This is a genomic window from Allobosea sp. CRIB-10, assembly GCF_900112185.1.
Classification (GTDB): Bacteria; Pseudomonadota; Alphaproteobacteria; order Rhizobiales; family Beijerinckiaceae; genus Allobosea.
Genome location: NZ_FOKP01000010.1, coordinates 111,576 through 167,042 on the forward strand (window position 1 = coordinate 111,576; position 55,467 = coordinate 167,042).

Here is a 55,467-nt window from a genome sequence, read left to right on the forward strand (position 1 = left end):
TTCTCGCCATCGCCAACGTCGCGCTGGCGGGCGCAGCCTTCGCCGAGCCGATGCTGTTCGGCGCGCTGATCGACAAGCTGACCAGCCTGCAGACCGCCGGCACGCGCCCGAGCTGGGCCGACATCAGCGTCCTGCTCGGTGCCTGGGTCGGCTTCGGCCTGTTCAATATCGGCGCCGGCGTCTTCGTCGCGCTCTTCGCCGACCGGCTGGCGCATCGACGCCGGCTGGCGGTGATGGCGAACTATTTCGAGCATGCACTGACGCTGCCGCTCGCCTACCACACGCAGACCCATTCAGGCCGCGTGCTCAAGGTGATGTTGGAGGGCACCAGCGGCATGTGGGCGCTGTGGCTCTCCTTCTTCCGCGAGCATTGCGCCAGCTTCGTCGCGCTCTTCATCCTGCTGCCGTTCACGCTCTGGAAGAACTGGCAGCTCGGCCTGGTGCTGATCTTCCTCGTCGTGCTGTTCGGGACGCTGACCGCCTTCGTGCTGCGCAAGACCGACAAGCTCCAGAGCAATGTCGAGGCCTATCATTCGAGCCTGGCGGAGCGGGCCTCCGACGCGCTCGGCAACGTCCCGGTAATCCAGAGCTTCACCCGGATCGAGGCCGAGGTGCGCGGGCTGCGCAACACCATCACCAGCCTGCTCGAAGCGCAGATTCCGGTGCTGACCTGGTGGGCGGTCGCGACCGTCGCGACCCGCGCCTCGGCGACGCTGACCGTGCTCTCGATCTTCGTCGTCGGCACCTGGCTCCTGATGCAGGGGCTGACCACGGTCGGCGAGATCGTCACCTTCATGGGCTTCGCCACGATGCTGGTCGGCCGGCTCGAGCAGATCGTCGCCTTCGTGAACTTCATCTTCATGCAGGCGCCAAAGATGCGCGAGTTCTTCGAGGTGATCGACACGCTGCCGGCGGTGCGCGACCTGCCCGGCGCGGCCGATGCCGGGCGGCTCGAGGGCCGCATCGCCTTCGAGGACGTCTCCTTCTCCTATGACGGCAAGCGCGCCGCCGTCGCCGACGTCTCCTTCGAGGTCAAGGCCGGCGAGACCATCGCCATCGTCGGCTCGACCGGTTCGGGCAAATCGACCACGCTCGGCCTGCTGCACCGGGCCTTCGATCCGCAATCGGGCCGCATCCTCGCCGATGGTCGCGACATCCGCGAGATCTCGCTGCTCTCGCTCCGGCGCAATATCGGCGTCGTCTTCCAGGAGCCGATGCTGTTCGCGCGCTCGATCCGCGAGAACCTGACCGTCGGCAAGCCGGACGCGACCGATGCCGAGATGATGGAAGCCCTTGACCGTGCTCAGGCCACCGAGGTCATGGCGCGCCAGACCGACGGGCTCGACACCATCGTCGGCGAGCGCGGCCGCACCCTCTCGGGCGGCGAGCGCCAGCGCCTGTCGATCGCCCGCGCTCTGCTCAAGAACCCGCCGATCCTGATCCTCGACGAGGCGACTTCGGCCCTCGATGCGGCGACCGAAGTGAAGCTGCAGAAGGCGCTCGACGAGGTGATGAAAGGCCGCACCACCTTCGTCATCGCCCACCGCCTCGCCACCATCCGCAATGCCGACCGCATCCTGGTGTTCGAGCAGGGCAAGGTGATCGAGATGGGCTCCTTCGAGGAGCTCGTCGCCAAGGGCGGGCGCTTCGCCGCACTGGCCCGGGCGCAGTACCTCGTCACCGACAAGCCGGTCGCGACCGTGTCGTCGCTGGCGAGCAAGGGCATCGTCGACGGCTGAGCAAAGCGTCCTTCCGCTTACCCGCGAGGTAATCGACCTGCCGCCAGCCCTGTTGCATGGTCCCGGCCATCGCGGGCTTCGAGCCCGCTTCGCACGGGAACCCGCATCATGACCGCCTATGCCATCGCTCACCTGCGCGACGTCCAACTGAACGCCGAGATCGTCGACTACATCAAGCGCATCGACGAAACGCTCATCCCCTTCGGCGGCCGCTTCCTGATCCATGGCGTGACGCCGGAGGTCATGGAAGGGCCCTGGGAGGGCGATCTCGTCGTCATCGCCTTCCCGGACATCGCTGCCGCTCGCGGCTGGTATGCGTCGCCCGGCTATCAGGCGATCCTGGCGCTCAGGACGGAGAACTCGCGCAGCGCCGCGATCATCCTCGACGGCGTGCCTGACGGCTACAAGGCGACCGACTTCCTGGCCAAGCTCGCTTGACCATCAGGGCGCCGGCTCGTCCGGCGGGTGATGCAGGCAAGGGTCGAGCTTGACGTGGTCCGGCCCGAACTGCTCCCAGCTGCCGCTGACGACGACGCGTTCGCCAGCTTTCCGGCCGTTGTCGTCATAGGTGACGCAGAGCACCTGCGGATCGGGCGCCTGGCACAGGCCGAGATAGGTCAGGCCGGCGCCGGTCTTGACAATGGTCAACGGACCCTCGACCTGGATGGTGACGAGTTCGCCCTCCCGGCCGGCCAGCGACTTCAGCGCCGTGCGCAATTGGCTGCAGCTCGCGCGGAAGCTCGGCTCCGGCTGGGCGCGCGCTGCAAGCGTGCCGGCAAAGAGCGCAGCTGCAGCGAGAAAGACGAGGCGGGAAGGGCGAAGGCTGGGCGCGCTCATCGCACAGCTCTCGACTTGCTTTGTGGCGCTATTGCGAAGGATTGCCGCACGCGGGCAAACAGCGCGTGTCACGGACCTGCCGTTGTGAGATCATTTTCGGCGTCTACTCGCCGATCTCCATTTTCAACGACGGATCCATTGCCCGACATGATGATCGCCCGTCTCGCCTGCGCCTGGGCCTCGGTCGCAGCCTTTCAGCTCTTCGGCGGCACGTTGCTGGCGCAATTAGGGGCGCCGCTACCGTCGCTGCTGATCTTCGCCTGGCTGCTCGGCGTGATCGTCTGGTCGGCCTTCGGCGTGGTGCACGAGGCCGAGGAACTGGCGCACCGGCTCGGCGAGCCCTATGGCACGCTGATCCTGACGCTCTCGATCGTCATCATCGAGGTCGCCCTGATCTCGGCGGTGATGCTGGGCGCCAAGGGCGCACCGACGCTCGGACGCGACACGATGTTCGCGGTGCTGATGATCGTCCTCAACGGCGTCGTCGGCATCGGCCTGCTGATCGGCGGCCTCCGGCATTTCTCGCAGAGCTACAATCTCAAGGGCGCCTCGGCCTATCTGGCAGTGATCATCCCGCTCACCTTGATCCCACTGGTGCTGCCGAATTTCACAACCTCGACGGCCGACGGTACGCTGACGACCTTCCAGTCGATCGCGTTTTCGCTGTTCACGCTGCTGCTCTACGGCGCCTTCCTGATCCTGCAGACCGGCCGGCACAGCGTCTTCTTCAAGGAACCGGCGGGCGAATCGAACATGCCTTACGGCGCGGCCTATGTCCGGGCCAGGATGCAGGTGGACGGCGACCCCGGATTAATCCCGGCGCCGGATCCGGAGCCTGTCGATGAGCCATCGCATTCGCCTGCCGCAGGCTCGACCTCGCGCCATGTCGTGCTGCTGCTCGCCAATATCCTGCCGATCGTCATCCTGGCGAAGAGCCTCGCCGTGGTGCTGGATTTCGGCATCGCCCGGCTCGGCGCGCCGGTTGCGCTCGGCGGCATTGTGATCGCCATGGTGGTGTTCACGCCCGAATGCATCGCGGCACTCAAGGCGATCACCGCCAATCAGCTGCAGCGGGCGATCAATCTATGCCTCGGCGCCGCCGCCTCGACGCTCGGTCTGACGGTCCCGGCGGTGCTGGTCATCGGCTTGCTCACCGGGCAGGAGGTCGTGCTCGGCCTCTCCGGCACCAATATGGTGATCCTGTCGATGACGCTGCTGCTGTCGACGCTGACCTTCACCGGCACGCGCACCACCATGCTCGAAGGCGCGGTGCATCTCTCGGTGTTCTTCGTCTTCCTGGTGCTGGTCTTCAGCCCCTGACCGAGGCAGTGGCCGCGTCCGACTCGGCCAGCGTGCCGTTGCCGGCAGGCGCGACCCTGAGCGCCGTCAGCCGATTGCGGCTCTTGCGCATCACCTCGAAACGGAAGCCGTGGAAGGTGAAGGCCTGGCCGGCATCGGGGATGGCGCGGGCCTCGTGGATGACGAGGCCGGCGATGGTCGTCGCCTCGTCGTCCGGAAGTTGCCAGTCCATCGCCCGGTTGAGGTCGCGGATCGGCACGCCGCCATCGACGATGACGGCCCCGTCGGGCTGCTGGCGCAGGCCGGGCACGGCGATGTCGTGCTCGTCGCGGATGTCGCCGACGATCTCCTCGAGGATGTCCTCGAGCGTCACCAGCCCCATCACCTCGCCATACTCGTCGACGGCGAGGGCGAAATGCGTCTTGCGGGCGAGGAAAGCCTTGAGCTGCTCGGGCAGCGGCGTGTTCACCGGCACGAACCAGGATTCGAGCGCGATGGTCGCGACATCGAGCTTGCAGGCATCGCCGCCGGCGGCATCGAGGGCGCGCAGCAGGTCCTTGGCATGCAGGACGCCGACGATGTTCTCCGGCTTGTCGCGCCAGAGCGGCATGCGGGTATAGGGCGAGGCCAGCACCTCGCGCACGATCGCCTCGGGGCCGAGGTCGAGATTGATCGTGCGCATCTTGGTGCGATGGATCATCACATCGGCGACTTCGAGCTGCTTCAAGTCGAGCAGGCCGCTGACCATGTCGCCATCGGCCTTCTCGACCGTGCCCTCCTGGCGCATCAGCTCAACCTGGTCGCGCAGGATCTCGTCGATCGCCAGCACCGGACGCTGCGAGTCGATCCGCAGCCCGAACAGGCCGAGTGAGCGGCGCGCGAACCATTGCATCAGCCGGACCGGCGGGCCGAGCAAGGCGAGCAGGCGCGCCACCGGCCGCACCAGCTTGAGTGCCATCCGCTCGGGATCGGCGACGGCGGCCATGCGCGGCGCGAGTTCGCCCAGCACAACGACGACCAGAGCGACCGCGATCGCCAGGCCCGCCGCACCGCTGGCTCCGAATGAGGCGAGCGCGGCATAGGCGGCGAAGCTTGCCGTCGCGGTCTTCACCAGCGTCCGCGCCAGCAGGAAGACGCCGCTCAGGCGCTCGCGATCGCCAAGCACGCGCAGGGCAATCGCGGCGCGGCGACTGCCGGCCTTCTCCTGCTGGACGAGCCTGGCGCGCGAGATCGCATGGAGCGCTGCATCGGCCGCGGCCAGGAAGCCGGTCAGCAGCACGCCGAGCGCGACGACGGCGATGGCGAGCCAGGGGTCGAGATGAGGAATGGCGACCATGGCGGAAGCGCTCAGGTTCCCGCGAGTTCACTTTCGATGAAGTCGTGCGCCGCCTCGGTGGCGACGCCGGGCGCGATGAAGCTCCTGCCGATCCCATGCGCCAGGATGAAGGTCAGCGCGCCGCGCTTGACCTTCTTGTCCTGGGTCATCGCCTCGACGATCTCGGCCGCCGTGCCGGCGCCGCCGGGCACGTCCTGCAGCCGGGTCGGCAGGCCGACCGAGGCGATATGGGTGGCGACGCGGCCGGCGTCCTGGCCGGAGCAGAGGCCGAGCCGCTGCGAGAAGCGGAAGGCGAGGCAAAGCCCGATCGCGACCGCCTCGCCATGGACGAGGCGGCTGGAATCGTAGCGGGTCAGCCGCTCCAGCGCATGCGCGAAGGTATGGCCGAGATTGAGCAGGGCCCGGTCGCCGTCCTCGCGCTCGTCACGGGCAACGATCGCGGCCTTGGCCCGGCAGGCTGTCGCGACCGCATGGTCGCGCTCGGGGCCGCCTTCCATCACGCGGCGCCAGTTGACCTCGCACCAGTCGAAGAAGGCGGGATCGTCGATCAGCCCGTACTTCACCACCTCGGCATAGCCGGCCTTGAACTCGCGCTCGCTCAGCGTGTCGAGCAAAGCGGTGTCGCAGACCACCAGCGCCGGCTGGTGGAAGGCGCCGATCAGGTTCTTGCCATGGCTGGAATTGATGCCGGTCTTGCCGCCGATGGAGGAATCGACCTGGGCGAGCAGGCTGGTCGGGATCTGCACCAGCCGCACGCCGCGCCGCAGCACCGAGGCGGCGAAGCCCGAGAGATCGCCGACGACGCCGCCGCCGAGCGCGATGACGAGATCATTGCGCTCGATCTTGGCGGCAAGCAGACCGTCGCAGAGCTCGATGAAGCGGGCGTAGGATTTGGTCGCCTCGCCGGGAGGCACGGTCAGGCGCGTCGTGGGGACGCCGACCCTGTGCAGGCAGGATTCGAGCGCCGGCGCATGCAGGGCGGCCAGGTTCTCGTCGGTGACGATGGCGGCACGGGCGCCGGGAAAGCGGCGGGCGATCGTCTCGGCAGCCTCGCAGAGCTGATGACGGCCGATCAGGATGTCGTAGGAGCGCTCGGCCAGGGCGACCGGCACGATGATGGGCTCTGCGGTGGCGGGAGCGGGGACCGCGGCGTTCATTAGGTCGTCTCCCGGCGCAGCCGCTGGTCCAGCGCCGTCATGGCGTCCTCGACCACGACCTCATGCGGATCGTCGCGAGAGAGCAGGGTGATGTCGGCGAGAGCATAGACGGGTTCGCGTTCGGCCAGCATCCGGCGCATGGTCGCTTCGGGATCGGTGGTCTGGAGCAGCGGGCGGTTGCTGCGCTTGCGGACGCGGCGCATCAATACGTCGAACTCGGCCTTGAGCCAGATCGAGACGCCGAGCTCGGCGATGCGGGCGCGGGTGTCGGCGTTCATGAAGGCGCCGCCGCCGGTCGCCAGCACGAGGGGCGCGCGCGTGGTCAGGATGCGGGCGATGACGCGACGCTCGCCGTCGCGGAACTCGCTCTCGCCGCGCTGGGCGAAAATCTCCGGGATCGTCATGCCGGCAGCGGTCTCGATCTCGGTATCGGCATCGACGAAGGGCAGGCCGAGCCTTGCGCCGAGGCGTTTGCCGACCGAGCTCTTGCCCGAGCCCATCATGCCAACCAGCACCACGGCCCGCGCACCAAGCGCGGCGCGCAGGGCGATGCGATCCACGTGTTCGATCGTTTCCGCCATCGTCATCGACTGAATTCCTTGAGCCCGCTCTAGCATGAGGATCGCGGCACCGCCATGTGCCATGCGCCATGGCTTGACCGGACGAGCTGAACCGGGTCCGTAGCGCCGCGACGGGGGTGAGGGGCGTGATGCCGGTGGCTGGAGCAAATTGCGGGATCGCCGGGGTGCGGCCACCCTTCGTGCTGCTGGAAGACCGCAGCGGGGCAGGGCAGGCGCTGCTCTTCACCGACCCCGTCGAGATCATCGAGGCGACCGAGCCATCCGGCATCGTCGGGGCGTTCGCCCGCATCGAGGCCGCATTGGCGCGCGGCCTGCATGCAGCCGGCTTCCTCTCCTATGAGCTCGGCTACGCTTTCGAGCCGCGTCTGGCGGCGCTGTTGCCGAGTGAGCATCGTCTGCCGTTGCTCTGGTTCGGCCTGTTCGAGGCGCCGCGCAGCATCGCGCCAGCGGGACTCGACAGGGGCTTCTCAGCATTGTGTCCGCCGCCGCTCGACGATCTGGCATTCGGGCTGGACGAGGCCGGGCACGCGGAGGCGGTCCAGCGCGTGCTCGACTATCTCCACGCCGGCGACGCCTATCAGATCAACCTGACCTTCCCGATCCGCTTCCGTTATCGCGGCGATCCGCTCGCACTCTACAGCGCGCTCAGGGCGAGCCAGCCGGTCGCGCATGGCGGCATGGTCGCGACAGGTGAGGCGAGCATCCTTTCGGTCTCGCCGGAGCTGTTCATCGAGACCGCAGGCGGGCGCGCCGTCACCCGGCCGATGAAGGGGACGGCAGCGCGGGGCGTCGATGCACAGGCCGACGATGTGGCGAAGACGGCCTTGCTTGCCGATCCGAAGCAGCTGGCCGAGAACCTGATGATCGTCGACCTCCTGCGCAACGACCTTGGCCGGATCAGCGAGCAGGGTTCGGTTGCGGTGCCATCGTTGTTCAGTACCGAGACCTATCCGGGCTTCCACACGCTGACCTCGACGGTGACGAGCACATTGCGGCCGGGCCTCTCGCTCCTCGAGCAGATGCAGGCGCTCTTCCCCTGCGGCTCGGTCACCGGCGCGCCAAAACTGCGGGCGATGGAGATCATCCGCAAGCTCGAAGCCGCTCCGCGTGAGGTCTATACCGGCTCCATCGGCATGATCGCCCCGAATGGCGACCTCAATTTCAACGTCGCGATCCGGACCGCGACACTGCTGCCGGGTGGCGAGGGCGTCTACGGCGTCGGCGGCGGCATCGTCGTCGATTCCAGGCCAGCCGAGGAATATGCCGAGTGCCGGTTGAAGGCAGGGGTGCTGACTGACCTTGCCGCGGATTACGGGCTGATCGAGACACTGCGCTGGTCCGGCGGCTATGTTCGGCTTGCCTTGCACCTTGAACGTCTGGCCGCCTCGGCGGCGGCGCTCGGCTTTCGCTTCGATCGCAATCAGGTGCTCCGCCAGCTTAGCGAGGTTGAAGCGTCATTCCCCGTCGCTGAGGAGCATCGCGTGCGCTGTGAGCTGCGCCGCGATGGGAGCTTCCAGATCACCACCGCGCCGATGCCGCCTGCTGCCGACGGCGCGGTTCGGATCACCGTCGCCAGCCAGCGGGTCGATGCCGGCGATCCGTTCCTGCGCCACAAGACGACGCGCCGCGCGGTCTATGAGCGAGCCTTCGCCGAGGCGGCCGCGCAGGGCTGCGACGATGCGCTGCTGCTCAACCGGCAAGGCTTCGTCACCGAGACCAGCCGCAGCACCATCTTCGTCGAGCGCGACGGCGTCTTGCTGACGCCGCCGCTGGAGCACGGCCTGCTGCCGGGCGTGCTGCGCAGCGAGCTCATCGAAACCGGTGCCGCGCGGGAGGCGCCACTGCGTCTTGATGATCTCCGGCAGGCTGGACGCTGGTTCGTCGGCAACAGCCTGCGCGGGTTGCAGATTGCAGAGATCGCCGGTTCCGCCCTTGCGCCCGGTACCCCCAATCAGAAATAACGGGTTGGGGTGCATGGGGAATCGCCGGCCGTGCCGACGCTGTTCAAGTTCCTGACGTTCCTGGCTGTCATTGCCGGGCTAGTCTATGGCGGCATGCTCGCCCTGGTCACCTTCGTGAAGCCGGAGCCGCGCGAGATGGTCGAGATCGTGCCGCCCTCGAAGCTGCAGAAATGAGCAAGCAGGCGCGCTCCTGGCTCAACGGCTTCCTCGACATGCTGGCGGCCGAGCGCGGCGCGGCCAAGAACACGATCGAGGCCTATGAGCGTGACCTCGAGGATTATCTTGGCTTCGCCGCCAGCCAGGGCGGCCCCGCCGCGGCTACGGCGGACGATATCCGGGCCTATCTGGTCGAGTTGTCGGAACGCGGGCTGAAGGCCTCCTCGGCCGCGCGTCGGCTCTCTGCGGTCCGGCAATTCCATCGCTTCCTCTATACGGAAGGGCTGGCGGGAGGCGACCCTACCGCGGCGATCGAGGGGCCGCGGCTCGGCCGGCCGCTGCCGAAGGTGCTCAGCGTCGCCGAGGTCGATAGGCTGATCGGCACGGCCCAGCAGATGGCGGAGCAGGAGGGCCAGTCGCCGGCGGCGCGGGCGCGCAGCGTCAGGATGCGCTGCCTGATCGAGATGCTCTACGCCACCGGCCTGCGCGTCTCCGAATTGATCGCATTGCCGCTCTCGGCCGCGACGACGCGCGAGCGCTTCCTGGTGGTGCGCGGCAAGGGCGACAAGGACCGGTTGGTGCCGCTGAACGAGGCGGCGCGCGTCGCAGCCACGGCGCATCTTGCCGTGCTGCGGGAGCAGGGCACGCCGGATGGGCGCTGGCTTTTCCCTTCCGATGGCGAGAGCGGGCACCTCACCCGCCAGGCTTTCGGACGCGACCTCAAATCGCTGGCCGCCGCGGCCGGCCTGTCGCCGGCCAAGGTCTCGCCGCATGTGCTCAGGCATGCCTTCGCCAGCCATCTCCTGCAGAACGGAGCCGATCTGCGTGTCGTGCAGGAACTGCTGGGCCATGCCGACATCGCGACGACCCAGATCTACACCCACATCCTCGACGAGCGGCTGAAGAACATGGTGCGCGACCTGCATCCGCTGATGGATGGCGAGGGGTAGGGCTAAGCTAGGGTTGATCCACCTCAGCCCTCATCCTGAGGAGGCCGCGTCAGCGGCCGTCTCGAAGGATGCTCCAGATGGTTCCAGAGCCTCCTCGAACATCCTTCGAGACGCAGCCTTCGGCTGATCCTCAGGATGAGGGCTTTCGGGAGTTCGCCGGATTCACGCCGCGTTCGGCGCGCTCGGAGCCGGTTCCTCACCCTTCCTGCCGCAGAGCGCCAGCATTGCGCGGGCGATCTCGGCCTCGCCCATGATGGTGCGGCTCGCGCCGCACTCCCTGAGATGCTCGACCTCGGCGAGGGAATGGGCGCGGGCGACGATCGGCAGGTTCGGGTTCTGTCTGCGCGCCTGCTCGCAGACCTGGCCGGCCTCGAAGCTGCCGGGGATGGCCACGAAAAGGCGCTGCGCCCGCGCAAGGCCTGCGGCGCCGAGCACCTCCGGATCGGCGGCATTGCCGACCAGCACCTCGGCACCGTCGCGGCGGGCGGCGGCGACACCGTCATCCTGATCCTCGATCACCAGCAGCTTTTCGCCCATGGCCGTAAGGCCGGCGCCGAGCAGCGAGCCGACGCGGCCATAGCCGACGACGACGATGTGATCGGAGAGTTCGGTCGGGGCGATATCGCGTTCGGGGGCGGGTGCGGGCTCGGGCTCCGGCTTTGCGGCCGGGGCTTCCGGCTGGGGGACGGGCGCGGCCTCGACCGGCTTCGGTTCTGCCGGCCTGGGCTTGGCCGGTGCCGGGTCGGGCGGGGCGAAGCGGTCGACGAGCTTGAACATCAGCGGGTTGAACACGATCGAGAAGATCGCACCGGCGAGGATCAGGTCGCGGCCCTGTTCCGGAAGCAGCTTCAGGGAGACGCCGAGCCCCGCGAGGATGAAGGAGAATTCGCCGATCTGCGCCAGGCTCGCCGAAATCGTCAGCGCGACCTGATCGGGCTTGCCGAAAGCGCGCACGATCAGCCAGGCCGCCAGGGTCTTGCCGAACAGGATGATGGCGATGGTTGCGATAAGCGGCAGCGGCGCGCGCAGCAGGATACCGGGATCGAACAGCATGCCCACGGAGACGAAGAAGAGCACGGCGAAGGCATCGCGCAGCGGCAGCGATTCCTCGGCGGCGCGATGGCTGAGCGGCGATTCGCTCAGGATCATGCCGGCGAAGAAGGCGCCGAGAGCGAAGGAGACGCCGAACAGGCTGGCAGCGAGATAGGCGACGCCGAGCGCGATCGCCAGCACGGCGAGGCGGAAGAGCTCGCGCGAGCCGGTATGGGCGACCCAATGCAGGATCCAGGGGATCAGCCGGCGCCCGACGATCAGCATGAAGGCGACGAAAGCGGCGACCTTGGCGAGCGTCAGGCCGAGCACGCCCCAAAGGCCGAGATCGAAGCGCGTCGCCAGCGGGCCGCCGCCTGCGGCGGCTCCGGAGCCGCCGTTCAGCACATCGGCGACCGCCGGGATCATCACCAGCGCCAGGACCATGGCGAGGTCCTCGACGATCAGCCAGCCGACGGCGATCTTGCCCTTCTCGGTCTGGACGATGCGACGCTCCTGCAAGGCGCGCAGCAGCACGACCGTACTGGCGACCGAGAGCGCCAGGCCGAAGACGAGGCCGGCCGGTACGCTCCATCCGAGCAGCAAAGCGAGCCCCAGGCCGAGCAGGGTCGCCGTGCCGATCTGCACCAGCGCGCCCGGCACGGCGATGGCTTTGACCGAGAGCAGGTCCTTCAGTGAGAAATGCAGGCCGACGCCGAACATCAGCAGGATGACGCCGATTTCGGCGAGGTCGTTGGCGAGGCCCTGATCGGCGACGAAGCCCGGGGTGAACGGCCCGACCGCGACGCCGGCGAGGAGATAGCCGACGAGCGGGGAAACCCTGAGTTTCTGTGCCAGCGCCCCGAACACGAAGGCGAGGCCGAGGCCCATGACGATGATGGCGATCAATGGGCCGTGATGCATGGGTCTCCGGTGGGTCGGCGGGAAAGGGGACGCCTGCGACTGTGCGGATCGCGGCGGGGGAATTCAACCTTCGATGGAAGACAAAAGTCGCAAGCTGGCTGCGACATGGCGCGCGGTGCGCGGGATCAGGCCTTGGTCGGCTTGTGCTCGAGCAGAATCTGGCCCTGTTTCTCGACGCCGAGCTTCAGCTTCTCGGCGAAGATGGCGAGCATCAACGGCAGCATCACCTCGACGCGCACCAGCGCATCCTCGACCTCGATCTTGCCATTGATGGTGTGGCCGAGCGCGGCGACGCCGAATTGCAGCGTGTCGCCCTGCCAGCTTTCCTCGACGAGCTGCATGCCGAAGCCGCCGAGCTTGTCACGGACCTTGCCGACGCCGCCCTGCAGCCGCTGGCGCGCCGCCTCGCGGCCGAGCGAATGCGAGATCGTGATGGTGACGGGGCGTTTCATGCGTCAGGTCCAAGAGGCGTGAGCGAGCTGGCGTGCAGCTGAGATGGGCTGCGCGGCCGGCGCTTGCAACCGTCTATGACTCTGACCGGTTCGATATGTGAACGAGTCGTCCCGGGCGACCGCAGGGAGACCCGGGACCCATTCCGGAACCTTTATCGGAAAGGCTCAGGAATGGATCCCGGATCGGCGCGGCTGCGCCGCTTGTCCGGGACGACCCGGTTGAGTGAGTAACGTGCGAGATTCAATGGCTGCGGGCTTCGAGCGCCTGTTGGCCATGGGGCGTGACTTTCCAGAGCTCGTCGCCAGGCTCGGCCAGGCCGCGACCCTGAAGCAGGCGCAGCATCGCCTCACCGAAGATGAAGCGGCGCGTCTCCTCGCTGATGCTCTCCAGCGCGATCCACTCCGGATCGGTCATCACGATGGTCTCAGGGTTCGTCGCGGTCTCGGCCATATCGTCCTCCTCCGTGGCGGTTGCGGCGGTCAGAGGCAAATTCGCCAGTAATTTGGGAGAGTATATGGCCGGCTTCGGGTCGCGCTGCGGCAATTGCGCGGGTTTTCCGGGTTAGTCCGTGGTTTCTCCGGATGAGCCCTAGCCGTAGGGCAGGCGTAGGCCCGCCTCCGCGGCGCAGGCCTTGAGCGCGAGCAGGATCGCGCTCTCGTCGGTCTCGACGCCGTGACGTTGCAGGCAGGGCACGAGGATCGCCGCCTCGGCATGGCCGGCCGGGCCGATCACCGGGCAGGCGATGTCGGTGACGGCCAGGATGTCGCGGCTCGGCGCGATGCGGTGGCCGAGCGCGCGCACTTCCGCGAGCGCAGCCTGTGTTGCCGGCTCATCGAGGCGCTTCCGGATCTCCGGCGGCGCCTCGCGCATCAGCCCGCGCCGGCGTGCCTCCGACTGGAAGGCGAGGATGAGCAGGCCGGAATTGGCATCGAGTGCCGGGCGGCCATAGCCGGGGCGGACGATGACGCTGGCGTCGAGATGACCGGCGGTGGTCGCGAGCACCACGGTCTGAGCCCGGCTCAGCACGACCAAATGGGCGGCCTGGCCGCTCTCCTCGCTGAAGCGCTCCATCAGCGGCAGCACCACCGAGGTGAGCTGCTTGCCGCCCGGCGTCCTGATGCCGAGGTCGAACAGGCGGCGCGACAGGCCGAGCCGGTCGGTGCCGGCCTCGCGTTCGAGATAGCCGCGCTGCTGCAGCACGAAGACCATGCGGAAGATTTCGCTCTTCGAGCGTTGCAGCCGCTCGGCGATCACGCGGGTCGAGAGCGGCTCGCCGGTCTCGGCGAGGAGTTCGAGGATGTCGAGACCCTTTTCCAGGGCGGGAGCGGCATAGGCCGCCTTCTCGTCAGTGTCGGCTTCGGGAAGAACGCTCATGCTGCGCCTGTTTCATATGTGAAGCTTGACATCAAATAAGAAGCCAAACTAGCCTCCGGGTAAAGAGGGAGAGACATGAGCGCATCGCTGCAATATCCGTCCAGTGCATCCGGACGGCGGGCCCATGGCCCGCAGCCCCAAGGCTGACTGCGATGAAGTACGGGCTCCAGTTTCGCGACGTCTTTGCGGCCTGGGAGTCCATTCTCGACGGCGTCTGGATCACGCTGCTGCTGTCGGCCGTTGCGATGGTCGGCGGGCTCCTCATCGGCGTCCTCTGCGCAGCCGGGCGCACCTACGGCCCGGCCTGGCTGCGCCGCATCGTCGGCGCCTATGTCGAGATCATCCGCAACACGCCGCTGCTGGTGCAGCTCTTCCTGATCTTCTTCGGTCTGCCGAGCTTCGGCGTCAGGCTCGACGGGCTGACCGCCGCTATGATCGCGCTGGTGATCAATCTCGGCGCCTACACCACCGAGATCGTCCGTGCAGGCCTGGAGGCCGTGCCGAAGGCGCAGATCGAGGCGGGCCATTCGCTCGGACTCTCCGGGCTGCAGGTCTTCCGCTACATCGTCGTCTTCCCGGCGCTGAAGGCGATGTTCCCGGCGCTCGCCAGCCAGTTCGTCCTGCTGATGCTGGCGACCAGCGTCGCCTCGCAGATCTCGGTGCAGGACCTGTTCCACGCGGCGTCGATCGTGCAGTCGCGCACCTTCAGGGATTTCGAGGTCTATACGGTGATCGGCGTGCTCTATCTCGCGCTCGCCATCGGCTTCCGCGGCCTGTTCGCCCTGATCTACCGTGTGGTGTTCGTGCGATGATCCGCGAATTCGGCCTCATCGATGTGATGTACCTGATCGCGGCGGCGCGCTGGACGCTGGCGCTGACCGCGGTCGCCTTCGCCGGCTCGGCGATGCTGGGCCTTGCGCTCGCGATCATGCGCATCCTGCCGCTCGCGCCGCTGCGCTGGTTCTCGGCGACCTATATCCAGCTGGTGCAGGGCACGCCGCTCTTGGTCTGGCTCTTCCTGATCTTCTTCGGCCTGCCGCTCGCCGGCATCTCGGTCAATCCCTGGATCGCGGCGGCCGTCGCCTTCTCGGTCTACGGCTCGGCCTTCCTAGGCGAGATCTGGCGGGGCGCGCTGGTCTCGATCGCCAGAACACAATGGGAGGCGGGCGCCTCGCTCGGGCTCTCGCTGACGGAGCAGCTGCGCTACGTCATCATCCCGCAATCGATCCGGATCGCGATCCCGCCGACGGTCGGCTTCCTCGTCCAGCTGATCAAGAACACCTCGCTCGCGGCTGTGATCGGCTTCGTCGAGCTCACCCGCGAGGGCCAGCTCACCGCGGCCGGCACTTACAAGCCCTTCGCCGTCTACATCACCGTCGCCTGCATCTATTTCGCGATGTGCTTCCCTCTCACGCAATGGAGCCGCTCGCTCGAGCGGAAGCTCGATGTCGCTCGTTGAAATCCATGACGTCAGCAAGAGCTATGGCGCCAACCAGGTGCTGAAGGGCGTCTCGCTCGATATCGAGAAGGGCGAGGTCGTCGCCGTGATCGGCCGCTCGGGCTCAGGCAAGAGCACGCTGCTGCGCTGCGTCAACGGGCTGGAGCCGGTCCAGGCCGGCACGATCCGCATCGACGGCGTCCAGGTCAACGATCCCGCGACCGATTTGCGCAAGCTCCGGCAGGAGGTCGGCATCGTCTTCCAGCAATTCAACCTGTTCCCGCATCTCTCGGTCAGCGACAACATCACGCTCGCCCCGCGCGTCGTGAAGAAGCAGAAGCCGGAGGAGGCGCGCGAGGTCGCCCGCGAGGTGCTCGCTCGCGTCGGGCTGGAGGACAAACTCGACGCCTACCCGTCCCAGCTCTCCGGCGGCCAGCAGCAGCGCGTCGCGATCGCCCGCTCGCTGGCGATGCGGCCCAAGCTGATGCTGTTCGACGAAGTCACCTCGGCGCTCGACCCGGAGCTCACCGGCGAAGTGCTGAAAGTGCTCGAATCCGTGGCGCAGGAGGGCATGACCATGATGCTCGTCACCCACGAAATGGGCTTTGCCCGCAGGTTCGGCTCGCGCGTCGTCTTCATGCACGAGGGCCGCATCCACGAAGAAGGCCAGGCCGCGGCGGTGCTCGCCCAGCCGAAGACGCCCGAGCTCACCACCTTCCTCAGCGCAGTCCTGCATTGAGGAGGCCAACCGGTTCCAGTTCAGTCACGAGGGGAGGACAACATGCGTAAGCTGTTTGCAGGCAGAACATTCCTAGCAGGGCTTGCGGCGATGGCGATCGCCGCATTCGGTGCGGTCGAGGCCAAGGCCGACAAGCTCCAGGACATCCTGTCCAAGGGCGTGGTGCGCATCGGCGTGCCGCTCGACGCGCCGCCCTTCGGCTCGCAGGATGCCAACCGCAAGGCGGTCGGATTCGACATCGAGCTCGCCGAGATGGTCGCCAAGGGCCTCGGCGTGAAGCTGGAGATGCAGCAGATCACCGGCGCCAACCGCATTCCCTTCCTGCTCACCGACAAGGTCGACATCGTCATCTCGGTGATGGGGCTGTCGCCGGAGCGCGCCCGGCAGATCCAGTTCACGGCGCCTTATGCCAACACCTTCCTCGCCGTCTACGGCGCGAAATCGGCGAATGTGACCAGCCCGGAGACGCTCGGTTCCAACCGCGTCGCCGCCGCCAAGGGCACGACGCAGGAACTCGCCATCACGGAATCCGCCCCGAAGGCGAATGTGATGCGCACCGAGGACGACGCGACCGCTGCCGCCGCCTACATCACCGGCCAGGCCGACCTGCTCGCGACCAACTCGATCGTCGCCCAGGCGCTCGCCAAGCAGAACCCGAGCAAGGAGTTCGAGCGCAAATTCGTCATCCGCCGCAGCCCGGCGCATATGGGCGTGCAGATGGACCAGCATAATCTCGTGCGCTGGCTCGACAGCTTCATCTTCTACGCCTCGATCAATGGCGAGCTCGACCGGCTGCACAAGAAGTATCTGGACATGCCGATGGACCCTCTGCCGACGCTGTAACAGCCGATCGGCAACCAAAACAGGCGCGAGGAACCCTCTTGTAAGGAGAGGGCAGGGTGAGGTGTGGGCCCTGTGACTAGCTCCGCGAGGCCTGACCGCGCGGTTGGGTTCAGGCCAGCGTTTCCAGTCCGAACACCTCACCCCTGCCCCTCTCCTTCCAGGAGAGGGGCTCCCCGCGGCCGTCCCTGAAGCCGTCGCATTTTCCAAGAGCCCCGCCATGACCAGCCCCCGCCAGAAGCCGACGCCGCGCCCGTCCTCCGCCTTCCTCACCGTCGATCCGGAGAAGGACGGCAAGCAGGTCGGCTTCCTGATGATCCCGCATTCGCCTGACGACGATGCCTGGGGCGCGACACGGATCCCGGTCGCGATCATCAAGAACGGCTCGGGTCCGACCGCGATCCTCGAAGGCGGCAATCATGGCGACGAGTATGAAGGGCCGATCGCGATCTGCGACCTGATCCGCGATCTCGACCCCGGCCGCGTGCAGGGCCGCCTCATCCTGATGCCGGCGAACAATGTCCATGCCGTCATCGCGGGAAAACGGACCTCGAGCGTCGACGGGCTCAATTTCAACCGCACCTTCCCGGGCGATCCGCGCGGCACCATCACCCAGCAGATCTCAGCCTTCGTCAGCGACCATATCCTGCCGCTCGGCGATGCCTTCCTCGACCTGCATTCCGGCGGCTCCTCGCTCGACATCATCCCGAGCGCGATCGTCGAGCCGAGCGACGATCCGCAGCTGCACAAGAGCAATGTCGCGGCGGTGCAGGCCTTCGATGCGCCGATGACGGTGGTGATCTCCAATCTCGGCGAGCCGCGCACCGCGACGGCGACCGCCTGCCGGCAGGGGCTCGTCACCGTCGGGACGGAAATGGCGGGCGCCGGCACGGTCTCGCTCGACGCGCTGAAGATCTGCCGGCGCGGCGTCGCCAATGTGCTCGATCATCTCGGCATCGTCGCTCGCGACAAGCCGGAGCCGCGGCGCGGCGACGGGCAGGTGCTCGAACTGCCCGGTACCTCGGCGTATGTCTATGCGACGGTCGATGGAGTCTTCGAACCCTTCCACGCCAATGGCGAAAAGGTCGGGGCCGGCCAGCCGGCAGGCCGTATCCATTGCACCTGGGACCCGACGCGTCCGCCCGAGACGCTGCATTACGCCGCCGACGGCATCCTCTACGGACGGCGTCAGCCGGGGCGGGTTCGGCCGGGCAATTGCTGCCTGATCGTGGCGGCGCCCTATCGCGGAGTGCTGTCGTGATCGGCCTTGACGATATCCGCGCGGCGCGCTGGCGGATCGCGCCTCATATCCGCAAGACGCCGATCCTGCCCTATGGCCAGCTCAGCTCGCGCGACGAGTTCGGCGGCACGGTGACGCTGAAGCTCGAATTGCTGCAGGCGGCCGGCTCGTTCAAGGCACGTGGCGCGATGAACCGGCTACTGACGCTCTCGGCTGAGCAGCTTGCTCGCGGCGTCGTCACGGCGTCGGGCGGCAATCACGGGCTCGCCATCGCCCGCTCGGCCCATGTGCTCGGCGCCAGGGCCAAGATCTTCCTGCCGTCCAATGTCGTCGCCGACAAGGTCGCCAAGCTGAAACGCTGGGGTGCCGAGGTCGAGATCGTCGGCGCGATCTGGGACGATGCCAATGCCGCGGCGCTTGCCTACGCCAGGGAGACCGGCGCGACCTACGCGCATCCGTTCAGCGATCCCGTCGTGGTCGCCGGGCAGGGCACGCTCGGCCTCGACATCCTCGACGAGATTCCCGATGTCGATGTCATCCTCGTCGCGATCGGCGGCGGCGGGCTGATCACCGGGCTGTCGACGGCGGTGAAGGCGCTCAGGCCGCAGACCCGGATCATCGGCGTCGAGCCCTATGGCTCGCCGACGCTGCATGCCTGCCTGGAAGCTGGCAAGCTGGTGACGCTCGACAGGCTGGAGACGCGGGTCGCGACGATGTCGTGCCGGCGCACCGACCAGGCGATCTATGAGGCGGTCGCCAAACATGTCGACGAGATCGTGCTGGTCAGCGACGACGAGATGGAGGGGGCGGCGCAATCGCTCTGGTTCGAGTTCGGCATCGCCGCCGATCTCTCGGGCGCTGCGGCGGTCGCGGCGCTGCAGGCGAAACGCTTCGTGCCTGCGCCGGGCAGCAAGGTCTGCGCGCTGGTCTGCGGCGCCGGAACGGATGGGACATGACCACCCCCGTCATGCTCGGGCTTGACCCGAGCATCTCGGAAACCAGTGCCTTCTCGTCATGAGATTCTCGGGTCTGCGCTTCGCTTCGCCCGAGAATGACGGCTGATCAACGTGCGACGCTCAGCCCCTGCACGCCGTGCTTGGCGATCAGCGCTGCGACGAAGCCTGAGTCCTTCGCCACAGCGACGAATTTTGCGAGATAATCCGCCGCTTCGGCCTTGGCCTTGGGCACGCCGATCGCCTGCTGCACGGTCATGAAATAGCCGTCGAGGATGCGCGTGCCGGGGATCGCCTGAACATCCTTGAGCAGGCGGGGACGCAGGCCGGCCAGCGCGTCCAACTCCTTGGCGACGAAGTCATTTGCGGAATCGTCGAGCGAGCCGGAGCGGACGAGCTCGCCCCGGCGGATGTTGCGATCGAGCCAGAGCCCATAGGCGGCGCGGCCACTGACCGCGATGCGGACGCCCTCAGCATCGACATCGGCGACCTCGCGCAAGGGCGAAGCTTCCCGGACGAGATAGGTCGCTTCGATCTCGGCATAGGCAGGCGTGAAACTGATCGCTTCGGCCCGCTGCGGCTCGGCGCCGATCAGGCCGACATCCCATTCATCGCAAGGCGCGGCATCGGCGAGCAGGCCGGGATTCTCGTAAGGCACATAGCGCAGGCCGGTGCCGAGATGGTCGGCGAGCGCCCGTGCCATGTCCGGCGAGACGCCTTGCGGCGCGCCCTGCGGGTCGCGGCTGGAGACCAGCAGGAAGTTCGAGAGGTTGATGCCGGCGCGCAGCAGGTTGGCAGGCGCCAGATGCTCGCGCATGGTCGGCGAGAGCTGGCCGATATCGGGGCGGAATTCCATGGCGCTGTCCTCCCTGTCGTTGGCCCCGCTTATGCCGCGCGGCCGGTAGGGAGGACAAGCGGGATCGTCGGCGTCAAAGTTCCAGCCAGCGCGCACCTTTGGCCGAGGAGCGCACGGCCGCCTCGATGAAGCGGACGCCGCGGACGCCCTCAGTAACGGTCGGCACCTGCGTCGAGAAGGCGGCCGGCTCGCGTCTTTCGATCCGGGCCGTGATCTGCTCGGCGATATCGGCGTAGAGCTGGGCGAAGCCTTCGAGATAGCCCTCGGGATGGCCAGCCGGCACGCGCGAGGCGGCATTGGCGACGGGGTAAGTGCCGGCGCCGTTGCGGCGGATCAGGCGCGGCGGCTCGCCGAGCGGCGAATGGATCAGCAGGTTGGGGTTTTCCTGCTGCCATTCGAGGCCCCCCTTCTCGCCATAGAGGCGGATGCGCAAGCCGTTCTCCTGGCCGGCGGCGACCTGGCTGCACCAGAGCATGCCGCGCGCGCCGTTTTTGAAACGCAGCAGCATATGGGCGTTGTCGTCGAGCCGGCGGCCTTCGACGAAGACATGCGCCTCGGCGCAGAGCGCCTCGACTTCGTCGCCGGCGATGAACTCCGCGAGGTTGAAGGCATGGCTGCCGATATCGCCGATCGAACCGGCCGGGCCTGATCGAGCCGGATCGGTGCGCCACTCCGCCTGCTTCTGGCCGCTGTCCTCGAGCCGTGTCGCGAGCCAGTCCTGGGCATACTCGACCTGGACGACGCGGAGCTTTCCGATCGTGCCGTCGGCGACCATGGCCCGCGCCTGCCGGACCAGCGGATAGCCCGTATAGTTGTGGGTTACCGCGAAGATCAGCCCGCTGTCCTTCGCGAGCTTGGCCAAGCTTTCCGCCTCGCGCAGGGTCGTCGTCAGCGGCTTGTCGCTGATCACATGGATGCCGGCCTTGAGGAAGGCCTTGGCTGCCGGTGCATGGGCGTGGTTGGGCGTGACGATCGCGACCGCGTCGATGCCGTCCTTGCGGCGCTTCTCGCGCTTGGCCATCTCTTCGGCGTCGGCATAGAGGCGGGCGGGGTCGAGCAGCAGGTCTTCGCCCGAGAGCCGCCCGCGCTCAGGATCTGACGAGAGCGCACCGGCGACGAGCTGCCAGCGATCATCGAGTCTTGCGGCGATGCGATGCACCGCGCCGATGAAGGCCCCGCGCCCGCCGCCGACCATGCCGAGGCGCAGGCGGCGGTTGAGCCTTTGCGTCGTCGAGCCTTCGATCGCCATGGCTATCCCCTTCAGCCGAGTCCGAGCATGCGCCGGTTGGCCGCCTCGTCAGTGCCTCCCGCGGCGAAGTCGTCGAAGACCTTCTCGGTCACCCGGATGATATGGGCGGCGATGAACTCCGCACCCTCGCGCGCGCCGTCCTCGGGATGCTTCAGGGCGCATTCCCATTCGAGCACGGCCCAGGAGTCGTAGTCGTACTGCGCCAGCTTGGAGAAGATGCCGCCGAAATCGACCTGGCCGTCGCCGAGCGAGCGGAAGCGGCCGGCCCGGTCGATCCAGGGCTCGTAGCCGCCATAGACGCCGACGCGGCCATTCGGGTTGAACTCGGCGTCCTTCACATGGAAGGCCTTGATGCGCTCATGGTAGAGGTCGATGAAGGCGAGATAGTCGAGCTGCTGCAACAGGAAATGGCTGGGATCATAGTTGATGCAGGCGCGGGGATGGCCGCCGACCGCATCGACGAAGCGCTCGAAGGTCGCCCCGTCATGGACGTCCTCGCCCGGATGGATCTCGTAGCAGAGGTCGACACCGGCCTCGTCATAGGCGTCGAGGATCGGGCGCCAGCGCTTCCCAAGCTCTTCGAAGGCGGTCTCGACCAGGCCGGCGGGGCGTTGCGGCCAGGGGTAGACGAAGGGCCAGGCGAGCGCGCCGGTGAAGCTGACATTGGCGGAAAGGCCGAGGCGGCGCGAGGCCTTCGCGCCGAGCTTCATCTGCTCGACCGCCCATTCCTGCCGCGCCTTCGGATTGCCGCGCACCGCCGGCACGGCGAAGCCGTCGAACGCCTCGTCGAAGGCGGGATGGACGGCGACGAGCTGGCCCTGGAGATGGGTCGATAGCTCGGTGATCGCCAGACCGTATTGGGCAAGGGTGCCCTTGACCTCGTCGCAATAGGTGTCGGATTCGGCGGCCCTGGCGAGATCGAACAGGCGGGCGTCCCAGCTCGGGATCTGCACACCCTTGTAGCCCATGGAAGCGGCCCAGCGGCCGATGGCGTCGAGCGAATTGAAAGGCGCCGCATCGCCGGCGAACTGGGCGAGGAAAAGGCCAGGGCCCTTCATGGTCTTCATCGCGACCTCCCGACAACGCGGCTCCTTGCCGGAGCTCGCAATCGCCGCCTGACCGGCGATGTAATCGATTGCAGGACTGTAGCGGGACGGTCTCGCCTGTCAAATCTCGTAGTGCCGTCGCGCTGCCCGGCGGTGGGCCAACGCGCTATCGGAGGCTCAAACCGGGTTGCTGAATTGGTTGCCGATCTCTTGGAAGACCGGCGCGATCTCCAGGAAGACATCGACCAGCCCCGGATCGAAATGGCGGCCACGTTCGCTTTCGATCACCTTTACCGCCTCGGCATGCGGAATCGCGGCCTTGTAGATCCGATCCGAGACCAGGGCATCGTAGACATCGGCGATTGCCATGATCCGCCCGCAGAGCGGGATGGCTTCGCCGGCAAGGCCTTCCGGGTAGCCTTTGCCGTCCCAGCGCTCGTGATGGGAATAGGCCATCTCCTTGGCGATGGTCAGGAAGCTGGTGGTGCCACCGAAATAGCGCTCGGCATTGGCGATGGCGTCGCGCCCCAGCTTCGCATGGGTGCGCATGATCGCGAATTCCTCGGCGTCGAGCCTGCCGGGCTTGCGCAGGATGGCGTCTGAGATGCCGACCTTGCCGATATCGTGCAGCGGCGCCGATTTGTACATGAGCTCGATCAGCCCGGCGTCGAGCTCGGGCTGGTAGAGCCCGTGCTGGCGTGCCGCCTCGGCCAGTGCGCGGACATAATGCTGGGTCCGGCGGATATGGTCGCCGGTTTCGTTGTCGCGGGTGTCGGCGAGCGCGGCCATGGCGAGTATCAGCGCATCCTTGGCGCGCACCGCCTCCTCGCGCGCGGCATTGAGCGATGAGAACAGCGCGACATTGGTCATCGCCACCGCGGCGCTGTTGGCGATGCGCTTGAGCATCTCGACGCTCTCGTCGGAGGGCTTGTGCGGGCGCGCCCAATAGGCGCCGATCGCGGCGACAGGATCGTCGGCGTGCACCGGCACCATGACGAGGCTCTGCACGAAGGTCGGCCGATAGGCGGCGTGCGGAATGCGATCGTCGGCGTAGACATCCTCGATCACGACGGCCTCGCCATGCAGCATCGCCCAGCCGGAGATGCAGCGTTCGAGCGGGAAGCGCTGGCCCTTCCAGAGCGGGCCGATCGCATCCTCGTCGGCATAGAAGCACTTGTCGCCTTCGCGCAGGACGAAGCTGATGCCGTCGGCGCCGACGAGCCTGCGGGCGCCGCCACGGACGACCCGCAGGATCTCCTCGACCCCACGCGCCTTGGCGAGGCGCGTCGTCAGCTCTTCGAGGCTGGCCTTGGCCGGGGTCTCGATCTGCTCATCCCCGCCGAGAGCTGGCGAGGCCAGTGCGGCCGACTGCGTCATCCCACCACCATGTCGGTTCGCTTCACAGCAGGCAGGGCCGCGCCGGAATCGCTACGATCATGGACGGCAAACCTTAAAATGCAAGGAATGCGTGCAGTCTAAAAGCACCTGATGGCACGAAACCCGCCGCCAGGGCTTTTCCCCGGCGGCGGGCCAGTCGCAAATGTCGTCGCTCAGCGCTCGATCATCTTGTTCCAGCGGCTGTTCCATTCCGGCCGCTTGGCGTTGATCTGGTCCCAGTCGAGGGTGACGGCGGTCTTCATATTGGCGTGGAAGGCCTCGAGCTTCTTCTCGGCCTCTGGCGTCGAGGCCTTGGCCTTGGTGTTCGAGGGCACGATGTTGCCGGCGGCGAGCGCCTTGGACTGGGCTTCCGGCGAGAGCAGATAAGCGGCGAGCTTCTGCGCCAGCTCCGGCTCGGAATTCCTGGCGATGACGCATTGGGCGACCATCAGCACGACCGAGCCTTCCTTCGGCTGGGCGTATTCGACGGCGATGCCCTTGTCCTTCAGAGTCGAGATGCCGGTCGGGGTGAGCGGGAAGATCGCGGCCTCGCCGGTCTGCGCCATCTCGGCGATCTTGGCCGAACTCGGGATGAATTCGAGCACGTTCTTGCCGATCGTGTCGCGGAACTTGGTGAAGCCCGGCTCGACATTGGCCTCGGTGCCGCCCTGGATGCGATTGAACATCAGGAAGGCATGCAGGCCGAAGGAGGAGGCCGAGGCCGACTGGAACACGACCTTGCCCTTGTACTTGGGATCGGCGAGGTCCATCCACGAGGTCGGCGCCGGCCAGCCCTTCTCGTCGAATAGCTTCTTGTTGTAGCCGAGCCCGGTCATGCCGAGATCGATGCCGACGGCCATGTCGTCCTTCATGCGGGTGCCGGGGGCGAGATCGGCAAGCTCGGGGCCGGGCTTCGTCTTCTCGCAGAGGCCGGCGCCGATGGCGCGGACCATGACGCCGTCATCGAGGAACATGACGTGCATCTGCGGCTTGTCCTTGGCCGCGGTCGCCTTGGCGAGGATGTCCGAGGAGGTGCCGGGCACGACCACGACCTTGACGTCATTGGCCTTCTCGAAATCCGGGAAGACGGCCTGGGTGAAGGTCTTCTCGAAATTGCCGCCGTTCATGCCGACATAGAGCGTCTTCGACTGGGCGAAGGCGCTGCCGGCGGCGGCGAGCGCCATGGCGGCGACGCCGGCGGCCAGGATGGTGCGATAGGTCATAAGCTCAACTCCCCTCTAATGTTGCGGCTCTTGGTTTCGCCCCGCACCCGAGCCAGCGTCGGTGCGGGCGGACGTCTCTCTGAAGCGGCCGATCGAGAAGGCTTCGATCGGGGTCTGGGTCTCGCCGTCGCGGACGAGCTCGGCGATGACCTCGCCGACGCCCGGCGCGATCTGGAAGCCGGCGCCGGTGAAGCCGAAGGCGTGGATCAGGCCGGGCGTGGTTCCGCTCGGGCCGATCACGGGGTTTCTGTCGGGCATGGCCCCTTCCGTGCCGCTCCAGAAGCGGATCGCCTGGGCATGGCGCAGGGCCGGGAACAGCGCGGCGGCGTTGTTCATGATCGCGATCGCGCCGTCGCCGCGCGGCCGCGAGAAATCGGCATCGGCCAGCGGTAAGGCGCGCTCGCCGCCGACCACGACATTGCCGCGCTCGACCTGGCGGGCATAGATGCCGCCGCCTTCCATGCCGATATTGACCGACATCACCGGCTCCATCGGCTCGGTGACGACCATGGAGGGGTAGATGCGCGAGAGCGGCACCGGCTCGCCGAAGCTTTCGGCGAAGGGACCGGCCCAGGCACCGGCGCTGTTGATGACGAAGCGGGCGCGCAGCGAAAGGTTGTTCGCGGCCTGGAGCGCGAAGCCCTCGCCGTCGCGGGTCACGTCTTCGACCGCCGTGTTCTCCAGGACCTCGACGCCGGCCCGGCGCGCCGCGGCGGCGAAACCGGTCGCGACCAGGCGTGGATTGGCATGGCCGTCGCCTGCACAGAAGGAAGCACCGACGACGCCGTCGCCGATCCAGCCGAAGCGCTCGCGCAGGCCGTTATGGCCGATCAGTTCGAGATCGAGCCCCTGCTCGGCGACGGCTTGCGCATAGGCTTCGAGCGAGGCCATGTCGGCGTCGTTGCGGGCGAGCTTGAGATGGCCGGAACGCAGGAATTCGCCGTCGATGCCGATCAGCGCCTTGAGCCGCGGCCAGATCGCATGCGCCCGTTGCGAGAGCGGCAGCTGCTCGACCGGGCGGCCCTGTCGGCGCACGCCGCCATAGTTCACGCCCGAGGCCTGCGCGCCGCAAAAGCCCTTGTCGATCAGAGCGACGGAAAAGCCCATGCCGCGCAGCGCCAGCGCGGCCGAGGAGCCGACAAGGCCGCCGCCGATGATCGCGACGTCGACGGAAAGGCGCCGGCTCATTCCGCCGCCTCCTGCTGCGCGGCGAGCGCGAGCGTCAGCGGCACCGGCTTGACCGGTGCCTGGCTGCGCAGGCGGCCGACGGCCTCGATGCCGCGGTTCGTCTCATGCGCGAGCAATTCGGCGGCTGCCGCCCCGCAGACGCGGCCCTGGCAACGCCCCATGCCGACGCGGCTCACGGCCTTCAGCCGGTTGAGCTCATGCACGCCGAAGCGGCCGACCGCGGCACGGACCTCGCCGGCGGTGACCTCCTCGCAGCGACAGAGCGTGGTGCCGTCGGCGATGTCCTTCACCCAGTGAGCCGGGAAGGGGAAGGCGGCTTCGAGCACCGCGCGGAAGCGGGCAATGCGGGCGAGCTCGCCCTCAAGCGCGGCAGCGCGGCCAGCGTCATGCGGCAGGCCGCGATCCTGCAGCAGAGCGAGCGCGGCGCGTTCGCCGGAGCGTTCGGCCGCATCCGCACCGGCGATGCCGGCGCCGTCGCCGGCGAGATAGACGCCGGGGACGCTGGTCCGGCCGGCGGCGTTGCGCTCGGGCAGGGCGGCGCGGTCGCGCTGATCGAAGGCGAAGCGGCAGCCGGCGAGGTCGGCGAGCTGGGTTTCGGAGCGCAAAGCAAGGCCGTAGCCGACGCCGTCGCAGGCGAGCCGATGCTCCAGCCCGTACTGTCGCCAGGCGACCGCCTCGACCGTGTTCTTGCCCTCGATGCGGATATCGCCGACGCCGTAATGCAGGCCGACACCGCCCAGCTTCAGCTCTGCGGTCATCCGCATGCCGCGCAGTACGATTCCCGGGAAGAGCGGCAGGCCGCGCAGCAGATTGAACTTTGCGGCGAAGGGCGCGGTGTCGAGCACCGCCGCGACCTTGGCGCCAGCCTTCATGTACTGCCAGGCGACGAGGTAGAGCAGCGGTCCCGAGCCGAGGAAGACGATTCTCGAACCTATGGCGCAGCCCTGGCTCTTCAGCGCGATCTGGGCGCCCCCCAGCGTGAAGACGCCGGGCAGGGTCCAGCCGGGGATCGGCAGGATGCGGTCGGTGGCGCCGGTGGCGAGCAGGAGGCCGTCATAGGCGACCTGCCGGCTGGTGCCTTCGACCATGATGTCGGCCCGGCCCTCACGCAGATTCCAGAGCAGCGCTTGCGGCCAGTAATCGAGCTTGCCGTCGAGCGCCGCGAAATCGCGATGCAGCGCCTCGGCCTTGGATGCCTCCGAGCCGTAGAGGTCGCGGCTGGAGCGCCCGTCCGGAGTGAGGCGCTGGCGATAGATCTGGCCGCCGCAAGCGGGCGCTTCGTCGACCACGAGCGGACGCATGCCGGCCGCGACCAGTGCCTCGGCAGCCCGGATGCCGGCGGGGCCGGCGCCGACGATCAGCGGTTGCGGGCGTGCTGTCAGGGTCATCGATGCTGTTCCCTGCCAGAGGAGACGGTGTGGAACCGCGACAGGCTCTCTCTCCCGGAACGTGGGAGAGGTGGAGAGGGGGCCGGGACGCCCGCGACGGCTGGAGCATAGGCTTCGGAAGGGACGCGGCCTCGAAGGGCCCCCTCCCAACCCTCCCCCGTTACGGGAGAGGGCTCCCGCGCCTCTCGCAGTTCAGTCAGCGCCCCGCTCATGCCGCCCTCGCACGGCGGGTGAGGATGCGCATGCCGGCGGTCAACGCCGTCGAGCAGGCACGCAGGCGCTCGCCGTTCTCGAGCACGACCCAGCAATCCTGACAGGCGCCCATCTGGCAGAAGCCGGCGCGCGGCGAGGCCGAGAACTCGGAGAGGCGCAGGCGCTCGGCCTGGGTCAGGATCGCGGTCAGCACGGTGTCGCCGGCGCGGCCCTCGCAAGGCTCGCCATCGAGGCTGAAGGGGATGGCCGGATGGTCGGCGCGGACGAGGCGATGCAGCAGCGGCATGTCACTTCTGCCCGACCAGGATCTTGTCGAGGCCGAAGGCGCGGTCGAGCACCAGCATGGCGGCGGCGGTGAGCGCGATCATCAGCGCCGACACCGCGGCCATCATCGGATCGATTGATTCGGTCGCGTACATGTACATCCGCACCGGCAGGGTCACCGTCTGCGGCGAGGTCACGAAGATCGACATGGTCAGCTCGTCGAAGCTGTTGATGAAGGCGAGCAGCCAGCCGCCGGTGATGCCGGGCAGGATCATCGGCGCGGTGACGCGGCGAAACACCGTCCAGTGCGAGGCGCCCAGCGTCATCGCCGCCTGCTCGGCCGAGCGGTCGAGCCCGGTGAAGGCCGCCATCACCAGGCGCAGCACATAGGGCGTGATCACCACGACATGGCAGGCGACGAGCCAGGCGAAGCTGCCGGTCGCGCCGATCAGCGCGAAGAGCCGCAGGAAGGCGACGCCGAGCACGAGATGCGGGATGATCAGCGGCGAGAGGAAAAGGGCGTTCAGCGCATTGCGGCCGGGAAAGTCGTAGCGGTCGATGGCGAGCGCGGCCGGCACCGAAATCGCCACCGAGAGCGTCGCGGCGAGGCTCGCCAGCCAAAGGCTGTTGACGAAGGAGGCGACGAAATCGGGATGGCGGAAGATCTCGCGGAACCAGCGCAGCGAGAAGCTGGTGGTCGGGATCGAGAGCGTGTTCTCCGGGGTGAAGGCGACGAGGCAGATCACCACCAGTGGCGCCAGCACGAAGGCGACGACGAGGGTGTGGAAGAGGAGCGCGACGGGGCCGTTCTTCTGCATCGGGATCACCCCAAAGCCTTGCGGGCTCGCGTCTCGACGACGCGGTTATAGGCCAGCATGATCACGAGATTGGCGGCGAGGACGATGATCGCGATCGTCGCGCCGAGCGGCCAGTTCAGCTCGTGCATGTATTCGTCGTAAACCAGCGTCGCCGCCATCTTGAGCCGGCGCCCGCCGAGCAGGCCCGGGATGGCGAAGGCCGAGGCCGAAAGGCCGAAGACGATCAGGCTGCCCGACAGCATGCCGAGCGAGACCTGCGGCAGCACCACGCGGCGCAAGGCGGTGAAGTGCGAGGCGCCGAGGCTCCAGGCGGCGGCCTCGACCATCGGATCGAGCTTCTGCAGCGCGGTCCAGACCGGGATCACCATGAAGGGCAGCATGACGTGGACGAGCGCGATCACGATCGCGGTCTCGGTGTAGAGCAGCCGGACGCTGTCGAAGCCGAACGCCTGAAGCGACTGATTCACCAGGCCGGTCGAGCCGAGCAGCATGCTCCAGCCGAAGGCGCGGACGACGACCGAGACGAGCAGCGGCCCGATGATCACCAGCAGGAAGACCGAGCGCCAGGGATCGCGCATCCGCGACAGGATATAGGCCTCGGGTGCGCCGATGACGGCGCAGATCAGCGTGGTCAGCGCGGCGAGCCGCAGCGTGCGCCAGAAGATGCCGAGATAATAGTCGTCCGAGAACACCGCCGCGTAATGGGCAAGGATGAACTCGTTCTTGATGCCGGTCGTATGGTCGTAGGCGTGGAAGGACAGGATCACCGTCAGCACCAGCGGCAGGACGATGAGCCCGAGGAAGAGCAGCGCGCCCGGCCCGGCGAGCCAGAACGGTGTCGCCGCGGAGCGCCCGACGCTCATGCCGCCGCTCCCTGCGCCAGAGGCTCGATGCGCTGGCTCGCCAGGGCCCAGTCGAGCGCGACCTTGGCGCCTTCGCGGGCCGGCTCCTCGCCATCGTTCGGGGCCGAGACCAGGATGGCGCCCGCCGGCGTCTCGACTGTGAACAGCCAGGAACCGCCGAGGAAGAAGCGATTGGCGATCGTGCCGTCGAGCCGGCCCTGACCCGCGGGTTTGAGGGCGATCTTTTCAGGGCGGACCGAGAGTGCGATCGCCTGTCCTTCGACGAAGCCGCTCGCTTCCGAGGGCAGGGCGATACCGGCGATCTCCGCCGCGCCCTTGCGCCAGACACCGTCCAGCCGGTTCATCTTGCCGACGAAGGTGGAAATGAACGGTGTCGCCGGGTTCTCGTAGAGCTTGTAGGGCGCATCGACCTGCGTCATCCGGCCCTGCTCCATCACCACGACGCGATCGCTGATCGAGAGCGCCTCGGCCTGGTCATGCGTCACCATGATGGTGGTGGTGCCGACACGCTGCTGGATGCGGCGCAGCTCGAACTGCATCTCCTCGCGCAATTTGGCGTCGAGATTGGAAAGCGGCTCGTCGAGCAACAGCACCGGCGGCTGAATGACGAGGGCCCGAGCGATGGCGACGCGCTGGCGCTGGCCGCCGGAGAGCTGGCGCGGATAGCGCTCGGCGAAGCCGCCGAGATGGACGAGGCCGAGCATGGTCGCTACGCGCTCGTCGCGCTCGGCCTTGGCGACCTTGCGCATCTCCAGGCCGAAGGCGACGTTCTGCGCGACCGTCATGTGAGGGAAGAGCGCATAGCTCTGGAAGACGATGCCAAGGCCGCGCTTGTTCGGTGTCTCGCGGGTGATGTCGCGGCCATCGAGCATGATCGTGCCGGTGGTCGGCTCGACCAGCCCGGCGATCATCTGCAGCGTCGTGGTCTTGCCGCAGCCGGAGGGGCCGAGCAGCGAGACGAACTCGCCCTTGGCGACGCTGAGGTCGATGTCGCGCGCGGCGGCGAAATCGCCATAGACCTTGCTCAGCTTCTCCAGCGTCAGGAAGCTCATGACCTCTCCCGCTTGGCTCGCCCCGCCCGCTCATCGGGGTCTTTTGCCCTCATGCGTTCCAGAAGCCGCAGCGGTGGAATTTCGTCAACGAATAATTCCGCATAAGAGAATTTTAATCTCAATAATTCCGTTATATGAAATTTATTGCCACCATCACTTGACGCGATTAGCGTGAGCGGATGATCGATTCTGCTGAGCCTCAGTCCAGCCTGCGTCGCGCGCTCGGCCTATTGCGCCTCGTCGGGGCGGCCGAGGCCGGCGGCATTCGCCTGAAGGATCTCGCCGAGCAGGCCGGCTGCAGTCAGCCGACGGCGCATCGCGCCTTGCAGGACCTCGCCGCCGAGGGCTTCGTCGAGCAGATCGGCAAGCGCTACCGGCTGGCGCTCGACTTCTTCGTGCTGGCGGCGCGCGCCGGCCATGCCGATGGCTTGCGCGACCTCGCCAAGCCGGTGCTGCTGCGCCTCTCGGCGACGCTGACCGACACGATCTTCCTGCTGGTCCGCAATGGCTATGAAGCGGTCTGCCTCGATCGGATCGAGGGTCCCTTTCCGATCCGCTCCTTCACCGGCGATATCGGCGGAAAGGTGCCGCTCGGGCTGGGGCAGGGGAGCCTCGCCATCCTCGCCCATCTGCCCGAAGCCGAGCGTGAGGCTGTGATCCGTTTCAACGTGCCGCGCCTGCTCGATCGCGGCTTCCTCGACGAGGCGGGGCTACGGGTCGAACTGGAAAAGGCGCGTGAGCAGGGCTGGGTCAATCTCAATACCGGGTTGATCCCGGGCATGGCGGGCCTCGGCGTTCCGGTCTTCGATGCGCAGGGGCGCGCCGTCGCGGCCCTCAGCGTCGGCACATTGGCGGATCGCTTGCGGCCGGAGCGCCTGCCCGGCGTCGTCGCCATCCTCAAGGCGGAGGCCGCGACGCTGGGCGCCATGCTCAACCCGTTCGACACGGCCTTGCGCCATCCATCCCGCAGCTTGAGCTCTGTGGCATGATCCTCCGAGCCCGGCGTTCACTCGGGGGCCCAACACTGCCGGAGTAATCTCTTTGCATGGCAGCCAAGTCCACGCGCCGCCGTGACCTCGCCGCTGTCGATATGCTACCTCGGCTTGCCGCTGCTGCGGCGGATCGCAATCGCCACGGAGACTGATCGTGCTGGAGAAGGCCTGGGCGGATCTTTCCGCGCATCGTACCCGAACTATCTCGCAGCATCTGCGCGAGCTCTTCGCCGCCGATCCGCAGCGCTTTGCCAGCTTTTCCGTCCGGCTCGACGATCTCCTGCTCGACTACTCCAAGACGGCGGTGACGCCTGAGACCATCGAGTTGCTGCTCGCGCTCGCCCAGGCGGCGGATGTCGAGGCCAAGCGCGACGCGATGTTCGCCGGCGAGCCGGTCAACACCACCGAAGAGCGCGCGGTCCTGCACACGGCGCTGCGCAACCAGTCCGGCCGGCCGGTCAAGGTCGACGGCGTCGATGTGATGCCCGAGATCAACGCGGTGCTGGAGCGGATGTCCGCCTTCGCCGATGGCATTCGCAGCGGCAAGATCGCGGCTGCCGATAGCGAGCCCTTCACCGATGTCGTCAATATCGGCATCGGCGGCTCCGACCTTGGGCCCGTGATGGCGACGCTGGCGCTGGCGCCCTATCATGACGGGCCGCGCCTGCATTACGTCTCCAATGTCGACGGTGCCCATATCGCCGACACGCTGGCAAAGCTCGACCCGGCCCGGACGCTGGTGATCGTCGCCTCAAAGACCTTCACCACGATCGAGACCATGACCAATGCCGCGACGGCGCGGCGCTGGATCGCCGGGGCGCTCGGCGAAGAGGCGGTCGCCAAGCACTTCGCCGCGGTCTCGACCGCGCTCGACAAGGTCGCGGCCTTCGGCATCCAGCCGGAGCGGATCTTCGGCTTCTGGGACTGGGTCGGCGGGCGCTATTCGGTCTGGTCTGCGATCGGCCTGCCGGTGATGATCGCGATCGGCCCTGAGAACTTTCGCGCCTTCCTCGCCGGCGCGCATGCGATGGACGAGCATTTCCGGACCGCTCCGCTCGACAAGAACCTGCCCGTTCTGTTCGGTCTGATCGGGCTCTGGCATCGCGAGAGCTGCGGCTATCCGGCCCGTGCCGTCCTGCCTTATGACCAGCGCCTGGCGCGCCTGCCGGCCTATCTGCAGCAGCTCGACATGGAGTCGAACGGCAAGCGCGTGCATAAGGCGGGCGGGGCGGTGACGCGGCCGAGCGGCCCGCTGGTCTGGGGCGAGCCCGGCACCAACGGCCAGCACGCCTTCTTCCAGCTATTGCACCAGGGCACCGACATCATCCCCTGCGAATTCCTGGTCGCGGCGGAGGGGCACGAGCCGGAGCTCGCCCATCAGCACCGCCTGCTCCTCGCCAATTGCCTCGCCCAAAGCGAGGCGATGATGAAGGGCCGCACGCTCGAGGAGGCAAAGGCGCAGCTCGCCAAGCAGGGGCTGTCGGCGGAGGCAATCGAGCATCTGGCGCCGCACAAGGTCTTCCCCGGCAACCGGCCGAGCGTGACCATCGCCTATCGCAAGCTCGATCCGTTCACGCTCGGGCGGCTGATCGCGCTCTATGAGCACCGCGTCTTCGTCGAGGCGGCCGTGTTCGACATCAACGCCTTCGACCAATGGGGCGTCGAGCTCGGCAAGGAGCTGGCAACGGCGCTGCTGCCGGTGATCGAAGGCAAGGCGCCGGCTGAGGCGCATGATGCCTCGACGGCTGGGTTGGCGCGCTATCTAACCGGGCGCTAGGCTGCGGCATCGAAGGACGCCTCAGGGTATCCAGCGCCGCGACTGCTCGGCGCGGTCGTCATAGCTCGCTTCGAAGATCGGCGAGGCGAGGGTGGCGCGGACCTTGAGGATGCCGCTGCCGATATTGCGGAAGCCGTGGCGGGCACCGGCCGGGATCACGATCGACTGGTTGGCGCGTAAGGTCAGGTTTTCGCCGCGCAGCGTAATCTCGGCCTCGCCTTCCATCACCTCCAGCACCTCCTCGACGGCATGGAGATGAAGGGGCGCGCCGAGGCCGGGATCGCAGAACTGCTCGAAGATGCAGAGCTGAGCCGAGCGCACCAGCGCCGAGACCCGCATCAGCGTCATCACGCCCTCGCGCCATTGCTCGAGCGGCTGGGTCTCGTGGTCGATGAGGCTCATGCCGTCCCCTTCTGTGCGAGCCCGACCATGGGCTGTTCATGCGGGATGCGGACCTCCGAGGTCGGCTCGCCGCTCCAGAGCGATTGCAACTGGGCGACGACATGCCCGCCGAAGCTCTCATAGGGGATGCGGATCGAGGTCAGCCACGGCGCGATCCAGTGGTTGAGCGCGTTGCCGTCGACGCCGACCAGGGTGCAGCGCTGCGGGATCGCCACGCTGCTTTCGACGGCGAGCCGATAGGCGCCATAAGCGATCAGATCGCTGACGCAGAGCGCGCCCTGCGGCCAGCCCCCCTCCTGCACCAGTGCCTTGGCGGCGGCATAGCCGATCTCGATATGCGACAGCCCCGGCGCGCTGGCGCGGCGGATTGCATCGGCCGGGACACCGCGTTCGACGAGGCGGTCGATGAAGCCCGAGGCGCGTTCCTGGGTGCTCGAGACATTCTGCGCCGCCATCAGCACGGCCGGCCGCTCGATGCCATGCGCCAGCATGAAATCGGCGGCATCGGCGCCGGCGGCGCGATTGTCGATGCCGACATAGGCGCCGCCGCCGAGCGGATTGTGGCGCGCGACGAAGACCATCGGGTCGCCGCGCCGGAGCGTCTCCTCCAGCCCGCGGCTGCGCACGGCGCTGACCATGACATAGCCGGCTACGAACTGCTCACGCATCGCCTGGAGGTAGTCGTCCTGCAACTCGGCGCGGTCATGCGTGTCGCACAGGATCATGACGTAGCCGGCGGCCCGCAAGGCCGCCTCGGTCGAGACCGCAATCGCCGCCATGGCGGGGTTGTCGAGATTGGGCGAAAGCATCGCTACGACCCGGCTGGCGCGCTGGCGCAGCGCCCGGCCGACCGGGTTCGGCCGATAGCCCAGCCGCGCGATCGCCTCCTCGACGCGCGCCACCGTCTCGGGCGAGGCCCGCCCGCTCTCGCCGTTGACGATGCGCGACACCGTCGAGATCGAGACGCCGGTATCCTCCGCGACCGTGGTGAGCGATACCGAACCGTGATGTGCCCTGGCGGCCCTGGTCTTCATCGCGCTCCCATCCCCGCTGCTAGCCCAGCGAGTCAGCGTCCAAGAGATGCCGGCTCACTTCGGGATTGACAAGCTAGGCAAACGTTTGCCTAAATGATTGTCAAGGTGCTCATCGAGGCGCCGGTTCAGCGGGGATGGAACGCTCATGCACAGCAAGCATTGGATTTCGGCACTCGCCTTGACGGCCGGCCTCGTCATTGGCGGGATCGCGCAAGCCCAGACCACGGTGCGCATCGCGTGGTATTCCGACGGCAATGAGGGCGAGGTCATCACCGACCTGCTCAAGCGCTTCGAGGCCCAGAACAAGGACATCAAGGTCGTGCTCGACCAGGTGCCCTACAAGGCCATCACCGAGAACCTTCCGGTCCAGCTCGCCTCGGGCCAGGGGCCCGACATCGCCCGCGTCGTCGACCTCGGCGGCATCGCCCGCTATGCGCTCGACCTGCGGCCGCACCTCAAGGACGCAGCCTACTGGGAAAAGAATTTCGGGCCGTTCCTGCCCTGGATGCGCCCTGAAGGCGACACCAAGGCCATCACCGGCTTCATGACTCAGCTCACCGTCACCGGGCCCTTCGTCAACAAGACGCTGTTTGAGCAGGCCGGCATCGCCCTGCCGGGCGCCAAGGCGACCTGGGAGGATTGGGGCAAGGCGGTCAAGGACGTCGCGGCCAAGGTCCAGGCGCCGTTCCCGCTGGCGATGGACCGCTCCGGCCACCGCTTCTTCTCGGTCGCCGTTTCTGAGGGCGCCAAGGTCTTCGACGCCAAGGGCGAGCCGGCGGTGATCGACGACGGTTTCAAGCGCGGCGCCAAGCTGGTCTATGACTGGCACCAGAACGGCGTGATGAAGAAGGAACTCTGGGGCTCGGTCTCCGGCACCGCCTATCGCGGCGCCAATGACGAGTTCAAGAACGCCCAGGTGGTGATGTACCAGTCGGGCTCCTGGCAGATCGCCCAGTTCGACAAGACCGTCGGCGACGCCTTCGACTGGATCGCGGTTCCCTCGCCCTGTGGCGCTGGCGGCTGCTCGGGCATGCCGGGCGGGGCCGGTCTCGTCGCGATCAAGACGACCAAAAGCCCGGAAGCCGTCGCCAAGGTGATGGAATACCTCGCCAGCGAGCCGGTGCTGAGCGAGTTCTATGCCCGCTCGCTGTTCGTGCCCGGCCATCTCGGCATCGCCGCCAAGGGCCTCGACTACCAGGGCGCCAGCGCGCCGGCCAAGGCCGCGCTCAAGGTCTTCTCCGACCAGGTCGCGCAGCTCTCGCCGGTCGCCTATCAATTGCAGGGCTATACGAGCAACCGCGTCATCTTCAACGCGGTGATCAGCCGGCTCGGCCAGGCGATCTCGGGCGAGGGCAGCCTCGACGAGGCCTATAAGCGGATCGAATCCGACATCGCCCAGCAGATCGCCGAGCGCAAGAAGTAAGCCGAATGGCCTCCGACGCTCCGATCCCCGCGGCGCAGCCGGAACGCGCTGGTGCAGCGAGCCTCTTCGCTGCGCCGCTCGCGATGCTGATGCGCCTGATCGACCGGCCGATGCAGGTTCTGCAGCGGCTGATCGGCGAGCGCCGGATGGCCTATGTCTTCCTCCTGCCCAATCTCGTCTTCTTCTCGCTCTTCGTCTTCCTGCCGCTCATCATCAACTTCATCTTCTCGGTGACGGGCGGGGCGGGGCTGTTCCCTTCGGAGCGGCCTTATGTCGGGGCGCAGCAATACGCCTATCTCTTCGATTGCGGCTCGTTCCTCGACCCGTCCTCCTGCCGCGAGGACCATTTCTGGCGCGGCGTGTCCAATACCGCCCGTTTCACCGTCTTCCAGGTCACGGCGATGGTGCTGTTCTCGCTGCTGACGGCGGTGGTGCTGAACATGAAGATCAAGGCGCGCGGCTTCTTCCGCGCCGTCTATTTCTTCCCGGTGCTGCTCTCGCCGGTGGTGGTGGCGCTGACCTGGAAATGGATCCTGCAGCGCGACGGCCTGCTCAATGCCGCGATCACCTCGCTCGGCGGCGAGCGCATCCTGTTCCTGGTCGATCCGAGCTGGGCGATGTTCTGGATCGTCTTCGTCTCGATCTGGGCCCATATGGGCTTCTACACGCTGATCCTGCTCGCCGGCCTGCAGGCGATCCCCGCCGATCTCTATGAAGCCGCCGAGATGGATGCGACGCCGCGCTGGCGCACATTCTGGCGCATCACCCTGCCATTGCTCTGGCCGAACATGATCGTGGTGATCGTGCTGGCGCTGATCCGTGGCGTGCAGACCTTCGACGAGGTCTTCGTCCTGACCGGCGGCGGCCCGGGCACCGCGACGCTGATGGTGGTGCACTACATCTATGAGACCGCCTTCGCCAATCAGGTCCAGAATTTCGGCCTGGCGGCGGCCGCCTCCGTCGTGCTCGGTGTCGTGCTGTTTGCGCTGACGCTGGCCCAGCTCGCGGCGAGCCGCCGCAAGGGGGCGGCATGAACAGGCTCGCCCGCATGGCGGTGGCCCGGCGCAATCCCGGCCGCTGGCACTGGACCGATATCGCAGCTTACGCCTATCTCGGGCTCGGCGTCGTGCTGATGTTCGGGCCGGTGCTCTGGCTCGGCCTCTCCTCCTTTAAGACGCAGGCCGGTCTGCTCGAATTCCCGCCCTCGCTGCTGCCGATGTCGCAGAAGGAGGTCCGGGTCGAGGGCCATGCCCAGCCGCTGCCGCTGTTCGAAGTGACGATGGAGGATGGCTCCAAGCGGATACTGGCGCAGGTCCGGCGCATCGGCATCCAGGCGCAGATGGTCGACCCGGCCAATCCCGGCCAGAGCATCCGCGTGCCGATCGACAAGCGCACCCCGGTGCGCGAGTTCAAGCTCGCGACCGAGAACTACACAGAGCCGCTGGAGCGCTTCGCCTTCACGCGCTTCCTCTGGAACTCGGTCTTCGTCACCGTCGTCGCGACGCTGATCACTTTGGTGATCAACTCGATGGCGGCCTATGCGCTCTCGATCTACGAGTTCCGCGGCAAGACGGCGGTGATGCTGATGGTAATCGGCACGCTGATGATCCCGATCACCATCATCCTGGTGCCGGTCTATCTCGTCATCACCAAGCTCGGCCTGGTCAATTCGCTCTGGGCGGTGATCCTGCCGGGCGCGGCGACGCCGACCGGCGTCTTCCTGCTGCGCCAGTACATGCTGACCCTGCCGCGCGACCTGATCGAGGCGGCGCGCATGGACAAGGCCTCGGAGTGGCAGATCTACTGGCGCATCGTCATGCCGCTGGCCATGCCAGCGCTGGCCGTGCTCGCGATCTTCTCGATCATGTGGCGCTGGAACGAGTTCCTCTGGCCGCTCGCCGTTCTCACCAAGACCGAGGCCTACACGCTGCAGATCGGCCTCAACGCCTTCCAGGGCGAGTTGCAGACGCAGTGGCACTACCTGCTCGCGATGACGGTGGTGACGCTGCTTCCGGTCGCGCTGGTCTTCGTCTTCCTGCAGCGCTTCATCACCACCGGCATCGCCAATACGGGAATGAAATAATGGCGGGACTGAGTCTCTCCGGCGTCCGCAAGGCCTATGGCGCGACCACGGTGCTGCATGGCATCGACCTCGACGTCGCCGATGGCGAATTCGTCGTTTTCGTCGGCCCCTCCGGCTGCGGAAAGTCGACGCTGCTGCGCTCGATCGCCGGGCTGGAGACCATCAGCGGCGGCACGATCGCGATCGACGGTGCCGACGTCACCGGGCTGCCGGCCTCCGAGCGCGGCCTCGCCATGGTGTTCCAGTCCTATGCGCTCTATCCGCATATGAGCGTCTACGCGAACATGGCCTTCGCGCTGGAAAACATGGGCTTCAAGCGCGACGAGATCGACAGGCGGGTGAAGCGCGCCGCCGGCATGCTGCGCCTGACCGACTATCTCGAGCGCAAGCCCAAGGCGCTCTCCGGCGGCCAGCGCCAGCGCGTCGCCATCGGCCGCGCCATCGTGCGCGACCCCAAGATCTTTCTGTTCGACGAGCCGCTCTCGAACCTCGACGCCGAACTGCGCGTCGCGACCCGCAAGGAGCTCGCCGCGCTGCATGCCGAGATCGGCGGCACGATGATCTACGTTACCCACGACCAGGTCGAGGCGATGACGCTGGCGCATCGCATCGTCGTGCTCCATGGCGGAAAGATCGAGCAGGTCGGCACGCCGCTCGAACTCTACAACCGGCCGGACAATCTCTTCGTCGCCGGTTTCATCGGCTCGCCGCGCATGAACCTCCTCCCGGGCAAGGTTGTGCGGAGCGGCACGGTCGCGCTCGGCGAGGCCGGGCATGAGGTCGCCTGCTCGACCGGGAGCCTTGCCGCAGGTGCCTCTGTCACGCTCGGCATCCGGCCGGAGCACCTGGCGCTCGCTGCGCCGGATGGCGGCGTGCCGCTGACGATCGAGCTGGTCGAGCGCCTCGGCGGCGAGAGCTATCTTTACGGCGCTTCGCCGGGATTGCCGCAGATTACGCTCCGGCTCGACGGCCAGAGCGAGCATCAGCGCGGCTCTGCCGTCGCGCTCGCCTTCCCGCAGCCGCATCTGCACCTGTTCGACGAGAACGGCCGGGCCGTCCGGTCCTGACGACTGACTAGAGAGATCCCATGAAAGCCCTGACGCAAGGCCGCTATCTCGGCCGCGACGGCGAAGCCGCCTTGTTCGATGTCGGCCTCGGTGCGACGATCGCCGTGCGCATCCTCGAAGGGGATATCGGCCGGGTGACGCTGAAGCCGCAGGATGGCTACCGGCTCGACCGCGGCTGGTCGATCGCGCCCGGCGGGCTGGAGCCGCCCTATGAGGGCCGCCCGCGCGACGATCTCTCCGGTTTCACCTGCCCGCAGGCGAGCGTCAGCGAGAGCGAAGGCAAGGTCACGCTCTCGGCCGGCGGTCTTGTCGCCGAAGTCACGCTCTCGCCCTTCGGTATCGCCTGGCGGCGCGAGGGCGAGGCGCAGCCCTTTCTGCAGGACCGCACGACGCAGGCCTATCTGATCTCGCCGCGCACCGGCGCAGTGGCGCATTTCATGGCGCGCGACTATGCCGAGCGGCACTACGGGCTCGGCGACAAGGCCGGCCCGCTCGACCGGACCGGGCGGCGCTTTTCCATCGATGCGGTCGATCCCTGCGGCTTCGATGCCGAGCTTTCCGACCCGCTCTACAAGATGCTGCCCTTCTTCATCGTCGATGGGAAGGCGGGCGCCCATGGCGTCTTCTACGACAACCTCTCGACCGGCAGCGTCGACCTCGGCTGCACGCTCGACAATTACCATGGCCTGTTCCGCTCCTGGAAAGGCGATGACGGCGATCTCGACTATTACGTCTTAGCCGGCCCGACCGTGCCTGATGTGGTCAGGCGCTTCTCCTGGCTGACCGGGGGGCAGGCTTTTGCGCCGCGCTGGTCCTTCGGCTTCGGCGTCACCTCGATGGCGATCGCCGATGCGCCCGATGCGGATGCAAGGATCAGCGACTTCATCGCCAAATGCCGCAAGCACGCCATCCCCTGCGACAGCTTCCATTTCGGCTCGGGCTATACCCAGATCGGCCAGCGCCGCTACGCCTTCAACTGGAACCGCGACAAGTTCCCGGAGCCGCTGGCGACGATGAAGCGGCTGAACAAGGCCGGCATGCAGACCGTCGCCAATCTAAAGCCCTGCCTGCTCGACGACCATCCGCGCCTCAAGGAAGCGCTGGACCAGGGCTTCCTGGTCAAGGATTCCAAGACGGGCGAGCCGGCGGTGGCGCAGTTCTGGGACGGGCTCGGCTTCCATATCGATTTCACCAATCCGAAGGGGCGGGCCTGGTGGCGCGCCGGCATCGAGACGGCGTTGCTCGACCACGGCTTCACCACGGTCTGGAACGACAACAACGAATACGAGATCTGGGACGAGGACGCCGTCTGCGACGGCGACGGGCGTCCGTTCCGGCAGGCGCTGGCGCGCCCGGCGCAGCCGCTGCTGATGACCAAGCTCTCCTATGAGACGCAGGCTGCGCGCGAGCCGGGCAAGCGCCAGTATTCGATCACGCGCGGCGGCTGCGCCGGCATCTCGCGCTATGCCCAGACCTGGTCGGGCGACAACGAGACCGCCTGGAAGACGCTGCGCTACAACCTGACCCAGGGGCTCAATATGAGCCTGTCGGGCATGTTCTCGATCGGCCACGATGTCGGTGGTTTCCATGGCCCGACGCCGGGGCCGGAGCTGTTCGTCCGCTTCAACGAGTTCTGCGCGCTGTGGCCGCGCATGGTGATGAACTCCTGGAACGATGACGGCGTGGTCAACCTGCCCTGGATGTATCCGGAGATGGTGCCGCAGGTGCGCGAGGCGATCTGCCTGCGCTACCGGCTGATGCCCTATCTCTACACCCAGATGTGGCGGGCGAGCCGCGACGGCATCCCGGCGGTGCGCCCGCTGCTCTACGATTTCCCGCAGGATGCGACGGCGGTCGCGGTCGACGACGTCTTCATGCTCGGTCCGGACGTGCTGGTCGCGCCGGTGCTGGAGGAAGGCGCACGCGAGCGCGCCGTCTACCTGCCGCAGCACGAGGGTGGCTGGTATGACTGGCACAATGGCGAGCACTATCCCGGCGGCGTCACTGTCACGGTCCCCGCGCCGCTCGGCCGTTTGCCGCTGTTCGTGCGCGCCGGGGCGCTGATCCCGCTCGGCGATGCCAAGGGCATCGGCAATGAGCGCGAGCTGCTGGTCTGCGGCGTGGTCGAGGGCGCTTCCGGCGAGCTGTACGAGGATGACGGCGAGACCGCCGATTGGCGTGGCGCCGGCGCGACCGTGCTGCGCTTCGAGGTCCGCAATGGCGAGGTCGCGATCGAGCAGCAGGGCGAGGGCAAGCCTGCCTTCAACAAGATCGCGATCCGGCAGATCGGCGGCTGAGCCCGATCGACGGCGCCGGTCTCGGCCGGCGCGGTTGCTGCCTCTGGGTGCAATCTGTATTTGTCGTGTCGACAATGGGTGACGACATGACCTACAGGACCACGGCGGCTCCGGCCGAGCGCAAGCGGGGCGAGGGCGTCAAGCTCGTCTATGACATCCTGCGCGACGACATCATCGACCTGGTGCTGCCCCCGGGCAGCCCGATCGACGAGATCCAGCTGGCCGAGCGGCTGTCGATGTCGCGCACGCCGATCCGTGAGGCGCTGGTGCGACTGGCGAGCGAGGGGTTGGTGACGACGCTGCCCAATCGCTCGACGGTGGTGTCGACCATCGACTTCCTAAACCTGCATACCTTCTTCGACGCGATCACGCTGATGTATCGCGTCACCACAAGGCTGGCGGCTGAGTTCCACGTGCCGGGGGATCTCGACGTGATCCGCGCCCGGCAAACGGCGTTTGCCAGGGCCGTCGAGGCTCATGATGCGCTCGCGATGATCGCGACCAACCGTGATTTCCATGCCGCCATCGCCGAAGCCGGGCGCAACCCGTATTACACGGGACTGTTCTGCCGCCTGCTCGACGAGGGCCGGCGCATCCTGCGGCTATATTACTCCTCTTTCGAGGATCGCCTGCCGCAGCGCTATGTGGCGGAGCATGAAGAAATGATCGCGGCAATCGCGGCCCGCGACGTCGACGGCGCCGACCGGCTGGCCAAGGCCCATGCCGATCAGATCGTCCAGCAGATCCAGCAATTGATCGCGCGCGACCGGCGCCAGACGCTGGCGCTGTAGGGCCACTTTCTCGAGCCAACTCAACTGCCGCTCCGGGCTCGGGCCTGTCGGCGTGTGCCCGGTGGGCTGATGCGTCGAAATTTTTCTTGTCGACAAATAAAATACAAGGAGTATTATGGCTGTCGATCAAGGCGGCGAGACAGGCCGTCCATGGAACCGCCAGCCCGAGGAGCGCGTGATGAAGGCCCAGATCTTTTCCGGCTGCATGCCGGCGCTGATGACCCCCTGCAAGGACGACCGCAGTCCAGACTTCGATGCGCTGGTGCGCAAGGGCAAGGAGCTGATCGCCACCGGCATGTCGGCCGTGGTCTATTGCGGCTCGATGGGTGACTGGCCGCTGCTGACCGATGCGCAGCGTATGGAAGGCGTCGAGGCCCTGGTGAAGGCCGGCGTGCCGGTGATCGTCGGCACCGGCGCGGTCAACACCGCCTCTGCCGTTGCCCACGCCGCCCATGCCCAGAAGGTCGGCGCCAAGGGGCTGATGGTGATCCCGCGCGTGCTGTCGCGCGGCTCGGTGGTCGAGGCGCAGCGCCACCATTTCAAGGCGATTCTCGCCGCGGCTCCCGATCTGCCGGCAGTGATCTACAACAGCCCCTATTATGGCTTCGCCACCCGCGCCGACCTGTTCTTCGCGCTGCGGGCCGAGCATCCCAACCTGGTCGGCTTCAAGGAGTTCGGCGGGGCGGCCGACATGCGCTATGCCGCCGAAAACATCACCAGCCGCGACGATGACGTTTCGCTGATGATCGGCGTCGACACCTGCGTCTTCCACGGCTTCGTCAATTGCGGCGCGATCGGCGCCATCACCGGCATCGGCTGCGTGCTGCCCAGGGAGGTGCTGCACATGGTCGGCCTGAGCCAGGCGGCGGCGAAGGGCGATGTCGAGGCGCGGCGCCTCGCGCTCGAGCTGGAGGCGGCGCTCGCGGTGCTCTCCTCCTTCGACGAGGGGCCGGAGCTCGTCCTCTATTTCAAGCACATGATGGTGCTGAAGGGCGACGCCGAGTACGCCCTGCACTTCAACCCGACCGACGAGCTCGGCGAGAGCCAGCGCGGCTATGTCGAGGCGCAGCTCAAGCTGTTCGACGGCTGGTACGCGCAGTGGTCGAGGCAGGCTGCGGTGGTGCAGAAGAGCGTTGCCTGAGGGTTGCTCGGGAACAGCCCTCCCGGCGACGGGAGGGCCTCTCTATTGGGCCATAGCTGACAAGCTGCCCGACGGGACGAGTGTCTCAGTTGGGTCGAGAGCGGGCGCTCGCAATCCAGCGACTTTCCCAACCCGGGCGGGGAAGCGTCGGACTCTTAGCATTTGGTAAGACAAATATGTTTCGGTTAATGCCTGACAGAACCCGCGACCTCATTTGGACAGATTGATGCGCCTAAACGAAGGTTCTCATCTGATTTTTATCGCGTTCGGTGCATTTTTCTTATATAGTCTGCCTTTAGTTATATTATTTATAACTATCTTGATTATTATCGTAGCGCTTTTGAGCAAAGCTGGCATCTCTGTGCCAGAGAATGTCTGGCTATGGATTTTGTTGGTCATTTTAAGTGCATTTTTACTGTTCGTCATTGGATCGGCAGTTGTCTCCGACCTAAGATCGAACTGAGTTCGATGCATGTAACGATGGCGATATGGCTGCGGATATCTTCTGGCGCTTGAAGATCAGCTATGGGTCGTGGACTGACAGTCCTGCCAGGCCTGTGGCTTTCTCGTTGGTCAGGCGACTGCGTCGAGCCCCAGCGCCTCCAGCCGGTCGAGTTGCTCGATCTCGGCCGCGGTCAGGGCGATGCCGTCCGCCAGCGAGCCCTCGCGGGCCTTGAAGCGGCGCTGCGAGGGCAGGCGGGCGCCCTGGCCGGCGATCGCCTCGAACAGGACCTCGGCGCGGGCGAACGGATCGCCGGGGCGGCCGGCGGAAAAGCGCTCGGGCGAGAACGCCAGGATCAGTTCGCCATGCTGCGGCGCCAGTGTCGTGGTGCCCAAGAAATCGAGCGCGCCCTGGCTGGTCAGGTCGCCGATCATCACTCCGGCCAGTAATTCGATCATGGTCGAGATCGCCGACCCCTTGTGGCCGCCGAAGGGCAGCATCGCGCCGGCGAGCGCGGCCGTCGGGTCGGTGGTCGGCTCGCCCGCGGAATCGAGGGCCCAGCCCTCGGGCAGGGGCTTGCCGGCCCGGCGATACAATTCGATCTCGCCGCGGGCCGCGACGCTGGTGGCGAAGTCGAAGACGTAAGGATGCCCGTGCTGGCGCGGCCAGCCGAAGGCGAGGGGATTGGTGCCGAGCAGGGCGCTGGTTCCGCCCGAGGGCGCGACGGTGGCGTAGCTCGGGCACATCGCCAGCGCGGCGACGCCCATCCCAGCCAGGACCTCCACTTCCGGCCACAGCGCCGAGAAATGCGTGCAGTCGTTGATCACCAGAGCGGCGAGGCCGAGCTTCCTGGCTCGCTCGGCGAGGGCCGGAGCCCCTAGCTCGAAGCCGGCGCAGGAGAAGGCGCCGCCGGCCGAAATCCGCAGCACGGCGGAGCCGTCGTCATGCAGGACCGGCTCGGCGTCGGGCGCGACCTTGCCGGCCTTGATGGTGCGCAGGCAGCCTTCGACCCGGTAGACGCCATGCGATTTGCAGCCGTCGCGCTCGCCGGCCGCGATCACGCGGGCAAGGGCGGCCGCATGAAGCGGCGACAACCCGCCCTTGCGGAAGACCGCCTCGATCCGGCGCGTCAGCGCCTCCATGCTGAGGATCGTCAGGTCGGTCATGGCGTTGCCTCGTTCTATCGTTGCAAATCTGTATACATGATGTATTCAAAAAGCCGACATGACTTCAAGCAGGCTCTGCACGCCTCAGGAAAGTTCTGAACCATGGCCAGCCACACCTTCTCCTGCATCGACGGCCACACCTGCGGCAACCCGGTCCGCCTGGTTTCGGGCGGCGGGCCGCGCCTGGAAGGCGCGACCATGCTGGAGAAGCGGGCGCATTTCTTGCGCGAGTTCGACTGGATCCGCACCGGACTGATGTTCGAGCCGCGCGGGCACGACATGATGTCGGGCTCGATCCTCTATCCGCCGACGCGGCCCGATTGCGATGTCGCCGTGCTGTTCATCGAGACCTCGGGCTGCCTGCCGATGTGCGGACATGGCACGATCGGCACGATCACCATGGGCATCGAGAACGGGCTGATCACGCCACGCGAGCCGGGCAGGCTCTCGATCGACGCGCCGGCCGGCAAGGTCGACATCAGCTATCGCCAGGAGGGGCGCTTCGTCGAGGAGGTCCGCCTCACCAATGTGCCGGGCTTCCTCTATGCGGAAGGGCTGACCGCCGAGGTCGAGGGGCTCGGCGAGATCGTCGTCGACGTCGCCTATGGCGGCAATTTCTACGCGATCGTCGAGCCGCAGAAGAATTTCCGGGACATGGCCGACCACACCGCCGGCGAGCTCGTCGGCTGGTCGCCGAAGCTGCGGGCGGCGCTGAACGCCAAATACGAGTTCGTCCATCCGGAGCATCCGGAGATCCAGGGTCTCTCCCACATCCAGTGGACCGGCAAGGCGACGCAGGACGGCGCCCATGCCCGCAACGCCGTGTTCTATGGCGAGAAGGCGATCGACCGCTCGCCCTGCGGCACCGGCACCTCGGCGCGGATGGCGCAGCTCGCCGCCAAGGGCAAGCTCGCGGTCGGCGACGAATTCGTCCATGAATCGATCATCGGCTCGCTGTTCAAGGGCCGGGTCGAGGCGGCGACGACGGTGGCGAACCGCCAGGCGATCATCCCCTCGATCGCCGGCTGGGCCCGAATGACCGGCTACAACACTATCTTCATCGACGACCGCGACCCGTTCGCGCACGGCTTCGTGGTGAAGTAGACCGCTCCGTCGTGGCCGCTCGTTCCGTCAGGCTGCGGGCGTAGCGGCCGGGCGGCTGGCCGACATGGCGGCTGAAGGCCGTGCTGAAGGTGCTGGCCGAGCCATAGCCGACCCGCTCGGCGACCTCGGCGAGGTCAACGTCACGCCGGCGCAGCAGGTCCTTGGCCAGCGCCATCCGCCAGCCCAGCAGGTATTCCATCGGCGGCACGCCGACATTGCGGGCGAAGCGCTCGAAGAAGGCCGAGCGCGACAGCCCGGCCTCCCGGGCGAGCCGGGCCATGGTCCAGGCGCGGGCCGGCTCGGCATGGATGCTGCGGATGGCGTCCGCCAGCCTGGCATCGCCGAGGCCGCGCAGGAGCCCTGCCGGCGCATCCGCCGCCTGCGTCAGCCGTAGCGCCTCGACCAGCAGGATCTCGACGAGGCGGCCGAGCACCAGCTCCCGGCCGGGCCGCTGCGCGCCGGATTCCTCGATGAGGAGCCGCACCAGGGTCGAGAGCCGCGGGACGTCGCGGATCTGGATCTGCGCCGGCAGCAATGAGACGAGCAGGCCGGCCTCGTCGACATCGAAGGTGAAGTAGCCGCCGAGCAGGCGCACATTCGCCGGGGCGTCGGGATCGCCATGGCGCAGCTCGGTATCAGGCGAGGGCGCAAGATCGGGCGTGATCAGCACCGGCGTCGCCGGCTCGAAGCTGGACATGGTGAAGCCGGGTGTGGTCGGCAGCAGCACGAAATCGCCGGCCGCCAGGGTCAGGGCCTCCTCTCCGTCGACGGCGAGGCGGCAGCTGCCCTCGACGACCGCGCAGAAGCTGGGATGGCCGAAATCGGCATAACGCACAGCCCAGCGTCCGGCGCCGCTGATGCCCTTGGTGAACACCGCCCGCGGCCGCAGCAGGCTGATGATCTCGGCGAGCGGGTCGATCATGATCCGGACTATCTCAAATCAAATATGGACTATCGATCGTAGATCGTCCTGAACGCTGCTCGTATCACGGTAGCATCGAAACCAGCAAGGACATCATCATGAAGACGGTGCTGATCACCGGTTGCTCCTCGGGCTATGGTCTGGAGACCGCCCGCCATTTCCTCGCGCAGGACTGGAACGTTGTCGCGACCATGCGCACGCCGCGCGAGGACATCCTGCCGCGCTCGCAGGCGCTGCGCATCATGCCGCTCGACGTGACGGATGTGGACAGCATCGCGGCGGCGCTGGCGGAAGCGGGGCCGATCGACGTCCTCGTCAACAATGCCGGGATCGGCGTGGTCGGCGCCTTCGAGGCGACGCCGATGGAGCATGTCCGCAAGGTCTTCGAGACCAACACCTTCGGGACCATGGCGATGTGCCAGGCGGTGATACCGCAATTCCGGGAGCGCCGCTCCGGCGCGATCGTCAACGTCACCTCCAGCGTCACGCTGGTGTCGATGCCGCTGGCGGCGGCCTATACGGCGAGCAAGCAGGCGATCGAGGGCTTCACCGGCTCGCTCGCCCATGAGCTCGGCCATTTCGGCATCCGGGCCAAGCTGGTCGAGCCGGGCTATGCCCCGACTACGCGCTTCACGCAGAACAGCGGCGTGCGCATCGAGGACATGATCCCGGCGAGCTACGTCGCCTTCGCCGAGCCGATCTTCGCCGCCTTCGCCAAGCCGGCCTTGGTGACCAGGGAGAGCGACGTCGCGGAGGTCGTCTGGCAGGCGGCGAACGACAGCTCGGGCCGACTCCACTTCCCGGCTGGCGCGGATGCGGTGGCGCTGGCGGAGATGGCGGGGAGCCGGCGCGGCTAGCGGATTGCCGGGGCGCGCGAGGGGCGGCTCAGCCGGTCAATTGCCCGGCCTGACCCTGGCGCGCGCCTGCCGTACGAGCGGCGACAGGGCCGTCGCATCCGCCTCGAAGCCGGTCCGGAACTCCTCGCGCATGCGCTTCGTCCAGAACTGGTTGATGTGGTCGGCGATCGCGGCGATCGCCTGCTCCTCGGGATAGGACTTGAAAAAATCGCTGATCTGGTTGGCCATGAAGGCGAGCTTGGCGAGATGCTCGCCGGCATGGTCATGGCTCATCGTTCTGGCGTTCGTAACCTCGATCATCTCGCTGCGCTCTCCACGGTGTCGGCGAGACGGCCGGCGAAGACCGTCGCGGAATCGGCGCGCGCGATGCAGACCAGGGTCAGGCCGAGCGCGTTCGCCCGCTCGATCGCCAGCGAGGTCGGCGCCGAGATCGCGACCAAGGTGCCCGCCCCGAAGATCGCCGCCTTCTCGACCATCTCGAAAGAGGCTCGGCTGGTAACCATCATGAATCCGTCGCTCCCGTCATGGCCGGCACGCAGGCGTGCGCCGATCAGCTTGTCGAGGGCATTGTGGCGGCCGACATCCTCGCGCACCGCCAGGATTGCGCCGCCACGATCGCACCAGGCGGCGGCATGGACCGAACGGGTCAGTCGGTTGAGCTGCTGATGGGTATCCAGTTCGGCGAGCGCCCTGGCGATCGCGTCCGCTGCGATCGGAAGATCCGCGCGGCATGCGGTCTGCGCTGTCGGCAGATCGGTCAGGGTCTCGACGCCGCAGAGGCCGCAGGCCGTGCGGCCGGAGAGATTGCGCCGGCGCGCCAGATGCTCGCGGAAGCGGCCCGGCGCCAGCTCGACGGTCGCGACGATGCCCTCGTCCTGCGGCGTCACCACGATGGACCTGATTTCGTCGATGCCGCGAATGATGCCCTCGGTCAGGGAGAATCCGGCGACGAAATCCTCCAGATCGGACGGCGTCGTCATCATCACCGCATAGGGCATGTTGCCATAGACGATGTTGACCGGAGCCTCGACCGCGACCTCGGCGCTGGCGTCGCGCACCGTCGCAGCTGCGCTGAAGCGCACGGTCCGGATCGGGACCGCGTGGCTCGCCGGCGGCTGGGCGGGTGGGCTATTCCGCGGCATCGGGCAGGCGCCCCGCGATCAGGCGCAGCGAGATGTCCTCCTCGCGATTGCGCTCCTGCCATTGCGAATAATAGTTGGTCCTGCGGACCTCGACCGCGGTGACCTTGTATTCCGGGCAGTTGGTCGCCCAGTCGGAATAGTCGGTGGTGATGACGTTGGCGCCGGTCGAGGCGTGGTGGAAGGTGGTGTAGACCACGCCAGGCTGCATCCGCTCGGAGATCACGGCGCGTAGCGAGATGTCGCCGGAGCGGCTGGCGAGCGCGACGAGATCGCCGTCCTTGATGCCGCGGCTCTCGGCGTCGAAGGGGTGGATCTCCAGAACGTCCTCGTCATGCCAGGCCTGGTTCTCGGTGCGCCTTGTCTGGGCGCCGACATTGTATTGCGAGAGGATGCGCCCGGTGGTCAGGATCAGCGGGAAGCGCGGGCCGGTGCGCTCCTGCGTCGGCACGTATTCGGTGATCATGAACTTGCCCTTGCCGCGCACGAAGCGGTCGACATGCATCAGCGGCGTGCCCAACGGAGCCTTGTCGTTGCAGGGCCACTGCACCGAGCCGAGCTCGTCGAGCTTGGCGTAGCTGACGCCGGCGAAGGTCGGGGTCACCAGGGCGATCTCGTCCATGATCTCGCTGGGATGTGCGTAGTTCATCTGGAGGCCCAGCGCCCGCGCCAGGTCGATCGTGACCTGGAACTCGGCCTTGCCGGAGAGCGGCGTCATCACCTGGCGGACGCGGTTGATGCGGCGCTCGGCATTGGTGAAGGTGCCGTCCTTCTCCAGGAAGGAGGAGCCTGGCAGGAAGACATGGGCGTATTTCGCGGTCTCGTTCAGGAACAGGTCCTGGATGACGACGCATTCCATCGCGGCCAGCCCGGCCGTGACGTGCTGGGTGTTCGGATCGGACTGGGCGATGTCCTCGCCCTGGACATAGAGACCCTTGAAGCTGCCGCCGACCGCATCGTCGAGCATGTTCGGGATGCGCAAGCCCTGCTCGGGATCGAGCTCGACGCCCCAGAGCTTCTCGAAGATGTCGCGCGTGGCGTCGTCGGAGACGTGACGATAGCCGGTGAACTCGTGCGGGAACGAGCCCATGTCGCAGGAGCCCTGGACATTGTTCTGGCCGCGCAGCGGGTTCACGCCGACGCCCTCGCGCCCGATATTACCGGTCGCCATGGCGATGTTGGCCATGCCCATCACCATGGTCGAGCCCTGGCTGTGCTCGGTGACGCCGAGACCGTAGAAGATCGCGCCATTGCCGCCAGTGGCATAGAGCCGAGCCGCGGCGCGCAGATCGGCGGCCGGCACGCCGGTATACTGCTCGCTCGCCTCCGGAGAATTGCGCTCCTCGGCGACGAAGCGGGCCCAGACCTCGAAATCGGCGAGATCGCAGCGCTCGCGGACATAATCCTCGTCGATCAGCCCCTCGGTGACGATGACATGGGCGAGGGCGTTGATCAGCGCGACATTGGTGCCGGGCCTAAGCTGGAGATGGTACTGCGCCTTGATGTGCGGCGACTTCACCATGTCGATCCGGCGCGGGTCGGCGACGATCACCTTGGCGCCCTGGCGGATGCGCTTCTTCATCCTGGAAGCGAAGACCGGGTGGCCGTCGGTCGGGTTGGCGCCGATGACGAGGATGACGTCGGCCTGCTCGACCGATTTGAAATCCTGTGTGCCGGCGGAGGTGCCGAGCGTGGTCTTCAGGCCGTAGCCGGTCGGCGAATGGCAGACGCGGGCGCAGGTGTCGACATTGTTGTTGCGGAAGCCGGCGCGCACCAGTTTCTGGACGAGATAGACCTCCTCATTGGTGCAGCGCGAGGAGGTGATGGCGCCGACCGATTCCCGGCCATATTTGGCCTGGATGCGCTTGAACTCGCTGGCGGCGTAGTTGATCGCCTCGTCCCACGAGACCTCGCGCCAGGGATCGGTGATCTTCTCCCTGATCATCGGCTTCGTCATGCGATCCTGATGGGTCGCATAGCCCCAGGCGAACCGGCCCTTGACGCAGGAATGCCCTTCGTTCGCCTTGCCGTCCTTATAGGGCACCATGCGCACGACGCGGTCGCCCTGCATCTCGGCTTTGAACGAACAGCCGACGCCGCAATAGGCGCAGGTCGTGACCTTCGAATGCTCGGGCTGGCCGAGCTCGATCACCTTGTTCTCCATCAGCGTCGCGGTTGGGCAGGCCTGGACGCAGGCGCCGCAGGAGACGCATTCGGAGCCGAGGAAGTCGGTCGGCCCGGCAGCGACGCGCGAATCGAAGCCGCGGCCGGTGATCGTCAGCGCGAAAGTGCCCTGCACCTCGGCGCAGGCGCGCACGCAGCGATTGCAGACGATGCACTTGCTGGGGTCATAGGTGAAATAGGGGTTCGAGGTGTCCTTGGGCAGCCAGTTCTCGTTGGCGTAGCCCTCCATCGCCAGCGGCTTGACGTGGTTCTCGCCGTCATAGCCGTAGCGGACCTCGCGCAGGCCGACGCTGCCGGCCATGTCCTGCAATTCGCAATCGCCATTGGCCGAGCAGGTCAGGCAGTCGAGCGGGTGGTCGGAGATGTAGAGCTCCATCACGCCCTTGCGCAGACCGGCGAGGTTCTCCGACTGGGTCCGGACGACCATGCCCTCTTCTGCCGGCGTCGTGCACGAGGCGGGCGTGCCGCGCCGGCCCTCGATCTCGACCAGGCAGAGCCGGCAGGAGCCGAAGGGTTCGAGCGAGTCGGTGGCGCAGAGCTTGGGGATCTTGGTGCCCAGGCTCATCGCCGCCGCCATCACCGAGGTGCCGGCCGGAACGGTGACACTCTCGCCGTCGATGGTCAGTGTCACCGTCTTCTCCGCGACCCGGATCGGCGTTCCGAAATCGATTTCCTTGATCAGGCTCATCGATGCCTCCTCACTCGGCCGCCAGCGGCAGGCGCTCGGCCGGCGGACGGTCGAAATCCTCGAAGAAATGGTTGAGCGCGCTCATCACCGGCATGGGGGTCAGGCCCCCCATGGCGCAGAGCGAGGCGTCGGTCATCAGCTTGTTGAGATCGCGCAGCACGGCGAGGTTCTTCGGCCGCTCGGTGCCGGCGATGATCTTGTCGACGAGCTCGACGCCGCGGGTCGCGCCGATGCGGCAGGGCGTGCACTTGCCGCAGCTCTCCTTGGCGCAGAACTCGAAGGCGAAGCGTGCTTGCTTGGCCATGTCGACGTTGTCGTCGAAGACGACGATGCCGCCATGGCCAAGCATCGCCTTGATGCCGGCCAGCGCCTCGTAATCCATCGGCGTGTCGAGCTGTCCGGCGGTGAGGTAGGCGCCGAGCGGGCCGCCGACCTGCACCGCCCGAATCGGCCGGCCCGACAGCGTGCCGCCGCCCAGATCCTCGATGATCTCGCGCAGCGAGATACCGAAGGCGAGCTCGATCAACCCGCCACGCTTGATGTTGCCTCCGAGCTGGACCGGCAGCGTGCCACGCGAGCGACCCATGCCGTAATCGGCATAGGCCTTGGCGCCATGGGTCAGGATCCACGGCACGGCTGCGAAGGAGAGCACGTTGTTGACGATGGTCGGCTTGCCGAACAGGCCCTGCAGAGCCGGGATCGGCGGCTTGGCCCGGACGATGGCGCGCTTGCCCTCCAAGCTCTCCAGCAGCGAGGTCTCCTCGCCGCAGATATAGGCACCGGCTCCGAGCCGGACCTCGAGCTCGAAGGCCTTGCCGGAGCCGAGCACGGAGGCGCCGAGCAGGCCGGCATTGCGCGCCTTCAGGATCGCTCGCCGCAGCGCGGTGTGGGCGTGCGGGTACTCCGAGCGCAGGTAGATGTAGCCCTTGGTCGCGCCGACCGCGATCGCGGCGATCGTCATGCCTTCGATCAGCAGGAAGGGATCGCCCTCCATCAGCATCCGGTCGGCGAAGGTGCCGCTATCGCCCTCGTCGGCATTGCAGACGATGTATTTCTGATCGGCCTTGGCGTCGTGGACGGTCTTCCATTTGATCCCGGTCGGGAAGCCGGCGCCGCCGCGGCCGCGCAAGCCGGATTCCCGGACTTCCTCGACGATCTCGGCGCCGGTGAGCGACAGCGCTTTTTCCAGACCCTTCAGCCCGTCATGAGCGCGGTAATCGGCGAGCGAGAGCGGGTCGGTCACGCCAACGCGCTCGAAGGTCAGGCGCTGCTGGCGCTTCAGCCAGTCGAGCTGGTCGACCGGGCCCAGTCGCAGCTTATGTGCACCGCCGCTCTGGAAGCCGGCCTCGAACAGCGCGGCGACGTCCCTGCCCGCGACCGGGCCATAGGCGATGCGCCCTTCCGGCGTCTCGACCTCGACCATCGGCTCGAGCCAGAGCATGCCGCGCGAGCCGTTCCGGACGATCTCAACGGCGAGGCCACGCGCCTGCGCTTCCCTGGCGATGGCCTGCGCCACCGCCTCGGCACCGACCGAGAGGGCGGCGGCGTCGATCGGGACGAAGATGCGGATCGCCTCGCTCATTGCCGCGCTCCGCACAGGGCCGCGATGTGGTCGGCATCGACGCGGCCGAGCAGTTCGCCCTCGACCAGAGCGGAGGGACCGAGCGCGCAATTGCCCAGGCAATAGACCGTCTCGACCACGGCCTTCTCAGGCCCGCCATGCTCATCGACGACGATGCCGTGCTCGCGCGCCAGTTCGTCGACGACGGCGTCGCAACCCAGCGCCTGGCAGGCCTCGGCCCGGCAGAGCTTGACGATCTTGCGCGGCGGCGGGGCGGTGCGGAAGTCGTGATAGAAGGAGATGGTGCCGTGCACGTCGGCACGCGACAGATTGAGCGCCTCGGCGATCAGCGGCACGACCTGCGGATCGATATAGCCGAACTCCTCCTGCAGCGCATGCAGGATCGGCAGAGTGGCTCCTTCGAGATGAGACAGGCCCGACACAATCGAGCGCGCCTCGTCCTGGTCCCAGGCTGGGTAGTGGACCATCGTCCCTCCTCCAAGCGGGCCGTTCGCCCGGCCTGCGCATTTCGAGAGAGGATGGCGAAGTTTAGGATGATTTCAAATCGATTGTTCCGACCATGCGATAGCCACTATCTATCAAAAATCCGCGAACCGCTTCCCTGCATCGTGTGGCGCGGCGAGAGCCCTGGCTGATGGGCAGGAAGATCGATGGCATTCTATCGGCTTCGATAGCTGCGAGCTATTTAACGATCGGGCGCCGTGGCAGGCTGGCATCCACCATGGTGCCGGACATCGTCAGCAGGTTGCGGGCAAGCGGCGCGGCCGGGTGTCGGTCGGCCATGATCAAGCCGATCGTACGCTTCGCGTCTGGCTCGACCAACGGCAAGGCCTTGGTGCCGAGCGGTACGCCGAAGAACTCGAGCAATTGCGAAGAGACGATGCTGGAGACGCCCTGAATGCCGGCATGAGAGCAGAGGTTGAAGATCGAATTGGTCTCGATCGCCGGCTTGGGCGCATGCCCGACCGAGCGGAAAATGCCGTCGATGATGCGCCGGTTCTGCATGTCAGCGGTGAGCAGGCAGAGCTTCAGCGCGGCCGCCTCGGCCCAGGTGATCGTCTCGTGTCCGCCGAGCGGGCCGTCCTCGCGCGTCAGCAGCACATAGGCTTCCTGATAGATCGGCTTGGAGACGACGCGTTCGAGCGGCTCGTTGTCGAGATAGGTCAGGCCGACATCGAGCTCGAAATTGTCGATGCCGTCCTGGATCTCGGTCGAAGTCAGCGACAGCACGGTGAGCGAGGCGCCCGGATACCGTGCCGAGAACGGCGCGGTGATATGCGCGATCATCGGCAGCGCGGTTGGCACGGCGCCGAGCCTGATCTTGCCGCTGACACCGTCGCGTAGCTCGGCGATGGCGCCTTTCATCTGGTCGGCTTCGGCCAGCATGCGCCTTGCGTGGGCGAGCACGACCTCGCCTTCCCGGGTCAGCCCCTGGAAGCGCCGGCCGCGTTCCACGATCAATACGCCGAGCTCCTCCTCGAGCTGGACGATCGCGGCCGACAACGTCGGCTGCGAGACATGGCAGGCCTCGGCCGCCTTGCGGAAATGCTTTTCGCGGGCGAGCGCGTCGAGATAGACGAGCTGGCGGATGATCATGGCCACATCTCAAGCGTTTCCGTCGCAAGGCGCCAGCTCCGGCCCAGTTCCCAATTCATGTGGCGCGCTTCGGCCAGTGTTCCCAGATTCTGGACGGTTCCGATAGGCGCAGCAGAAGGGGCGGCCAGGGCGACCCCTTCCCGAAAAGCCTCTCAGCACTCAGTTATGGTGCGGCAGCACACCAGTGCAACGCCGTCGCGCTGTGCCTGGCGATCGAGGAAGCCGGACGCGCTGGGG

At 67.1% G+C, this 55,467-nt stretch carries 52 protein-coding genes (1 of these 52 cut by a window edge); 23 read left to right on the forward strand and 29 right to left on the reverse strand.

Translation table 11 applies throughout. From position 1 onward, the window contains the following. Positions 1–1,739 carry the 3' portion of a glucan ABC transporter ATP-binding protein/ permease gene (locus tag BMZ69_RS14640; protein WP_092157736.1) on the forward strand. The gene continues 67 nt to the left of window position 1, outside the view, so the window shows 1,739 of its 1,806 coding nt (coding positions 68–1,806); the start codon falls outside the window, past its left edge; its stop codon occupies positions 1,737–1,739. 108 nt (positions 1,740–1,847) lie between these two features. Beyond that, complete coding sequence (locus tag BMZ69_RS14645; RefSeq protein ID WP_092157738.1) at positions 1,848–2,177, forward strand: DUF1330 domain-containing protein; 330 nt, start codon at positions 1,848–1,850, stop codon at positions 2,175–2,177. Between the two features lie 3 nt (positions 2,178–2,180). Here BMZ69_RS14645 and BMZ69_RS14650 read toward each other — a convergent pair whose 3' ends face one another. Continuing rightward, a complete protein-coding gene (locus BMZ69_RS14650) occupies positions 2,181–2,576 on the reverse strand; it encodes a hypothetical protein (protein ID WP_092157740.1) in 396 nt (131 codons plus the stop codon). A 147-nt stretch (positions 2,577–2,723) separates the two neighbouring features. Here BMZ69_RS14650 and BMZ69_RS14655 point away from each other — a divergent pair, with 147 nt between their 5' ends. After that, positions 2,724–3,896 carry a calcium:cation antiporter gene (locus tag BMZ69_RS14655; protein WP_092157742.1) on the forward strand — a complete coding sequence of 391 codons (1,173 nt, stop codon included), beginning with the start codon at positions 2,724–2,726 and terminating at the stop codon, positions 3,894–3,896. Here the strand turns inward: BMZ69_RS14655 and BMZ69_RS14660 are convergent. The 3 genes from BMZ69_RS14660 to BMZ69_RS14670 are packed head-to-tail and all read right to left on the reverse strand — an operon-like array spanning position 3,886 to position 6,955. Then, on the reverse strand, positions 3,886–5,211 hold the full coding sequence (locus tag BMZ69_RS14660; RefSeq protein WP_092157744.1) for an HlyC/CorC family transporter: 1,326 nt from the start codon (positions 5,209–5,211) through the stop codon (positions 3,886–3,888). The genes BMZ69_RS14655 and BMZ69_RS14660 overlap by 11 nt on opposite strands. A gap of 11 nt (positions 5,212–5,222) precedes the next feature. Further along, positions 5,223–6,368 carry a 3-dehydroquinate synthase gene (aroB, locus tag BMZ69_RS14665; protein ID WP_092157746.1) on the reverse strand — a complete coding sequence of 382 codons (1,146 nt, stop codon included), beginning with the start codon at positions 6,366–6,368 and terminating at the stop codon, positions 5,223–5,225. Then, positions 6,368–6,955 (reverse strand): shikimate kinase, encoded by a 588-nt coding sequence (locus BMZ69_RS14670; RefSeq protein ID WP_092157748.1) that lies wholly within the window; start codon positions 6,953–6,955, stop codon positions 6,368–6,370. The genes aroB and BMZ69_RS14670 overlap by 1 nt, the downstream gene beginning before the upstream one ends. Before the next feature lie 158 nt (positions 6,956–7,113). Between BMZ69_RS14670 and pabB the strand changes: the two genes are divergently transcribed. The 3 genes from pabB to BMZ69_RS14685 are packed head-to-tail and all read left to right on the forward strand — an operon-like array spanning position 7,114 to position 10,016. Then, complete coding sequence (gene pabB / locus BMZ69_RS14675) at positions 7,114–8,910, forward strand: aminodeoxychorismate synthase component I (protein WP_175506809.1); 1,797 nt, start codon at positions 7,114–7,116, stop codon at positions 8,908–8,910. Positions 8,911–8,940: 30 nt separating this feature from the next. Continuing rightward, positions 8,941–9,084: a histidine kinase gene (locus BMZ69_RS14680; protein ID WP_092157890.1), complete on the forward strand. Its 144-nt coding sequence runs from the start codon at positions 8,941–8,943 to the stop codon at positions 9,082–9,084. Then, positions 9,081–10,016, forward strand: a complete 936-nt coding sequence (locus BMZ69_RS14685; protein WP_092157752.1) for a site-specific tyrosine recombinase XerD — start codon at positions 9,081–9,083, stop codon at positions 10,014–10,016. Before BMZ69_RS14680 ends, BMZ69_RS14685 begins: the two co-directional genes overlap by 4 nt. A 162-nt stretch (positions 10,017–10,178) precedes the next feature. On the opposite strand, the gene BMZ69_RS14690 is transcribed toward BMZ69_RS14685, so the two are convergent. From BMZ69_RS14690 to BMZ69_RS14705, 4 genes are all read right to left on the reverse strand, one after another. Continuing rightward, positions 10,179–11,969: a cation:proton antiporter domain-containing protein gene (locus tag BMZ69_RS14690; protein ID WP_092157754.1), complete on the reverse strand. Its 1,791-nt coding sequence runs from the start codon at positions 11,967–11,969 to the stop codon at positions 10,179–10,181. Between the two features lie 125 nt (positions 11,970–12,094). Beyond that, positions 12,095–12,421, reverse strand: a complete 327-nt coding sequence (locus tag BMZ69_RS14695) for a polyhydroxyalkanoic acid system family protein (protein WP_092157756.1) — start codon at positions 12,419–12,421, stop codon at positions 12,095–12,097. A 241-nt stretch (positions 12,422–12,662) separates the two neighbouring features. Continuing rightward, positions 12,663–12,872, reverse strand: coding sequence for a hypothetical protein (locus tag BMZ69_RS14700; RefSeq protein ID WP_092157758.1), 210 nt, complete (start codon positions 12,870–12,872; stop codon positions 12,663–12,665). A 138-nt stretch (positions 12,873–13,010) separates the two neighbouring features. Continuing rightward, positions 13,011–13,796, reverse strand: a complete 786-nt coding sequence (locus tag BMZ69_RS14705; protein WP_092157760.1) for an IclR family transcriptional regulator — start codon at positions 13,794–13,796, stop codon at positions 13,011–13,013. A gap of 152 nt (positions 13,797–13,948) precedes the next feature. Here BMZ69_RS14705 and BMZ69_RS14710 point away from each other — a divergent pair, with 152 nt between their 5' ends. The 6 genes from BMZ69_RS14710 (at position 13,949) to BMZ69_RS14735 (ending at position 19,009) form a co-directional block, all read left to right on the forward strand. Then, positions 13,949–14,608 carry an amino acid ABC transporter permease gene (locus BMZ69_RS14710; RefSeq protein WP_092157762.1) on the forward strand — a complete coding sequence of 220 codons (660 nt, stop codon included), beginning with the start codon at positions 13,949–13,951 and terminating at the stop codon, positions 14,606–14,608. Further along, positions 14,605–15,255, forward strand: a complete 651-nt coding sequence (locus tag BMZ69_RS14715; RefSeq protein ID WP_092157764.1) for an amino acid ABC transporter permease — start codon at positions 14,605–14,607, stop codon at positions 15,253–15,255. The genes BMZ69_RS14710 and BMZ69_RS14715 overlap by 4 nt, the downstream gene beginning before the upstream one ends. Beyond that, entirely contained in the window at positions 15,242–15,973 is a 732-nt protein-coding gene (locus BMZ69_RS14720; RefSeq protein WP_092157766.1) for an amino acid ABC transporter ATP-binding protein, read from the forward strand. Before BMZ69_RS14715 ends, BMZ69_RS14720 begins: the two co-directional genes overlap by 14 nt. A 42-nt stretch (positions 15,974–16,015) precedes the next feature. Beyond that, a complete protein-coding gene (locus tag BMZ69_RS14725; protein WP_092157768.1) occupies positions 16,016–16,816 on the forward strand; it encodes a transporter substrate-binding domain-containing protein in 801 nt (266 codons plus the stop codon). Positions 16,817–17,033: 217 nt separating this feature from the next. Continuing rightward, complete coding sequence (locus BMZ69_RS14730; protein WP_092157772.1) at positions 17,034–18,074, forward strand: succinylglutamate desuccinylase/aspartoacylase family protein; 1,041 nt, start codon at positions 17,034–17,036, stop codon at positions 18,072–18,074. Beyond that, entirely contained in the window at positions 18,071–19,009 is a 939-nt protein-coding gene (locus BMZ69_RS14735; RefSeq protein WP_092157774.1) for a threonine ammonia-lyase, read from the forward strand. The genes BMZ69_RS14730 and BMZ69_RS14735 overlap by 4 nt, the downstream gene beginning before the upstream one ends. A gap of 106 nt (positions 19,010–19,115) precedes the next feature. Here the strand turns inward: BMZ69_RS14735 and BMZ69_RS14740 are convergent, their stop codons facing one another. The 11 genes from BMZ69_RS14740 to BMZ69_RS14790 all read right to left on the reverse strand — a co-directional run bounded on the left by BMZ69_RS14740 (position 19,116) and on the right by BMZ69_RS14790 (position 30,543). Next, positions 19,116–19,862, reverse strand: coding sequence for a transporter substrate-binding domain-containing protein (locus BMZ69_RS14740; RefSeq protein ID WP_210188026.1), 747 nt, complete (start codon positions 19,860–19,862; stop codon positions 19,116–19,118). 73 nt (positions 19,863–19,935) lie between these two features. Beyond that, on the reverse strand, positions 19,936–21,111 hold the full coding sequence (locus tag BMZ69_RS14745; RefSeq protein ID WP_092157776.1) for a Gfo/Idh/MocA family protein: 1,176 nt from the start codon (positions 21,109–21,111) through the stop codon (positions 19,936–19,938). 11 nt (positions 21,112–21,122) lie between these two features. Continuing rightward, positions 21,123–22,178, reverse strand: coding sequence for a sugar phosphate isomerase/epimerase family protein (locus BMZ69_RS14750; protein WP_092157778.1), 1,056 nt, complete (start codon positions 22,176–22,178; stop codon positions 21,123–21,125). Positions 22,179–22,334: 156 nt separating this feature from the next. Continuing rightward, the gene (locus BMZ69_RS31895) at positions 22,335–23,534 is read right to left on the reverse strand and encodes an HD-GYP domain-containing protein (protein ID WP_210188027.1); all 1,200 of its coding nucleotides are present in this window, start codon (positions 23,532–23,534) and stop codon (positions 22,335–22,337) included. 173 nt (positions 23,535–23,707) lie between these two features. Then, complete coding sequence (locus tag BMZ69_RS14760; RefSeq protein WP_092157896.1) at positions 23,708–24,718, reverse strand: polyamine ABC transporter substrate-binding protein; 1,011 nt, start codon at positions 24,716–24,718, stop codon at positions 23,708–23,710. A 54-nt stretch (positions 24,719–24,772) separates the two neighbouring features. Beyond that, a complete protein-coding gene (locus BMZ69_RS14765) occupies positions 24,773–25,945 on the reverse strand; it encodes an NAD(P)/FAD-dependent oxidoreductase (protein WP_092157780.1) in 1,173 nt (390 codons plus the stop codon). Then, on the reverse strand, positions 25,942–27,333 hold the full coding sequence (locus tag BMZ69_RS14770; protein WP_092157782.1) for an NAD(P)/FAD-dependent oxidoreductase: 1,392 nt from the start codon (positions 27,331–27,333) through the stop codon (positions 25,942–25,944). The genes BMZ69_RS14765 and BMZ69_RS14770 overlap by 4 nt, the downstream gene beginning before the upstream one ends. A 208-nt stretch (positions 27,334–27,541) precedes the next feature. Next, positions 27,542–27,832 carry a (2Fe-2S)-binding protein gene (locus tag BMZ69_RS14775; RefSeq protein WP_092157784.1) on the reverse strand — a complete coding sequence of 97 codons (291 nt, stop codon included), beginning with the start codon at positions 27,830–27,832 and terminating at the stop codon, positions 27,542–27,544. 1 nt (position 27,833) lies between these two features. Beyond that, entirely contained in the window at positions 27,834–28,628 is a 795-nt protein-coding gene (locus BMZ69_RS14780; protein WP_092157898.1) for an ABC transporter permease, read from the reverse strand. A gap of 5 nt (positions 28,629–28,633) precedes the next feature. Further along, positions 28,634–29,491, reverse strand: coding sequence for an ABC transporter permease (locus tag BMZ69_RS14785; RefSeq protein WP_092157786.1), 858 nt, complete (start codon positions 29,489–29,491; stop codon positions 28,634–28,636). Next, positions 29,488–30,543 (reverse strand): ABC transporter ATP-binding protein, encoded by a 1,056-nt coding sequence (locus tag BMZ69_RS14790; RefSeq protein ID WP_092157788.1) that lies wholly within the window; start codon positions 30,541–30,543, stop codon positions 29,488–29,490. Before BMZ69_RS14790 ends, BMZ69_RS14785 begins: the two co-directional genes overlap by 4 nt. 179 nt (positions 30,544–30,722) lie before the next feature. Between BMZ69_RS14790 and BMZ69_RS14795 the strand changes: the two genes are divergently transcribed. Both BMZ69_RS14795 and pgi read left to right on the forward strand, forming a co-directional pair. Further along, positions 30,723–31,532 carry an IclR family transcriptional regulator gene (locus BMZ69_RS14795; RefSeq protein WP_092157790.1) on the forward strand — a complete coding sequence of 270 codons (810 nt, stop codon included), beginning with the start codon at positions 30,723–30,725 and terminating at the stop codon, positions 31,530–31,532. A gap of 157 nt (positions 31,533–31,689) precedes the next feature. Beyond that, positions 31,690–33,312 carry a glucose-6-phosphate isomerase gene (pgi, locus tag BMZ69_RS14800; protein ID WP_244543374.1) on the forward strand — a complete coding sequence of 541 codons (1,623 nt, stop codon included), beginning with the start codon at positions 31,690–31,692 and terminating at the stop codon, positions 33,310–33,312. A gap of 21 nt (positions 33,313–33,333) precedes the next feature. On the opposite strand, the gene BMZ69_RS14805 is transcribed toward pgi, so the two are convergent. Together BMZ69_RS14805 and BMZ69_RS14810 are read right to left on the reverse strand one after the other, a co-directional pair. After that, complete coding sequence (locus tag BMZ69_RS14805; RefSeq protein WP_092157794.1) at positions 33,334–33,714, reverse strand: cupin domain-containing protein; 381 nt, start codon at positions 33,712–33,714, stop codon at positions 33,334–33,336. Further along, entirely contained in the window at positions 33,711–34,748 is a 1,038-nt protein-coding gene (locus BMZ69_RS14810) for a LacI family DNA-binding transcriptional regulator (protein WP_092157796.1), read from the reverse strand. Before BMZ69_RS14810 ends, BMZ69_RS14805 begins: the two co-directional genes overlap by 4 nt. Before the next feature lie 145 nt (positions 34,749–34,893). Between BMZ69_RS14810 and BMZ69_RS14815 the strand changes: the two genes are divergently transcribed. The 7 genes from BMZ69_RS14815 to BMZ69_RS14845 all read left to right on the forward strand — a co-directional run bounded on the left by BMZ69_RS14815 (position 34,894) and on the right by BMZ69_RS14845 (position 43,550). Continuing rightward, entirely contained in the window at positions 34,894–36,171 is a 1,278-nt protein-coding gene (locus tag BMZ69_RS14815) for an ABC transporter substrate-binding protein (RefSeq protein WP_092157798.1), read from the forward strand. A gap of 83 nt (positions 36,172–36,254) precedes the next feature. Beyond that, entirely contained in the window at positions 36,255–37,205 is a 951-nt protein-coding gene (locus BMZ69_RS14820; protein ID WP_244543379.1) for a carbohydrate ABC transporter permease, read from the forward strand. Next, positions 37,202–38,254, forward strand: a complete 1,053-nt coding sequence (locus BMZ69_RS14825) for a carbohydrate ABC transporter permease (RefSeq protein WP_092157802.1) — start codon at positions 37,202–37,204, stop codon at positions 38,252–38,254. Before BMZ69_RS14820 ends, BMZ69_RS14825 begins: the two co-directional genes overlap by 4 nt. Beyond that, entirely contained in the window at positions 38,254–39,321 is a 1,068-nt protein-coding gene (gene ugpC / locus BMZ69_RS14830) for an ABC transporter ATP-binding protein (RefSeq protein ID WP_092157804.1), read from the forward strand. The genes BMZ69_RS14825 and ugpC overlap by 1 nt, the downstream gene beginning before the upstream one ends. Positions 39,322–39,341: 20 nt before the next feature. Next, the gene (locus tag BMZ69_RS14835; protein WP_092157806.1) at positions 39,342–41,618 is read left to right on the forward strand and encodes a glycoside hydrolase family 31 protein; all 2,277 of its coding nucleotides are present in this window, start codon (positions 39,342–39,344) and stop codon (positions 41,616–41,618) included. Between the two features lie 86 nt (positions 41,619–41,704). Beyond that, positions 41,705–42,409: a GntR family transcriptional regulator gene (locus BMZ69_RS14840; protein WP_092157809.1), complete on the forward strand. Its 705-nt coding sequence runs from the start codon at positions 41,705–41,707 to the stop codon at positions 42,407–42,409. 178 nt (positions 42,410–42,587) lie between these two features. Further along, positions 42,588–43,550, forward strand: coding sequence for a dihydrodipicolinate synthase family protein (locus tag BMZ69_RS14845; RefSeq protein WP_092157901.1), 963 nt, complete (start codon positions 42,588–42,590; stop codon positions 43,548–43,550). 573 nt (positions 43,551–44,123) lie between these two features. Here BMZ69_RS14845 and BMZ69_RS14850 read toward each other — a convergent pair. Further along, complete coding sequence (locus BMZ69_RS14850; protein ID WP_092157811.1) at positions 44,124–45,158, reverse strand: Ldh family oxidoreductase; 1,035 nt, start codon at positions 45,156–45,158, stop codon at positions 44,124–44,126. Positions 45,159–45,260: 102 nt separating this feature from the next. Here BMZ69_RS14850 and BMZ69_RS14855 point away from each other — a divergent pair, with 102 nt between their 5' ends. Next, positions 45,261–46,262, forward strand: coding sequence for a 4-hydroxyproline epimerase (locus tag BMZ69_RS14855; RefSeq protein WP_092157813.1), 1,002 nt, complete (start codon positions 45,261–45,263; stop codon positions 46,260–46,262). Here BMZ69_RS14855 and BMZ69_RS14860 read toward each other — a convergent pair. Then, positions 46,216–47,184 carry an AraC family transcriptional regulator gene (locus BMZ69_RS14860; RefSeq protein WP_092157815.1) on the reverse strand — a complete coding sequence of 323 codons (969 nt, stop codon included), beginning with the start codon at positions 47,182–47,184 and terminating at the stop codon, positions 46,216–46,218. The genes BMZ69_RS14855 and BMZ69_RS14860 overlap by 47 nt on opposite strands. A 98-nt stretch (positions 47,185–47,282) precedes the next feature. Between BMZ69_RS14860 and BMZ69_RS14865 the strand changes: the two genes are divergently transcribed. Beyond that, the gene (locus BMZ69_RS14865; RefSeq protein ID WP_092157817.1) at positions 47,283–48,041 is read left to right on the forward strand and encodes an SDR family oxidoreductase; all 759 of its coding nucleotides are present in this window, start codon (positions 47,283–47,285) and stop codon (positions 48,039–48,041) included. Between the two features lie 36 nt (positions 48,042–48,077). On the opposite strand, the gene BMZ69_RS14870 is transcribed toward BMZ69_RS14865, so the two are convergent. The 6 genes from BMZ69_RS14870 to BMZ69_RS14895 form a co-directional block, all read right to left on the reverse strand. Beyond that, positions 48,078–48,341, reverse strand: a complete 264-nt coding sequence (locus tag BMZ69_RS14870) for a formate dehydrogenase subunit delta (protein ID WP_244543375.1) — start codon at positions 48,339–48,341, stop codon at positions 48,078–48,080. Then, complete coding sequence (gene fdhD, locus BMZ69_RS14875; RefSeq protein WP_092157819.1) at positions 48,338–49,183, reverse strand: formate dehydrogenase accessory sulfurtransferase FdhD; 846 nt, start codon at positions 49,181–49,183, stop codon at positions 48,338–48,340. Before fdhD ends, BMZ69_RS14870 begins: the two co-directional genes overlap by 4 nt. After that, positions 49,170–52,052 (reverse strand): formate dehydrogenase subunit alpha, encoded by a 2,883-nt coding sequence (fdhF, locus tag BMZ69_RS14880; RefSeq protein WP_092157821.1) that lies wholly within the window; start codon positions 52,050–52,052, stop codon positions 49,170–49,172. Before fdhF ends, fdhD begins: the two co-directional genes overlap by 14 nt. Before the next feature lie 10 nt (positions 52,053–52,062). Beyond that, positions 52,063–53,634 carry a formate dehydrogenase beta subunit gene (locus BMZ69_RS14885; RefSeq protein ID WP_092157823.1) on the reverse strand — a complete coding sequence of 524 codons (1,572 nt, stop codon included), beginning with the start codon at positions 53,632–53,634 and terminating at the stop codon, positions 52,063–52,065. Beyond that, positions 53,631–54,101: an NAD(P)H-dependent oxidoreductase subunit E gene (locus tag BMZ69_RS14890; RefSeq protein WP_092157825.1), complete on the reverse strand. Its 471-nt coding sequence runs from the start codon at positions 54,099–54,101 to the stop codon at positions 53,631–53,633. Before BMZ69_RS14890 ends, BMZ69_RS14885 begins: the two co-directional genes overlap by 4 nt. A gap of 214 nt (positions 54,102–54,315) precedes the next feature. Then, positions 54,316–55,230, reverse strand: coding sequence for a LysR family transcriptional regulator (locus BMZ69_RS14895; protein WP_092157827.1), 915 nt, complete (start codon positions 55,228–55,230; stop codon positions 54,316–54,318). Positions 55,231–55,467: the final 237 nt, after the last annotated feature.

Bases quoted from the DNA above. Each gene is read 5' to 3' on its own strand.
- BMZ69_RS14645 (WP_092157738.1), top strand. From the start codon at position 1,848: ATGACCGCCTATGCCATCGCTCACCTGCGCGACGTCCAACTGAACGCC.
- BMZ69_RS14650 (WP_092157740.1), bottom strand. From the start codon at position 2,576: ATGAGCGCGCCCAGCCTTCGCCCTTCCCGCCTCGTCTTTCTCGCTGCA.
- BMZ69_RS14655 (WP_092157742.1), top strand. From the start codon at position 2,724: ATGATGATCGCCCGTCTCGCCTGCGCCTGGGCCTCGGTCGCAGCCTTT.
- BMZ69_RS14660 (WP_092157744.1), bottom strand. From the start codon at position 5,211: ATGGTCGCCATTCCTCATCTCGACCCCTGGCTCGCCATCGCCGTCGTC.
- aroB (WP_092157746.1), bottom strand. From the start codon at position 6,368: ATGAACGCCGCGGTCCCCGCTCCCGCCACCGCAGAGCCCATCATCGTG.
- BMZ69_RS14670 (WP_092157748.1), bottom strand. From the start codon at position 6,955: ATGACGATGGCGGAAACGATCGAACACGTGGATCGCATCGCCCTGCGC.
- BMZ69_RS14685 (WP_092157752.1), top strand. From the start codon at position 9,081: ATGAGCAAGCAGGCGCGCTCCTGGCTCAACGGCTTCCTCGACATGCTG.
- BMZ69_RS14690 (WP_092157754.1), bottom strand. From the start codon at position 11,969: ATGCATCACGGCCCATTGATCGCCATCATCGTCATGGGCCTCGGCCTC.
- BMZ69_RS14695 (WP_092157756.1), bottom strand. From the start codon at position 12,421: ATGAAACGCCCCGTCACCATCACGATCTCGCATTCGCTCGGCCGCGAG.
- BMZ69_RS14700 (WP_092157758.1), bottom strand. From the start codon at position 12,872: ATGGCCGAGACCGCGACGAACCCTGAGACCATCGTGATGACCGATCCG.
- BMZ69_RS14705 (WP_092157760.1), bottom strand. From the start codon at position 13,796: ATGAGCGTTCTTCCCGAAGCCGACACTGACGAGAAGGCGGCCTATGCC.
- BMZ69_RS14710 (WP_092157762.1), top strand. From the start codon at position 13,949: ATGAAGTACGGGCTCCAGTTTCGCGACGTCTTTGCGGCCTGGGAGTCC.
- BMZ69_RS14715 (WP_092157764.1), top strand. From the start codon at position 14,605: ATGATCCGCGAATTCGGCCTCATCGATGTGATGTACCTGATCGCGGCG.
- BMZ69_RS14720 (WP_092157766.1), top strand. From the start codon at position 15,242: ATGTCGCTCGTTGAAATCCATGACGTCAGCAAGAGCTATGGCGCCAAC.
- BMZ69_RS14725 (WP_092157768.1), top strand. From the start codon at position 16,016: ATGCGTAAGCTGTTTGCAGGCAGAACATTCCTAGCAGGGCTTGCGGCG.
- BMZ69_RS14730 (WP_092157772.1), top strand. From the start codon at position 17,034: ATGACCAGCCCCCGCCAGAAGCCGACGCCGCGCCCGTCCTCCGCCTTC.
- BMZ69_RS14740 (WP_210188026.1), bottom strand. From the start codon at position 19,862: ATGGAATTCCGCCCCGATATCGGCCAGCTCTCGCCGACCATGCGCGAG.
- BMZ69_RS14745 (WP_092157776.1), bottom strand. From the start codon at position 21,111: ATGGCGATCGAAGGCTCGACGACGCAAAGGCTCAACCGCCGCCTGCGC.
- BMZ69_RS14750 (WP_092157778.1), bottom strand. From the start codon at position 22,178: ATGAAGACCATGAAGGGCCCTGGCCTTTTCCTCGCCCAGTTCGCCGGC.
- BMZ69_RS31895 (WP_210188027.1), bottom strand. From the start codon at position 23,534: ATGACGCAGTCGGCCGCACTGGCCTCGCCAGCTCTCGGCGGGGATGAG.
- BMZ69_RS14760 (WP_092157896.1), bottom strand. From the start codon at position 24,718: ATGGCGCTCGCCGCCGCCGGCAGCGCCTTCGCCCAGTCGAAGACGCTC.
- BMZ69_RS14765 (WP_092157780.1), bottom strand. From the start codon at position 25,945: ATGAGCCGGCGCCTTTCCGTCGACGTCGCGATCATCGGCGGCGGCCTT.
- BMZ69_RS14770 (WP_092157782.1), bottom strand. From the start codon at position 27,333: ATGACCCTGACAGCACGCCCGCAACCGCTGATCGTCGGCGCCGGCCCC.
- BMZ69_RS14775 (WP_092157784.1), bottom strand. From the start codon at position 27,832: ATGCCGCTGCTGCATCGCCTCGTCCGCGCCGACCATCCGGCCATCCCC.
- BMZ69_RS14780 (WP_092157898.1), bottom strand. From the start codon at position 28,628: ATGCAGAAGAACGGCCCCGTCGCGCTCCTCTTCCACACCCTCGTCGTC.
- BMZ69_RS14785 (WP_092157786.1), bottom strand. From the start codon at position 29,491: ATGAGCGTCGGGCGCTCCGCGGCGACACCGTTCTGGCTCGCCGGGCCG.
- BMZ69_RS14790 (WP_092157788.1), bottom strand. From the start codon at position 30,543: ATGAGCTTCCTGACGCTGGAGAAGCTGAGCAAGGTCTATGGCGATTTC.
- BMZ69_RS14795 (WP_092157790.1), top strand. From the start codon at position 30,723: ATGATCGATTCTGCTGAGCCTCAGTCCAGCCTGCGTCGCGCGCTCGGC.
- BMZ69_RS14805 (WP_092157794.1), bottom strand. From the start codon at position 33,714: ATGAGCCTCATCGACCACGAGACCCAGCCGCTCGAGCAATGGCGCGAG.
- BMZ69_RS14810 (WP_092157796.1), bottom strand. From the start codon at position 34,748: ATGAAGACCAGGGCCGCCAGGGCACATCACGGTTCGGTATCGCTCACC.
- BMZ69_RS14815 (WP_092157798.1), top strand. From the start codon at position 34,894: ATGCACAGCAAGCATTGGATTTCGGCACTCGCCTTGACGGCCGGCCTC.
- BMZ69_RS14820 (WP_244543379.1), top strand. From the start codon at position 36,255: ATGCTGATGCGCCTGATCGACCGGCCGATGCAGGTTCTGCAGCGGCTG.
- BMZ69_RS14825 (WP_092157802.1), top strand. From the start codon at position 37,202: ATGAACAGGCTCGCCCGCATGGCGGTGGCCCGGCGCAATCCCGGCCGC.
- ugpC (WP_092157804.1), top strand. From the start codon at position 38,254: ATGGCGGGACTGAGTCTCTCCGGCGTCCGCAAGGCCTATGGCGCGACC.
- BMZ69_RS14835 (WP_092157806.1), top strand. From the start codon at position 39,342: ATGAAAGCCCTGACGCAAGGCCGCTATCTCGGCCGCGACGGCGAAGCC.
- BMZ69_RS14840 (WP_092157809.1), top strand. From the start codon at position 41,705: ATGACCTACAGGACCACGGCGGCTCCGGCCGAGCGCAAGCGGGGCGAG.
- BMZ69_RS14845 (WP_092157901.1), top strand. From the start codon at position 42,588: ATGAAGGCCCAGATCTTTTCCGGCTGCATGCCGGCGCTGATGACCCCC.
- BMZ69_RS14850 (WP_092157811.1), bottom strand. From the start codon at position 45,158: ATGACCGACCTGACGATCCTCAGCATGGAGGCGCTGACGCGCCGGATC.
- BMZ69_RS14855 (WP_092157813.1), top strand. From the start codon at position 45,261: ATGGCCAGCCACACCTTCTCCTGCATCGACGGCCACACCTGCGGCAAC.
- BMZ69_RS14860 (WP_092157815.1), bottom strand. From the start codon at position 47,184: ATGATCGACCCGCTCGCCGAGATCATCAGCCTGCTGCGGCCGCGGGCG.
- BMZ69_RS14865 (WP_092157817.1), top strand. From the start codon at position 47,283: ATGAAGACGGTGCTGATCACCGGTTGCTCCTCGGGCTATGGTCTGGAG.
- BMZ69_RS14870 (WP_244543375.1), bottom strand. From the start codon at position 48,341: ATGATCGAGGTTACGAACGCCAGAACGATGAGCCATGACCATGCCGGC.
- fdhD (WP_092157819.1), bottom strand. From the start codon at position 49,183: ATGCCGCGGAATAGCCCACCCGCCCAGCCGCCGGCGAGCCACGCGGTC.
- fdhF (WP_092157821.1), bottom strand. From the start codon at position 52,052: ATGAGCCTGATCAAGGAAATCGATTTCGGAACGCCGATCCGGGTCGCG.
- BMZ69_RS14885 (WP_092157823.1), bottom strand. From the start codon at position 53,634: ATGAGCGAGGCGATCCGCATCTTCGTCCCGATCGACGCCGCCGCCCTC.
- BMZ69_RS14890 (WP_092157825.1), bottom strand. From the start codon at position 54,101: ATGGTCCACTACCCAGCCTGGGACCAGGACGAGGCGCGCTCGATTGTG.
- BMZ69_RS14895 (WP_092157827.1), bottom strand. From the start codon at position 55,230: ATGATCATCCGCCAGCTCGTCTATCTCGACGCGCTCGCCCGCGAAAAG.